The 57671-nt window shown below is 34.0% G+C and carries 57 protein-coding genes and 3 pseudogenes (2 of these 60 only partly in view); 22 read left to right on the top strand and 38 right to left on the bottom strand.

The window, feature by feature from the left end:
• From mrdA to CIGNP85_RS01730, 14 genes are all read right to left on the bottom strand, one after another.
• A protein-coding gene (gene mrdA, locus CIGNP85_RS01795) for a penicillin-binding protein 2 (RefSeq protein ID WP_086227843.1) crosses the window boundary here: on the bottom strand, window positions 1-1700 show its 5' portion. The gene continues 112 nt to the left of window position 1, outside the view; 1700 of the gene's 1812 nt are visible here — the first part of the coding sequence; its start codon is at window positions 1698-1700; its stop codon lies beyond the left edge, outside the window.
• Window positions 1697-2185 (bottom strand): hypothetical protein, encoded by a 489-nt coding sequence (locus CIGNP85_RS01790; RefSeq protein WP_236845538.1) that lies wholly within the window; start codon window positions 2183-2185, stop codon window positions 1697-1699. Before CIGNP85_RS01790 ends, mrdA begins: the two co-directional genes overlap by 4 nt.
• Window positions 2152-2610, bottom strand: coding sequence for an N-acetyltransferase (locus CIGNP85_RS01785; RefSeq protein WP_086286728.1), 459 nt, complete (start codon window positions 2608-2610; stop codon window positions 2152-2154). Before CIGNP85_RS01785 ends, CIGNP85_RS01790 begins: the two co-directional genes overlap by 34 nt.
• A complete protein-coding gene (gene yihA, locus CIGNP85_RS01780) occupies window positions 2607-3203 on the bottom strand; it encodes a ribosome biogenesis GTP-binding protein YihA/YsxC (protein ID WP_086252593.1) in 597 nt (198 codons plus the stop codon). The genes CIGNP85_RS01785 and yihA overlap by 4 nt, the downstream gene beginning before the upstream one ends.
• Window positions 3200-3673 (bottom strand): LptA/OstA family protein, encoded by a 474-nt coding sequence (locus CIGNP85_RS01775; protein ID WP_236844743.1) that lies wholly within the window; start codon window positions 3671-3673, stop codon window positions 3200-3202. Before CIGNP85_RS01775 ends, yihA begins: the two co-directional genes overlap by 4 nt.
• Window positions 3658-4185: a hypothetical protein gene (locus CIGNP85_RS01770; protein ID WP_141081037.1), complete on the bottom strand. Its 528-nt coding sequence runs from the start codon at window positions 4183-4185 to the stop codon at window positions 3658-3660. Before CIGNP85_RS01770 ends, CIGNP85_RS01775 begins: the two co-directional genes overlap by 16 nt.
• The gene (locus CIGNP85_RS01765; protein WP_086243823.1) at window positions 4164-4652 is read right to left on the bottom strand and encodes a KdsC family phosphatase; all 489 of its coding nucleotides are present in this window, start codon (window positions 4650-4652) and stop codon (window positions 4164-4166) included. The genes CIGNP85_RS01770 and CIGNP85_RS01765 overlap by 22 nt, the downstream gene beginning before the upstream one ends.
• On the bottom strand, window positions 4649-5221 hold the full coding sequence (gene hisB / locus CIGNP85_RS01760; RefSeq protein ID WP_086224186.1) for an imidazoleglycerol-phosphate dehydratase HisB: 573 nt from the start codon (window positions 5219-5221) through the stop codon (window positions 4649-4651). The genes CIGNP85_RS01765 and hisB overlap by 4 nt, the downstream gene beginning before the upstream one ends.
• Before the next feature lie 8 nt (window positions 5222-5229).
• Complete coding sequence (locus tag CIGNP85_RS01755) at window positions 5230-6057, bottom strand: septal ring lytic transglycosylase RlpA family protein (RefSeq protein WP_439097829.1); 828 nt, start codon at window positions 6055-6057, stop codon at window positions 5230-5232.
• Window positions 6041-7237: a lytic transglycosylase domain-containing protein gene (locus CIGNP85_RS01750; protein WP_086233330.1), complete on the bottom strand. Its 1197-nt coding sequence runs from the start codon at window positions 7235-7237 to the stop codon at window positions 6041-6043. Before CIGNP85_RS01750 ends, CIGNP85_RS01755 begins: the two co-directional genes overlap by 17 nt.
• An 8-nt stretch (window positions 7238-7245) precedes the next feature.
• Window positions 7246-8007 carry a TatD family hydrolase gene (locus tag CIGNP85_RS01745; protein WP_086226443.1) on the bottom strand — a complete coding sequence of 254 codons (762 nt, stop codon included), beginning with the start codon at window positions 8005-8007 and terminating at the stop codon, window positions 7246-7248.
• Entirely contained in the window at window positions 8004-9227 is a 1224-nt protein-coding gene (locus CIGNP85_RS01740) for a GGDEF domain-containing response regulator (protein ID WP_086286727.1), read from the bottom strand. The genes CIGNP85_RS01745 and CIGNP85_RS01740 overlap by 4 nt, the downstream gene beginning before the upstream one ends.
• Window positions 9228-9291: 64 nt before the next feature.
• Entirely contained in the window at window positions 9292-10812 is a 1521-nt protein-coding gene (locus tag CIGNP85_RS01735; RefSeq protein ID WP_086286726.1) for an AAA family ATPase, read from the bottom strand.
• Entirely contained in the window at window positions 10809-11666 is an 858-nt protein-coding gene (locus CIGNP85_RS01730; RefSeq protein ID WP_086286725.1) for an NAD(+) kinase, read from the bottom strand. The genes CIGNP85_RS01735 and CIGNP85_RS01730 overlap by 4 nt, the downstream gene beginning before the upstream one ends.
• A 392-nt stretch (window positions 11667-12058) precedes the next feature.
• Between CIGNP85_RS01730 and CIGNP85_RS08665 the strand changes: the two are divergent.
• The 3 genes and pseudogenes from CIGNP85_RS08665 to CIGNP85_RS01720 all read left to right on the top strand — a co-directional run.
• Window positions 12059-12169, top strand: a pseudogene (locus CIGNP85_RS08665) (hypothetical protein); the annotation flags it as partial.
• 330 nt (window positions 12170-12499) lie between these two features.
• Complete coding sequence (locus tag CIGNP85_RS01725) at window positions 12500-14881, top strand: hypothetical protein (protein WP_086286724.1); 2382 nt, start codon at window positions 12500-12502, stop codon at window positions 14879-14881.
• A gap of 11 nt (window positions 14882-14892) precedes the next feature.
• Window positions 14893-16584 carry a LeoA/HP0731 family dynamin-like GTPase gene (locus tag CIGNP85_RS01720; protein ID WP_086282526.1) on the top strand — a complete coding sequence of 564 codons (1692 nt, stop codon included), beginning with the start codon at window positions 14893-14895 and terminating at the stop codon, window positions 16582-16584.
• A gap of 93 nt (window positions 16585-16677) precedes the next feature.
• On the opposite strand, the gene CIGNP85_RS01715 is transcribed toward CIGNP85_RS01720, so the two are convergent.
• Window positions 16678-16941 carry a hypothetical protein gene (locus tag CIGNP85_RS01715; protein ID WP_086282527.1) on the bottom strand — a complete coding sequence of 88 codons (264 nt, stop codon included), beginning with the start codon at window positions 16939-16941 and terminating at the stop codon, window positions 16678-16680.
• Between the two features lie 159 nt (window positions 16942-17100).
• Between CIGNP85_RS01715 and aspS the strand changes: the two genes are divergently transcribed.
• From aspS to ybeY, 4 genes are all read left to right on the top strand, one after another.
• Window positions 17101-18897 (top strand): aspartate--tRNA ligase, encoded by a 1797-nt coding sequence (aspS, locus tag CIGNP85_RS01710; RefSeq protein WP_086286723.1) that lies wholly within the window; start codon window positions 17101-17103, stop codon window positions 18895-18897.
• Window positions 18897-19472, top strand: a complete 576-nt coding sequence (locus tag CIGNP85_RS01705) for an adenylate kinase (protein ID WP_086224167.1) — start codon at window positions 18897-18899, stop codon at window positions 19470-19472. Before aspS ends, CIGNP85_RS01705 begins: the two co-directional genes overlap by 1 nt.
• A gap of 3 nt (window positions 19473-19475) precedes the next feature.
• Window positions 19476-19994, top strand: coding sequence for an inorganic diphosphatase (ppa, locus tag CIGNP85_RS01700; RefSeq protein ID WP_086286722.1), 519 nt, complete (start codon window positions 19476-19478; stop codon window positions 19992-19994).
• Window positions 19995-20055: 61 nt separating this feature from the next.
• Complete coding sequence (ybeY, locus tag CIGNP85_RS01695; RefSeq protein WP_086224164.1) at window positions 20056-20463, top strand: rRNA maturation RNase YbeY; 408 nt, start codon at window positions 20056-20058, stop codon at window positions 20461-20463.
• Between the two features lie 22 nt (window positions 20464-20485).
• On the opposite strand, the gene CIGNP85_RS01690 is transcribed toward ybeY, so the two are convergent.
• A complete protein-coding gene (locus CIGNP85_RS01690) occupies window positions 20486-22567 on the bottom strand; it encodes a TonB-dependent receptor domain-containing protein (protein WP_086286721.1) in 2082 nt (693 codons plus the stop codon).
• Between the two features lie 259 nt (window positions 22568-22826).
• On the opposite strand from CIGNP85_RS01690, the pseudogene CIGNP85_RS01685 reads away from it, so the two are divergent.
• The 8 genes and pseudogenes from CIGNP85_RS01685 to CIGNP85_RS01650 form a co-directional block, all read left to right on the top strand.
• Window positions 22827-23540, top strand: a pseudogene (locus tag CIGNP85_RS01685) (fumarate reductase cytochrome b subunit); the annotation flags it as partial.
• A 21-nt stretch (window positions 23541-23561) separates the two neighbouring features.
• On the top strand, window positions 23562-25550 hold the full coding sequence (locus tag CIGNP85_RS01680) for a fumarate reductase flavoprotein subunit (RefSeq protein ID WP_086232438.1): 1989 nt from the start codon (window positions 23562-23564) through the stop codon (window positions 25548-25550).
• Complete coding sequence (locus CIGNP85_RS01675; RefSeq protein WP_086224159.1) at window positions 25543-26262, top strand: fumarate reductase iron-sulfur subunit; 720 nt, start codon at window positions 25543-25545, stop codon at window positions 26260-26262. The genes CIGNP85_RS01680 and CIGNP85_RS01675 overlap by 8 nt, the downstream gene beginning before the upstream one ends.
• A 317-nt stretch (window positions 26263-26579) precedes the next feature.
• Window positions 26580-27215, top strand: a complete 636-nt coding sequence (locus CIGNP85_RS01670; RefSeq protein WP_086232437.1) for a hypothetical protein — start codon at window positions 26580-26582, stop codon at window positions 27213-27215.
• A gap of 21 nt (window positions 27216-27236) precedes the next feature.
• On the top strand, window positions 27237-27743 hold the full coding sequence (locus CIGNP85_RS01665) for a hypothetical protein (protein WP_086286720.1): 507 nt from the start codon (window positions 27237-27239) through the stop codon (window positions 27741-27743).
• A gap of 12 nt (window positions 27744-27755) precedes the next feature.
• Window positions 27756-28103, top strand: a complete 348-nt coding sequence (locus tag CIGNP85_RS01660; protein ID WP_086226461.1) for an NINE protein — start codon at window positions 27756-27758, stop codon at window positions 28101-28103.
• 139 nt (window positions 28104-28242) lie between these two features.
• Window positions 28243-28593, top strand: a complete 351-nt coding sequence (locus CIGNP85_RS01655) for a hypothetical protein (RefSeq protein ID WP_086226462.1) — start codon at window positions 28243-28245, stop codon at window positions 28591-28593.
• Window positions 28594-29046: 453 nt separating this feature from the next.
• Complete coding sequence (locus CIGNP85_RS01650) at window positions 29047-29748, top strand: ion transporter (RefSeq protein ID WP_086286719.1); 702 nt, start codon at window positions 29047-29049, stop codon at window positions 29746-29748.
• A gap of 153 nt (window positions 29749-29901) precedes the next feature.
• Here the strand turns inward: CIGNP85_RS01650 and CIGNP85_RS01645 are convergent, their stop codons facing one another.
• The 9 genes from CIGNP85_RS01645 to ileS form a co-directional block, all read right to left on the bottom strand.
• Window positions 29902-30918 carry an oxidoreductase gene (locus CIGNP85_RS01645; protein WP_086286718.1) on the bottom strand — a complete coding sequence of 339 codons (1017 nt, stop codon included), beginning with the start codon at window positions 30916-30918 and terminating at the stop codon, window positions 29902-29904.
• The gene (locus CIGNP85_RS01640) at window positions 30918-31250 is read right to left on the bottom strand and encodes a hypothetical protein (RefSeq protein WP_086235783.1); all 333 of its coding nucleotides are present in this window, start codon (window positions 31248-31250) and stop codon (window positions 30918-30920) included. The genes CIGNP85_RS01645 and CIGNP85_RS01640 overlap by 1 nt, the downstream gene beginning before the upstream one ends.
• Complete coding sequence (gene murC, locus CIGNP85_RS01635) at window positions 31247-32545, bottom strand: UDP-N-acetylmuramate--L-alanine ligase (RefSeq protein ID WP_086286717.1); 1299 nt, start codon at window positions 32543-32545, stop codon at window positions 31247-31249. The genes CIGNP85_RS01640 and murC overlap by 4 nt, the downstream gene beginning before the upstream one ends.
• Entirely contained in the window at window positions 32542-33342 is an 801-nt protein-coding gene (locus CIGNP85_RS01630; protein WP_086286716.1) for a carbon-nitrogen hydrolase family protein, read from the bottom strand. Before CIGNP85_RS01630 ends, murC begins: the two co-directional genes overlap by 4 nt.
• Window positions 33335-33523 carry an exodeoxyribonuclease VII small subunit gene (gene xseB, locus CIGNP85_RS01625; protein ID WP_086224145.1) on the bottom strand — a complete coding sequence of 63 codons (189 nt, stop codon included), beginning with the start codon at window positions 33521-33523 and terminating at the stop codon, window positions 33335-33337. Before xseB ends, CIGNP85_RS01630 begins: the two co-directional genes overlap by 8 nt.
• Window positions 33516-34619, bottom strand: a complete 1104-nt coding sequence (metX, locus tag CIGNP85_RS01620; RefSeq protein WP_086232431.1) for a homoserine O-acetyltransferase MetX — start codon at window positions 34617-34619, stop codon at window positions 33516-33518. Before metX ends, xseB begins: the two co-directional genes overlap by 8 nt.
• Window positions 34619-36070 carry an IMP dehydrogenase gene (guaB, locus tag CIGNP85_RS01615; RefSeq protein WP_086245669.1) on the bottom strand — a complete coding sequence of 484 codons (1452 nt, stop codon included), beginning with the start codon at window positions 36068-36070 and terminating at the stop codon, window positions 34619-34621. Before guaB ends, metX begins: the two co-directional genes overlap by 1 nt.
• A gap of 1 nt (window position 36071) precedes the next feature.
• On the bottom strand, window positions 36072-37433 hold the full coding sequence (gene gatA, locus CIGNP85_RS01610) for an Asp-tRNA(Asn)/Glu-tRNA(Gln) amidotransferase subunit GatA (RefSeq protein WP_086286715.1): 1362 nt from the start codon (window positions 37431-37433) through the stop codon (window positions 36072-36074).
• Window positions 37434-37529: 96 nt separating this feature from the next.
• Window positions 37530-40283, bottom strand: a complete 2754-nt coding sequence (ileS, locus tag CIGNP85_RS01605; RefSeq protein ID WP_086286714.1) for an isoleucine--tRNA ligase — start codon at window positions 40281-40283, stop codon at window positions 37530-37532.
• A gap of 194 nt (window positions 40284-40477) precedes the next feature.
• Between ileS and rpsO the strand changes: the two genes are divergently transcribed.
• The 5 genes from rpsO (at window position 40478) to CIGNP85_RS01580 (ending at window position 44185) form a co-directional block, all read left to right on the top strand.
• On the top strand, window positions 40478-40750 hold the full coding sequence (gene rpsO / locus CIGNP85_RS01600) for a 30S ribosomal protein S15 (RefSeq protein WP_086224655.1): 273 nt from the start codon (window positions 40478-40480) through the stop codon (window positions 40748-40750).
• A 109-nt stretch (window positions 40751-40859) separates the two neighbouring features.
• Complete coding sequence (tatB, locus tag CIGNP85_RS01595; RefSeq protein WP_086226472.1) at window positions 40860-41408, top strand: Sec-independent protein translocase protein TatB; 549 nt, start codon at window positions 40860-40862, stop codon at window positions 41406-41408.
• Entirely contained in the window at window positions 41408-42154 is a 747-nt protein-coding gene (tatC, locus tag CIGNP85_RS01590) for a twin-arginine translocase subunit TatC (protein ID WP_086243038.1), read from the top strand. Before tatB ends, tatC begins: the two co-directional genes overlap by 1 nt.
• On the top strand, window positions 42126-43163 hold the full coding sequence (queA, locus tag CIGNP85_RS01585) for a tRNA preQ1(34) S-adenosylmethionine ribosyltransferase-isomerase QueA (RefSeq protein ID WP_439097963.1): 1038 nt from the start codon (window positions 42126-42128) through the stop codon (window positions 43161-43163). The genes tatC and queA overlap by 29 nt, the downstream gene beginning before the upstream one ends.
• Window positions 43163-44185: a hypothetical protein gene (locus tag CIGNP85_RS01580; RefSeq protein ID WP_086226474.1), complete on the top strand. Its 1023-nt coding sequence runs from the start codon at window positions 43163-43165 to the stop codon at window positions 44183-44185. The genes queA and CIGNP85_RS01580 overlap by 1 nt, the downstream gene beginning before the upstream one ends.
• On the opposite strand, the gene hypA is transcribed toward CIGNP85_RS01580, so the two are convergent.
• Genes hypA through CIGNP85_RS01550 form a run of 6 tightly spaced genes read right to left on the bottom strand, consistent with a single transcriptional unit; the run spans window position 44186 to window position 48658 of the window.
• A complete protein-coding gene (gene hypA / locus CIGNP85_RS01575) occupies window positions 44186-44527 on the bottom strand; it encodes a hydrogenase maturation nickel metallochaperone HypA (protein ID WP_086224132.1) in 342 nt (113 codons plus the stop codon).
• An 11-nt stretch (window positions 44528-44538) separates the two neighbouring features.
• The gene (gene hypE, locus CIGNP85_RS01570; protein ID WP_086286713.1) at window positions 44539-45522 is read right to left on the bottom strand and encodes a hydrogenase expression/formation protein HypE; all 984 of its coding nucleotides are present in this window, start codon (window positions 45520-45522) and stop codon (window positions 44539-44541) included.
• On the bottom strand, window positions 45523-46611 hold the full coding sequence (gene hypD / locus CIGNP85_RS01565; protein ID WP_086244750.1) for a hydrogenase formation protein HypD: 1089 nt from the start codon (window positions 46609-46611) through the stop codon (window positions 45523-45525).
• Window positions 46611-47366 carry an Eco47II family restriction endonuclease gene (locus tag CIGNP85_RS01560; RefSeq protein ID WP_086286712.1) on the bottom strand — a complete coding sequence of 252 codons (756 nt, stop codon included), beginning with the start codon at window positions 47364-47366 and terminating at the stop codon, window positions 46611-46613. The genes hypD and CIGNP85_RS01560 overlap by 1 nt, the downstream gene beginning before the upstream one ends.
• Window positions 47345-48373: a DNA cytosine methyltransferase gene (locus CIGNP85_RS01555; RefSeq protein ID WP_086286711.1), complete on the bottom strand. Its 1029-nt coding sequence runs from the start codon at window positions 48371-48373 to the stop codon at window positions 47345-47347. The genes CIGNP85_RS01560 and CIGNP85_RS01555 overlap by 22 nt, the downstream gene beginning before the upstream one ends.
• Before the next feature lie 6 nt (window positions 48374-48379).
• Window positions 48380-48658: a HypC/HybG/HupF family hydrogenase formation chaperone gene (locus tag CIGNP85_RS01550; protein ID WP_086241144.1), complete on the bottom strand. Its 279-nt coding sequence runs from the start codon at window positions 48656-48658 to the stop codon at window positions 48380-48382.
• Between the two features lie 223 nt (window positions 48659-48881).
• Between CIGNP85_RS01550 and CIGNP85_RS01545 the strand changes: the two genes are divergently transcribed.
• Together CIGNP85_RS01545 and CIGNP85_RS01540 are read left to right on the top strand one after the other, a co-directional pair.
• Window positions 48882-49961 (top strand): adenine-specific methyltransferase EcoRI family protein, encoded by a 1080-nt coding sequence (locus CIGNP85_RS01545; protein ID WP_086241143.1) that lies wholly within the window; start codon window positions 48882-48884, stop codon window positions 49959-49961.
• Entirely contained in the window at window positions 49951-51030 is a 1080-nt protein-coding gene (locus CIGNP85_RS01540; RefSeq protein WP_086286710.1) for an HNH endonuclease family protein, read from the top strand. The genes CIGNP85_RS01545 and CIGNP85_RS01540 overlap by 11 nt, the downstream gene beginning before the upstream one ends.
• A gap of 164 nt (window positions 51031-51194) precedes the next feature.
• Here CIGNP85_RS01540 and CIGNP85_RS01535 read toward each other — a convergent pair.
• From CIGNP85_RS01535 to CIGNP85_RS01505, 7 genes and pseudogenes are all read right to left on the bottom strand, one after another.
• Window positions 51195-51275 (bottom strand): annotated as a pseudogene (locus CIGNP85_RS01535) (HypC/HybG/HupF family hydrogenase formation chaperone); the annotation flags it as partial.
• Entirely contained in the window at window positions 51275-52030 is a 756-nt protein-coding gene (gene hypB, locus CIGNP85_RS01530; protein WP_086286709.1) for a hydrogenase nickel incorporation protein HypB, read from the bottom strand. The pseudogene CIGNP85_RS01535 and the gene hypB, both read right to left, overlap by 1 nt.
• Before the next feature lie 40 nt (window positions 52031-52070).
• Window positions 52071-54293, bottom strand: a complete 2223-nt coding sequence (gene hypF / locus CIGNP85_RS01525; RefSeq protein WP_086286708.1) for a carbamoyltransferase HypF — start codon at window positions 54291-54293, stop codon at window positions 52071-52073.
• Complete coding sequence (locus tag CIGNP85_RS01520) at window positions 54280-55719, bottom strand: hypothetical protein (RefSeq protein WP_086286707.1); 1440 nt, start codon at window positions 55717-55719, stop codon at window positions 54280-54282. Before CIGNP85_RS01520 ends, hypF begins: the two co-directional genes overlap by 14 nt.
• Window positions 55716-56255, bottom strand: coding sequence for a HyaD/HybD family hydrogenase maturation endopeptidase (locus tag CIGNP85_RS01515; RefSeq protein WP_086286706.1), 540 nt, complete (start codon window positions 56253-56255; stop codon window positions 55716-55718). Before CIGNP85_RS01515 ends, CIGNP85_RS01520 begins: the two co-directional genes overlap by 4 nt.
• The gene (gene cybH, locus CIGNP85_RS01510) at window positions 56256-56933 is read right to left on the bottom strand and encodes a Ni/Fe-hydrogenase, b-type cytochrome subunit (RefSeq protein ID WP_086286705.1); all 678 of its coding nucleotides are present in this window, start codon (window positions 56931-56933) and stop codon (window positions 56256-56258) included. It abuts the gene before it with no gap.
• 9 nt (window positions 56934-56942) lie between these two features.
• Window positions 56943-57671: the 3' portion of a nickel-dependent hydrogenase large subunit gene (locus tag CIGNP85_RS01505; protein WP_086286704.1), read on the bottom strand. The gene runs 993 nt beyond the window's last position; only the last 729 of its 1722 coding nucleotides appear in the window; its start codon lies off the right edge, out of view; its stop codon occupies window positions 56943-56945.

The following is a 57671-nucleotide window of genomic DNA, read 5'->3' as shown; positions in this document are numbered from 1 at the left end:
TGTTCTACTAATACAGTTACTATATATCTAGGATTCTCGTATGGAGCATATCCTGTCATCCATGCATGTGAGCGCTCATAATATTCCATATCAACCTCTTTTATGCGCACCTTATCTTCTTGACTAATTCCTACTACTTGAGCAGTACCTGATTTAGCCGCTATGGTAACCTTTGATGGGCTTAATACTCTAAATCCTGTACCGCCTGGAATATTAGCTACTGCATGCATTCCTTCTCTTATATATTTTAGAGCTGATTTTTCTTTTTGGCTTAAAATATCTCTAGCATGCCACTCTTGAGGCACTCCATTGATACTACCAATAAAATGCGGTGTAACATCATGCCCCATTGCAAAAATTGCCGTATCTCTAGCCACTTGCATAGGGGTTGCTAAGAAGCTACCCTGACCTATACTAGTATTAATAGTATCACCTTGATACCATGGCTGATTTAATCTCATCTTTTTCCACTGAGCATCTGGAACAATTCCTATATACTCATTTGGCAAATCAACTCCAGTTTTAACTCCAAAGCCATAGCGTCTAAGAACTGGCGCCATAATATCAATTCCTACATTATATGCTCCACGATAAAAATATGTATCACAGCTATCACGCAAAGCCTCTACTATAGTCATCATCTCAGAGCCATAATTTTTCCAATTTCTAAATTTTCTATCACCTAGCTCAAGATATGGATCACAAAGTATCCGTGATGTTGGCGCATATTTTCCACTCTCAAAAAATGCCATACCCATCGCCATCTTTACAACACTTCCAGGTGGATATAGTGCATTTATTAATTTATTAGTAAATGGATGATCTGGATTATTCATCATCTCATTCCAATCGCTTTGACTAATACCAGTTACAAATTGATTCAAATCATACTCTGGCAAGCTTGCTGCTGCTAAAATAGATCCATCAATTCCATCCATAACTACTACCGCACCAGCTGGACGATCAAAAGCTTGATATAAGTACTTTTGTAATTCCAAATCAATAGTTAAAGATATATCAGTGCTGCTTGGCTTAATATAACCAATCTCTTCTACAACCTTATTTAGTGCAGTAACCTTGGTAGTTCTTTGACCTTCTACTCCTTGTAAAATTTCATTATAATAGCGCTCAATTCCACTACGACCTGTATAGTTAGTCAGTTTTGAAAGCGGATTTGCCTCTATATCTTTTAAATTTGCCCTACCAACATATCCAATAACATGGCTAGCTAACTCACCTAATGGATAATGACGGATAGAAACTGGATTTACCGAGGTATTTTCACGCAAATTTAGCCTAGCAAAATGTGGTAAAACTCTATCATAATCTAAAAAATTTACAACATTTACAAAATCTTGTGAATAAGGAGAGTCGTTTTTGATATACTCTCTTTTTAGCTTTGTAGCATTTAAATCTGGAAACACTGAGATTATAAAGTTTATCTCATCATCTAATACTTTTAAATTTCGTCTTAAATGTGGCTTAATAGAGATCTCAAATCCTAATTTATTTACTGCTAAAGGCTGGCCATTTTTATCTAAAATTTGACCACGAACCGGAGCAATATCTTCAGTTTTTATTGCATTTTTTTCGGCAATCTGCTCATAATACTCATTTGATTTAATACTTAAATAATAGATACGAGTAAGCAAAATAATCCATACAAGAACGATAATTCCATATACAATAGTTAGCCTCATAGCACCCGCCCTCTAAATATTACAAGTGCTATTAGTGATTCTATCGCAGCATATAGCAAATACTCATAGCTTATCTCAAGGCGAGGCTGATTAAGTATATAAAGTGCAATATTACTCATAACCAAAGTAAGAATATAGCCTGAAAATACATATATAGTTATTAATAGCTTTCTCCATTTGATATTTGTCTTTAGCCAATCATCAAGAAGATAGTAAAATAACAACCATGCTAAAAGCACCGAGCAAAACTCAAATCCATTTAATTGTTCAGCAAAAAATAAAAAGGCTACAGTTAGATACCATCTTTTATCTTTTACCCCAAGCGTTCGCTCAATCTCATCACTAAGTATTATTAAATAAGCAAAAAATATCCCTATAAGAGATGGTAAAAATAGCGATGTTAAACTAAATATCTCATAGCCTATAACAGATATACAAAAAAGGCTAAATCTTAGAGATTGTGAATTAGTGCTATTTCGTTGCATACTGGAAAGTGTTTGCATTTTATGCAATCGGCCCAAATTTTTTGCGCTGGAAGCTTCTCTTTAGAAATTTCTTCAAACCCTAAGTTTTTAAAAAATTCACTTCTATAAGTAAGAGTAAAAACCTGCGTTATCTCAAGCTTTTTAGCCTCGTCCAAAAGGGCATTTACTAGTCCACTACCTACGCCTTTGCCTCTATAGACCCCATCAACTATCAAGCTTCTAACCTCAGCTAAATTTGCTGCGTGAATATGAAGAGCGCTATATCCAATGAGCCTATCATCATCAAAAGCCAATGTATATGAGCGAATATTAGTAGCTATCTCATCATCACTTCTAGGCAAAATCACCCCATTTTCAATCTCAGGGCGAACCAAAATCTGCATACTAGCTATATCTTTTAATCTTGCTTTTTTATACTCTATCATTTTACACCAAATACTGCATTATATATCGCTTTTGTCGCTTTATCTATACCGATTTTTTTACTACTTGAGACCAAAATCGCAGCTGGATCAATCTTTAAAATAGCTGACTTTTGACTCTGATTTAGTTTATCTGATTTTGTGTAAATATTTAATACATTCTGGTCAGGTCGAACAAATTCATTTAGATACAAACCAAGATTTTCATCTTTTTGCAGCCCAGCATGTCTAGAATCTATCAAATGGATAAAAGCCTTTATACTAATGCGTTCACGCAAATATTTATCTAGATTTTTTTGCCATGCATTATGCATACTTTTACTAACTTTAGCGTAACCAAACCCAGGTAAATCCACAAAAATCAATGGAACCTTATCCTCGCCATTATCGACTATAACCTCAAAATAGTTAATTAGCTGAGTTTTACCTGGTGTAGAGCTAGATTTAGCCAAGCCATGGTGATTAGTTAGTGCATTAATAATAGAGCTTTTACCAACATTACTACGCCCTAAAAACGCCACTTCGCTTATACCAAACTCAGGAGAATCATCAACTCCTTGAGCTGAGAGTAAAAACTTAGCACTTACGATTCTCATTTATCCTCTACCTGAAATATAAATTTAACTGGCTTTTTATCCTTGCTTTTGACACTATAAACACCTTTTAACTGATCTACTATAATTTCATCACCAAAAATTTTCTTATCGCTATCAACTTCATGCAAAAATGCACTACCTTTTAAGGTGTAAATTTGCCCTTTTGGCTCATAGGTTAGTAAATCGCCACTACCATTATACTTTTTACCATCTAGTAAGATACTAAATTTGGCATCACTTATTGCCTCATATTTTTGCGGTTTTCGATTTTTATCAAAGTAAATTTTAACACGATTTGCCGTTAATGTATCGCTTTTACCTTTTTTAATTAATACATTACCTACAAGTTCTCCAAGTCCTACTTTCTCATCAGCATAGAAGCTATCAGCACTTACTTCGACCTGATTTGCACTTACTACACCATAAAAGAATGCAACAACTATAAAAGATTTAACTATTTGTAAAACCAACCCTTAACTCCTTTTGCAACGATATGATTACTATCAAGTGCATATATCACGCTTTTTCCTACTATTTTATCACTATTTTGCAATAATTCAAATGGGACACTGCTTAATAATGTTTTCTCCATCATTAGATACTGAATTTCACTAGAGTTGTAGCGTAAATTGGTATCTAAATTTAGATATCTCACATCGCCAAAAAATGTTATATTATTATCTTTATAAATAGCCTCATTTGAGGTGATGTTGTGTCTATCTTTTTGGATAAAGGTAACATTTGGCTGAATAAATTCATTATAATCATCATAGGCTATAACACTTTTAGATGTAAATTTAGCATATGTATTTGTAGCATTTATCTCATAGCTTATCACTCCATCTGCTTGCATATTTGCTACCTTTATACTGTTACTTTGCAGACTAGTTTCATATGGGTTTTGTAGCATTAACGCCACTACGCTCATACTAAAAAGAGCCACAACAAAATAAAAAATTTTTATAGCCAACGCCCAATCCACTCATCACGTAAATTTTCTCTATCAATGATAATTTCTATCATCTCTCTAACTGCACCATGACCACCATTTTTACTTAATTTTATATCTGGAGTAAGCGCTTCAAAAGCATCATTTGGCGCAAAACTAATAGCTACATTTTTTAACAATTTCATATCATTTAAATCATCACCAATAGCAGCTGCATTTTCTAAGCTTAGTCCTTCTAATTCTAAAATCTCTTTAGCCTTAGCAAGTTTATCGCTTACACCTTGAAAACAATACTTAACCTCTAGCTCTTTAGCTCTATCAGCTACGATTTGAGAGCTTTTACCTGTAATTATGGCCGAAATTTTACCCATACGATTCCACTGTTGTATGGCAAATCCATCTTTTACATCAAATCTTTTAAATTCATCAGATAAATTAGTCTTATAAAGACCACCATCACTCATACATCCATCAACATCTAAAAATATTATCTCTATCATAATACGCCTTTGGTGCTTGGAATTCCTATCTTATCATTTTTAGCCACAGCCCTACGAAATGCCACAGCAAAAGCCTTAAATGTAGCTTCTGCTATATGGTGAGAGTTTGTGCCTCTTTGCTTGATTATGTGCAAGGTAATGCTTGAATTCATTGCAAGTGCTCTAAAAAACTCCTCTACAAGCTCACTATCAAAGTTCCCAATCTTTGGATTCATCTGCGATTCATAGACCAAAAAAGGTCTATTAGATAGATCCAAAGCACACTCCACAGCAGCCTCATCCATAACTACAACTGCATTGCCGTATCTCTCCACGCTACCAAGCGGATATAGAGCTTCCTTGATAGCTTGACCTAGTACGATACCGCAATCTTCTACGCTGTGGTGATCATCTATATGTAAATCTCCTTTGCAATAAAGCTTAATATCCATTAAAGAGTGTTTTGCAAATGCAGTTAACATATGATCAAAAAACCCAATACCAGTATCTATATCGCTATTACCGCTTCCATAAATTTCAAGCTCTAAACTAATATCAGTCTCTTTTGTTTTTCTTTGTTTTTTTATCATTATATTTCCTAATCTCTAGCTATAAACGCGCCTTTAAACTGACCACTAGATATGAAATCACGAGCTTCAGCTTCGCTTCTAAATCCTGTTAAAAATACCCTATAAATTGGCTCACCATTTAAACTATACTCACGAACTGTTGTTTTATAAATTCCGTTTGTATTATTATATTGAGTTTTATAGGTATTTGCTCCAGCAAGGCGTCTAAATGCGCCAATTTGCACCATAAAATTACCGCCTGTATATGTGTGGGTTTTAGCCGTTTTATTAGCCGGAGTCTCAACCTGTCCGTAAAATCCTATAACTTCAAGCTTTACTGGAACTGTTCCATCAGCAATCATAGCAATTTCTAAAGCTGCGGCTTTAGATAAATCAATAACCCTACCAGCTACAAATGGTCCTCTGTCATTTATTCTTACTGTGGTTGTTTTGCCATTTTTTAAACTTGTAACTTTAACCATTGTATTCATTGGCAAGGTTTTATGAGCTGCAGTTAGAGCATGCATATTATATGTTTCGCCATTGCTTGTTTTTTTGCCATGAAAATTTGGTCCATACCAGCTAGCAATACCTGTAGCTGTATCACCTACTTCTACTACTGTTGGGTAATATGTTTTACCATTTATTGTATATGGTCTCATTGTAGATTCTTGATTGCTAGCACCACCATTTTGTATAGTTTCAAAATCTGAACCTGAGTAGTTTGAACCATATCCTGAGCCTAAATAGCCACCTGAATACCCCGAACCTGAGTAGTGTGGAATACTCTTTGTAGAACATCCGCTAAATAATGCACCTGCTAGCACTATGACTGATAATTTAGTGAGGTATGACAAGATTTTCTCCTATTGCTAATTTCATATTTGTTTTGCTATTTGCCTTTATAATTTCATCTACTTCTACGCCAAATTTACGTGAAATCATTCCAAGTGTATCACCCTTTTTAACCTGATACTCATAGATTGTTTTAGCATTTGCTGGGACGGCAAGTTTATAGTTTGATTTTATCTTACTTATATTATTATACTCTTTAATATCGCTTGCTTTAATATTTAACTTTTTAGCAATAATTTCAAAAGTATCACCTTTTTTAGTATTATAAATTTTACTCTTTGACCCCTCTTTATAATTAGCGGCAAACTCCTCTTTTTTAATTGTTGGGATATAAATATAATAAGTCTCCCTATTTGGCGGAGTAAAGCTGTATCTTAAATGAGTATTATATTTGCTAAGATTTTCTAAACTAAATCCGATAGATACAGCCACATCTCTTAAGCTAGTTCCACCTGGAATTTCAACTCTTTTAATCCCTATATATGTAGCTGAATTTAGCATTGAACTATCTTTTGAGATTAGAAAATCACTATCATTTGCCACATATGCCATCATTATAATTTTACGTAGATAATCTCTGCTTTCTAACGAAAGGTACTTTTTCTTTGGGTTTAAAAGCACCATTATATCATCACTTCCAGCTAATTTTATAGCTTTGCTTAATTTTCCCTCTCCTGCATTGTAAGCTAAAATAGCTAGATACCACTTGCCAAACCTATCTTTTAATCTTTCTAAATAATCAATAGCGGCATGTGTAGCTTGCAATGGATCTCGTCTTTCATCTACATACTTATCAACTTCTAAATTATGCAGCTTTGCAGTACTAGGGATAAACTGCCAAATTCCAGCTGCTTTAGCTCCAGAGGTTGCTCTATTTGATAACTTAGATTCTACAATAGCTAAATATAATAAAAAATTTGGAGCATTTCGCTCTTTTAAGACATCTTTTATTATAGCAGCATGCTTATACTCTTTAGTTATTGTATTTATAAATTCTTTCTTTGTCATATCCATTCGAACATTTTTAAGTAGTAAAAAATGCTCATCGTTTATATATTTTGGGTCAATATCAAGCTCTTTTAATACCCTAATTTCTTTTTGAAAATTATCATCTGAAACCATAAACCCAAATGAGCAACTACAGCTTAAAAGTATAAATAAAACTATGGCAAATATTCTCATCTCTCTCCTTAAATTCCAAATAATCTATTTGCATTTTGCGTTGTAATACTCTCAACATCGCTCCTGCTAAGTCCTAAAATATCAGCCATTTTATCAGCTACATATGTCGTAAATGCTGGCTCATTTCTCTTACCCCTGTGAGGTTCAGGAGTAAGATATGGCGCATCAGTTTCAAGCACAAGTCTATCAAGCGGAATCTTAGGTAAAATTTCAACTAATTTTTTTCCATTTTTAAAAGTTAAAACGCCACCTATTCCATAATAAAATTTACTGCTTAATTCAAGCAAGATAGGACTAGCATTAAAACAATGCAAAACTCCGCCAACTAGCCTACTTTCGTACTCTTTTAAAATTTTTAGACTATCCTCGTTTGCATCTCTAATATGCACAATAAGCGGCAAACCAAGCTCCACGGCTAATTCAATTTGACTGATAAAAGCCTCTTTTTGTTTGGCTTTATAACTATCTATATCTGTTGCTGGTAGTCTAAAATAGTCTAGTCCACACTCGCCTATAGCTATACATTTTGACTCTTTAGCAAATTTACGCAAAATATCTATATCATACCCATCGATTTCATATGGATGCACTCCAGCAGCAAAGTATATATTTTCATTTGAATTTGCTATTTCTAACGCTTTTGGCAGATCATTTATATCTGCTCCTGGAATTATAATCTTTTGCACTCCGCTATCAAATGCACTTTTTATTACGCTACTAATATCATCAAATCTAGCATCATCTAGATGACAATGTGTATCTATAATCATAAAATTTCTACCCTATTTTTACCATTTAATTTTGCTTTTGTTAAAGCTTTATATCCTATATTTATTGCTTGATCAATTTTGAGCGAATTATCAAAAAGACAAACTCCTACTGAAATAGTTGGGCGAATAGCTGAGGCGACTACTAAATTTGCAACCTTTGATCTAATTTGCGCCATAATTCTTACACTTTCATCAAAGCTAACTTTATCTAAAATCACACCAAATTCACCACCGCTAAGGCGTGCTACAATCATTCCCTTTAGCTCATTTCTAAGCATAGATGCCACATGCGCTATAACTCTATCGCATAGATCAAAGCCAAATTTAGCATTTATATCTCTTAATCCATCAATATCAATAATTGCGATGCTAAATTCTACTTTTCGCTCTGCTAAATTTTTTACATAATTAAAAAAATAACGCCTATTAAATAACTTTGTTAATGGGTCATATTTTTTATATAGTTCGATATTAATCTCATCTTGCATAGCTTTTAGATTGCTATCTACTCTATATATAATCTCCTCTTTACTAAAAGGCACAGAGATAAAATCATTTGCACCATTTTTTAGAAATTTTGCCGCCACATCGTTATCGCTAGCTGCTACTACGATTAGGCCTAGATGATTTTTATTTTTATTTTGGCGAATTTGACGCATTAAATCAAATCCATTGATAACTGGCATATTATAGGCTGTTAAAATTAGTTTAATATCTGGATTATCCTCTAAATAATTTAACGCCTCCTCGCCATGTGCTGCAGTAAAAACTTTATAAAGTTGCGAATTTAAAATCTCTTTTAGCTGATTTCTCACGCTCATAGACGGCTCGACTATCATAACCTTATAGCTACGATTTCTACATAGTCTATTAATTGTTTCAAAGATATAATTAATCGCATCAAGATTATCTTTTACTACATAATCAACAATATTTTTTTGCATAAAGAGCTTTTTTAAATTCTCATCTACACTACCAGTTAAAATAATAGCTAAGATATTTTTAGATAGTACATAATCAACCACTTCACCATCTGGTGCATCAGGTAAATTAATATCAAGTAAAGCAATAAAAAAGTCATCATTTTCCTCAATAGCCTCAATCGCCTCTGCGTAACTATGTGTTACTACGATATCCATATCAACATGTGCGTTCATCTTTTTGGCTATTAGCTTAGCTAAAGCTTTATTATCCTCGACTATAAGGACTCTCTCACGCATGATAACCCCATCTTAATTTAATATTCAAAGCCTTGATTATACTCAAATTAGACTTTAACACTCATTAAAGCAATAACTTCTTAGCAAATTCAGTCGCCTCTTGCGTTATACTTTCACCACTTATCATACGCGATAACTCCATTACTCTTTCATCCATATTTAACTCTTTTGCAGTAGAGCCTTTTATATCTTTTTGTACTAAAAAGTGATGATGGGCTTTTGAGCTAAGTTGAGGCTGATGTGAAATAGCAAAAATTTGATATAAGCTTGATAGTTCTATCAATACATTTGCTATACTCATAGCCTCTTTGCCACTTAGATTAGCGTCTATTTCATCAAGGATTAACACTCCACCACCAAGACCGCTAATCTTAGCTTCACTAGCAATAAAAGCTAATCTTAAACGATTTATCTCTCCACTACTTAGAGTTTTTAAATTTGAACTATTTAAATTTATATCTACTAAATCAGCACCATTTATATCTAAATTTTTACTATTTAAATCCATATCAATCTTATTCATATATAGATCTTTTAAATAGCTATTTATCATAGTTTCTAACTCTTTTATAGCTTTAAAACGCTCTTTTGTTATAGCTTCTGAAGAGCTTTTAAGCTCATTTGATAATTTTGTAAATTTAGATACTAAATCAGATTTTTGAAACTCTATATTTTCATAATGGGCTAATTCACTCTTTCTTTTTTTTAATATCTCTAGACACTCTTCTATACTTCCATATCGTTTTATTAGAGCATTTAGACTCTCTATGCGATCTAAAATCTCCTCAATGTCCAATCCTTCAAACTCATCAAAATCCACGCTACTTCTAGCTATTTTAAGCTCATTTAAAGCATCACTAAAAAATCCACTATCAATCTCGCTAATATGCAAAGCATCCATTACTGCCTTCTCATAGGCAAATATCGCTTCAGCTTTATTCCAAGCCTCTTCTATTTTATCTTTTTTACTAAGGCGTTTTTTAATAGCATTAAGCTCTTCGAATTCTCCTACCTTAGGAGAAACTTGCTCGATCTTTTCTATCTCAAATTTGGCAAAATCTCTAAGCTCATCGATCTTTTTTTCCTCTTCATTTATCTTATCTAGATCTTTTTTAACGCTCAAAAATTCACTAAATTTCTCTTTAAATTTGATTAAATTCTGATTATGATTTTTAGATTTTTTACTAGCTAAAATATCCAAAAGCCCAAGCAATCTACTATTTTCAAACTCTGTAATATCTCTAGCGCTTAGATATTTTAAATGGCGACTAGCAACTAAATTTAAATTTTTTTTCGATATTGATTGATTATTTATAAAGTATCTTGTACTCTTATCTTTTAAGAGTTTAAAGCAGTTTATGCTCTCTTCTTCAATCCCAAACTCATCTAATCCTAACTTACACTCTACATCAGCTTCAATTAGTCTAGCATCACTATCTTTGTAGCCAAAAACGCTTAATATCGCCCCCATCAAAACGCTCTTTCCAGCACCACTCACACCAGTAAATACACTAAGCCCAGAGCCAAATTTAAGCTCTAATTCATTAAAACTTAAATAATCTTTAAGATAAATTCTCTCTATCACTGCTGACCCCATCTTAATTTCTCTTTTAATACACCAAAATAGTCCCGCCCCTTTTGTCTTAGCAAATTCACTCTAATATCACTCACGCCGATATCCACACTATCAAATTCAATCAAATCAAATCTATCTTGCCCATCTATTAGCACCACCACATCATCATTACTTCTAAATTCCAGCCTAAACTCCCTAGGCAAGACAAGCGGCCTTTGAGTAAGGCTATGAGAGCATATCGGCGTAACGCTATAAGCATCACACAAAGGATGGATAATAGGCCCTCCAGCGCTCATATTATACGCAGTTGAACCCATCGCAGAGCTAATTATCACCCCATCACCAAAATATGAATTAAAATGCTTTGAGTTTAAAAACGCATCAATATGCGATGTAGTATCTATTTTTTTACGCATTAAAACTATATCATTAAAGGCTAATTTTGTAGTTATTTTGCCATTTTTATTGAAATTTGCCCTAAGCATATATGGGCGTTCAATATCATAAATTCCAGCCAAAAATTGATCTAAAAATCCACCAAATCCATCCAAGGTAGAATCAGTCAAAAATCCCAAATGCCCAGTATGAACCCCATATATATAAGCCTCGCTTTGCGCTGCTCTCCTGCAAGTAGCTATGAAATTACCATCGCCACCAAGCGAGACTATAACCTTTGCTCTTTTGATTAACTCACTAAATTCATAACCTTCTAATGATATACTTTGAGCCACATGAGACTCAAATATCACATCAATTGAGCGACTTTTTATAATCTTTATAATCTTTAATAACGCATCTTTTTGCTCTATTGGATCTCTAGTTGTAATTGCTATAGTATTTAAATTTTTATGAATTTTAGACATAACTCTCCCCTAAAAGCCAAATTCTACACAAAAAAATATAATATAAAGTATCTCAAAATATAAATTATATCTACTTATCAAAGCGAGTACTTGTTAGTTTTAGAGTTGGGTTTTCTTACATTACTCCACTTTAAAGCTTGCTAGACTACAAAGTATCAGCTTTAACTCATTATAGAGAAAAACACAACAAACAAATCAAAAAGTAAAAATAAACTTACAACATTAAAACAGCATTAAAACTTTTAGGTATATTTCGAGCATATATTAAGCAAATTTAAAGGCATAAAAAGAGATAATTTTCTTTATTTTAATAAATACTTAGTGCAACTATCTAAATTAAGGTTTTATTATGCTATCAGATAACTTATCTAGATTCTTTTTTGAGAGATATGAACTTACAAATTCACAAAAATGATATCCAACAAAAGGTCTTTAAACTTCTTAAAATAGATGAAAACGAACAAAGAGAGAAATTTGGATTTTTACTTGATGCGCTGATATTTTAAAAAAGGAGAAAAAATGGGTTTCGTTTCGCATCCTTAAAAATACAAATGCCTAAAATGTGGCAGGACAAAAATACAGCTAGCGGGCTGCTCTGCCTTGCTTCGCAGCTGCCCAAAGTGCGGCTCAGTAATGGTGCCAGTCAAAATGAGCTGGATAGATAAGGTGCTAAGATTTTAGAATTCCCTAGTGAATTCTAGAGAATTCTAGAATTTGTTACCTTAAAATAAAAGTTAACTTAAATTTTACATTTAGTTAAAAAAATTATTGACTTTTATGGGGGGGGGGTAGAATATGGCGTTTTTTAAAAAATATCTAAAAAGGAACAAAATATGGCAAACATTGACATAAAAGATATCTATGATTACTTAGAAAACAAAGTAAGCGAAGTTCAAGAAAAACTAAAAATACACGATAAAAATGAAGATGATGGAGAGAGACTGGCAAAAGAAGCTGCCTACGAGAGTGTTTCAGATTGTAAGGAAATACTAGATAAGAATATTAAAGAATACAAGGAAAATCAAGAGTTAGATACATATACAATAGCTTTTTATGGAGAGACAAATGCTGGAAAATCTACTCTAATTGAGTCATTGCGCTTGCTTTTAAAGGAAAAAACAAAAGTAGAAGCTACCGAAAAGTTTAATTCAAAAGTGGGTGAAATCATCAAGGCAAAAGATGCATTGAGTGCTTTAGAAGAGAAGGTTAAAAATGAACTAGAAAAAGAATATGCTGATATCTTATCGTTAAAAAATAAGTTTAGCGCTGAACTTGAAAGCAGAAAAAACGATTTTTCGGCACTTTTGCAAAGGTATACTGAAAATTTAAGACAAGAAGAGCAAAAAATCAACCATTTTGTTGGCGAGCTTTATGCCGAATTAAGCTTAAATGATGATTTGAGCCAAAAAAATATAAAAGACAAAATAGAAATTCTGCAAATTAGAGAAAAAACTCGTAAAGTATCTTTTTTTCAAAAAATAAAGTTTTTTTTCTTTGATGATGATATTCGAAAAAAGATGAAGGTTATAAATGATCTTTATTCAAAATTTATACTACTTCAAAATGAGCAGGAAAAAACAGTGGATAAAGAGAATAAAAAAAATACAGAATTAGAATCGATGCATAAAAATACCATAAATGAAAAAGAAAATAGCCTAGCTAATATAAAGCAAGAGAGGGAAAAAGTAATCTTTGATGAAAAAAGAAAGCTTGATGATTATCAAAGAGATTTGGCTAAGTATGAAGATGGAGCTATTATAGGAAATGGAAAATCCGATTTTACTATTTCGAATTCTGAATATAGATTTTCTTTAAATAATCAAGATTTTAAAATAATAGATATGCCTGGTATAGAAGGTGATGAAAAAATAGTTATAAGTGAGATAGAAAAAGCTGTCAAACAAGCACATTGTGTATTTTTTGTAACAAGCGAACCAAAACCTCCACAAAAAGGAGAAAATGGCAAAAAAGGAACAATAGAAAAGATTAAAGAGCATTTAAGCGCACAAAGTGAGGTATATACAATCTATAATAAGCGCATCACAAGTCCTAGACCTCTAAACCATGATATAATCAGTGAAGATATTGTAAAAAGTTTAAAAGTGCTAGATCAAAAAATGAGTGAAATATTAGGCAAGCATTATGCACACACAAAAATTCTTAGTGCTAGAATAGCATTTTTATCACTTGCTAGCTCTATAGCACCTGGTTCGAGTTTAGAGGTTGAACAAGCAAAATTTTTAGCTCAATATAGTAAAGATGAGCTGTTGGAAAAATCCTTGATAACACAATTTAGTAATTTTCTCTCAAATGAGCTTGTTGCAAATACAAAAGAAAAAATCAGACAATCAAATATCAGTAAGGCAAAAAGTGTTCTGCTTCAGTTTATCCAAAATATCAAAGATATTATAAAAAGCTATGAGCCACTTTGTGCTGATATAAAATCGAGCTACGAGGATGGCAAATTTGCTTTAGAAAATACACTAAGAGGGACAAAAAACGAAATAGAGTCTTGTGCTGATGCGTGTGTTATGAGATTTGAAGAAGAAAGCGGTGAAAAAATATATAATATAATAGATACAAATATCAGTGATGATGACTTTAAGTATGAGCTTAAAATAGCCATAGAAGACCAAATGGATAAATTAAAAAGTGAGCTAGATGATAAGTTAAAACTTTGTTTTGATAGTTTTAATAAAAAACTAACTAGTGACATAGAAGGGTTTAAGCGCAAGATTTCTATAAATATAAAAGATTTTAAAGATAATGTAAAATTAAACTCTGATATAGACCTATCAATAAATATTGATAATGGAATTGATAAAATAGGTCTTGCTAGTTCGTTGATTGGTGCTGGTGCGCTAGCTTGGGTGGCTGGTTCTTTGGCTACTGGAGGGGCACTAGCTGTTGCTACCCTTGTTATCGGTGTTGTTACTGTTGTTATTAGTTTTGTTAAAAGTATTCAAAAATTTCTTAGTGATAGCTATAAAATGAGAGAGCAAAAAAAAGCAGCAGATGAAAATATTAGGAAACAAGCTAGACAAATTAAAGGAGCTTTAAACAGTGAGTTTGAAAAAATATTTGAGAAAATGGAGGAGCAAATAGATATAATCACAAATGAGTTTTACCAAAAATATGAAAGCATAAATCAGATGATAAAACACTTTAATAACACGCAAAAAGAACTAGAAAATATTTCAAAAAACTTTAAATAAAAGGAGAAGTAATGAACACTACTTTAAATGAGTTCAAAAATAAAAAAGAACAAGCTAGCAAAATTTTAAATGATTTAGCAGTTTTTTTGGCACGAGGTGAAGAACAAGGCATCTCAATAGATGAATCTTTAAAAAAGAAAATCGCTGATGCTACTTCAAATATAGAAAATCAAAAATTAAAAGTAGCCTTGATCGGCGGATTTAGTGAGGGTAAAACTTCTATAGCAGCAGCTTGGCTAGAAAAAATAAAAGATGATATGAAAATAAGTCACGAAGAATCATCTGATGCTGTTGCCATATATCACTTAGATGATATTGATCTTGTAGATACTCCAGGACTTTTTGGTTTTAAAGAAAAAAATATCAGTAATGGCGATATTGAAGCATATAAAAATATTACAAAAAAATATGTAAGCGAGGCGGACCTAGTTTTATATGTTATGAACTCAATAAATCCGATAAAAGAAAGTCACAAAGATGATTTAGAGTGGTTGTTTAAGACTTTAAATCTACTTCCTAGAACGATATTTATTCTAAGCAAGTTTGACGAAGTGGCTGATATGGAATCGGATGAGGAATACGAAAAACATTTTGAAATAAAGAAAAATAATGTTCTTCTTAGACTAAAGGAACTCTTAAATCTTAGTGATGATGAACTTTATAGAATTAGTATAGTAGCAGTTAGTGCAAATCCTGATGATGAAGGGATAGAGTATTGGCTAAAAAATCCTGATGAGTTTAAAAAACTATCTCATATACAAACCCTACAAGAAAGCACAGCTAAGAAAATAAAAGAAAGCGGTGGAGTTGAAAATATAGCAAACGAAACTAAAAAAAGCATAATAAAAGATGTGTTAAACAAGCAACTGCCAGTAGCAAAACAAGCAAATGAAAAAATCAGTAAAGAAATAATCAAACTAACTGATAGCAGCAATATGCTTCAAAAGCAAATGGATAGACTAAGACCTGAAATTAGTGATGCTAGAGTGCATTTAAGAGAGTTTATAAATACTTATTTCAAGGGACTTTTACGAAAATTAAAAGATACTGGGCTTGAGACTATAAGTGATTTTGTTGTATTTGAAATCGGTGATAAGGGAATAAATATAGATACCACTATCCAAAATGCCTTTGACAAAAGAGTTATGGCTGTGAGTACCAGCCTTAGAAAACTACAGACCGATTTAGATTTTGAGATGAATAGTTTTGCCAAAATGGCTATAACTTATGGACAGCAAGGCATCAAGTGGCTAACAAGCTCAAATATAATAAATGCCACAAATATCAAAGCCACAAGAGATGTTATACGATCTGGTGCAAAAATGATAGGAGTAGATGTAGGGCTTAAGTTTAAACCGTGGGGAGCTGTAAATCTTGCAAAAGGATTAAATGCTGGTTTAGCAGCGTTAGGGCTTGCTTTTGAATTATGGGATTCATATCAAAAAGCACAAAAAGAGCAGGAATTTCAAAAAGCAAAAGCAGATATGGAAGAAAAACTAAATAACCAGCAAAGAGAGATCATGGATTCTTTAAATGATGAGGGTGTATTTATAGAAAAATACTTTCCTCAGTACCTAGAACTACAAAAATCTATAAAAATGATAGAAAATACAAAAAGGGAGTTTGAAGCTAGAAAAATTGAATTTGAAAAGTGGGTTCAAGAAGGCGAGATAATAGACGCCGAATTTGAAGAAATAAACTAAGCATTTTACTCTTTTAAATTCTAGAATTCCTATCTTTGCGACATTATCTGTTGCATAGCTTTATTATAATTCTGCCAAAAATGAGCAAAGATATTAGCTATTTTTGGCGGGATTTTGAATACTTGCTAGACTTTGGGTTTTGTTTGGCTTTTTTGATGCGCTCGGAGTTGCTAGTTTTGCTCTTTTGATTAACTCACTAAATTCATACCCTTCTAATGATATACTTTGAGCCACATGAGACTCAAATATCACATCAATTGAGCGACTTTTTATAATCTTTAATAACGCATCTTTTTGCTCGATTGGATCTCTAGTTGTAATTGCTATAGTATTTAAATTTTTATGAATTTTAGACATAACTCTCCCTTAAAAGCCAAATTCTACACAAAAAAATATAATATAAAGTATAATAATAAAATGAAATTTAACTTTACCCGCTCACTAGTCAAAATTTCTAATAAAAGTTTTATAAAATTTAATGTATAATGGCGACTTTTTACAAACGAAAGGATTAATATGCGGAGTCATTACTGCACCGACTTAGACGCACAAGATATCGGTAAAAGCGTCAGTCTATGTGGTTGGGCAAATTCATACCGAGACCACGGCGGCGTTATATTTATAGATCTTCGTGATAGAAGTGGAATTATCCAGCTTGTATGCGATCCAGCAGACAGCAAATCAGCACACGAAATAGCATCAAAAGTTAGAGATGAATATGTCCTAAGAGCCAAAGGAAAGATAAGAGCTAGGGGTGAGGGACTAGTAAATCCAAAGCTAAAAACCGGCGAAATTGAAGTCGTAATAGATGAGCTAATCATTGAAAATGAGAGCGCTCCACTACCTTTTGTAATCGGCGATAATAGCGTTGGTGAAGATATTAGGCTTAAATATCGATTTTTGGATTTAAGAAATGAAGATAGCCTAAGCAAATTTCAACTTCGCTCAAAAGCTAGCATAGCGTGTAGAAATGCCCTTGATAGATTAGGATTTTTAGAGGTTGAAACCCCTATGCTAACTCGTGCTACACCTGAGGGCGCAAGGGATTATCTAGTGCCTAGCCGTGTTCATCCTGGCGAATTCTACGCCCTACCACAAAGCCCACAGCTCTTTAAACAGCTATTAATGTGTGCTGGATTTGATAAGTATTTTCAAATCGCAAGGTGCTTTAGAGATGAAGATTTAAGAGCTGATCGCCAACCTGAATTTACTCAAATTGATGTTGAAATGAGCTTTTGCGATCAAGAAGATGTGATAAAAGTCGGCGAAGAGGTGCTAAAAGATATATTTGCAGCTTGTGGGCATAATATCCAAATTCCATTTAAAAGAATGAGTTATAAAGATGCTATGGAGTTTTATGGTAGTGATAAGCCAGATCTTAGATTTGACCTAGCTATGGTCGATGTAATCGATATCTTCGCTAAATCAAATAATCAAATTTTTAGCACTCCAGCACAAGATCCAAAGAAAAATAGAGCCAAAGCTATAAAAGTCCCAAATGGAGATAATATATTTAGCAAACGCCAAATGCAAAGATTTGAAGAATTTGTCCGTAAATTTGGCGCTAAAGGCTTAGCATTTATCCAAATAAAAGATCCAAAAGATACAGCCGGACAAGATAACTGCGTAAATTTTGATGGACTTAGCCTAAAAGGGCCACTAGTTAGATTTTTTAATCCAAGCGATCTAAAAGAGCTAGTTTCTAGAATAGATCTTAAAATCGGTGATGTCGTATTTTTCGGTATTGGAGAGAAAAAAACTGTGCTTGATTATATGGGTCGATTTAGAATTTTTTTAGCTAATGAGCTTGGTATAATAGATCAAAAATCATTAGAATTTTTATGGGTTGTAGATTTCCCTATGTTTGAGCAAAATGATGATGGTAGCTACTCAGCGATGCACCATCCATTCACAATGCCTAATAACCCAGATGAGCCAAATTTAGAAGATATCACGAGCATAGCTTATGATGTTGTCTTAAATGGTGTTGAGCTTGGCGGTGGAAGCATTAGAATTCACAAAAATGATATTCAACAAAAGGTCTTTAAACTTCTTAAAATAGATGAAAACGAACAAAGAGAGAAATTTGGATTTTTACTTGATGCGCTTAGTTTTGGTGCGCCTCCGCATGGTGGATTTGCTATAGGCTTAGATAGACTTATTATGCTAGTTACAAACTCATCAAGCATAAGAGATGTTATAGCATTCCCTAAAACTCAAAAAGCCTCATGTCTAATGACTCAAGCCCCAAGTGGCGTAGATGCTCATCAGTTAAGAGATTTAGGATTAAGATTAAGAGAAAAGGAAAAATAATGAAAAAGCTATTTTTAATAATAGGCGCCCCAGGCAGCGGAAAGACTACAGACGCTAGTATAATAGCTAAAAACGACTCTAAATTTAGCCACTACTCAACAGGCGATCTATTAAGAGCTGAAGTCGCTAGTGGTAGCGATCTTGGTCGCTTGATAGATAGCTTCATCTCTAAAGGCAATCTAGTCCCACTAGATGTAGTTGTAAATACCATAGTTAGCGCTATTAAATCTAGCCCTACAGAGTATATTTTAATAGATGGCTATCCACGAAGTGTAGAGCAAATGTTAGAGCTTGATAAGGTCTTATCAAATACAAATGATGTTAAACTAAGTGGCGTTATAGAAGTAGATGTAAGCGAACAGGTCGCAAGAGAGAGAGTCTTAGGCAGAGCTAGAGGCGCTGATGATAATGATGAAGTCTTTAATAACAGAATGAAAGTCTATCTAGCCCCACTTAAAGAGATTAGAGATTTTTATAGTAGCAAATCCCTACTTCGCAATATCAATGGCGAACGCACCATCGAAGAGATTGTTAGCGATATGGCAAATTTATTAAACACTATGATAAAGGAGTAAATTATGGATATAAGTAAAATCAAAGCTGGCAATAATCCAGATAAACTAAACGCAGTAATCGAGATCCCATACGGATCAAATATCAAATACGAAATAGACAAAGATAGCGGTGCTGTCGTAGTAGATCGCGTGCTATACTCAGCTATGTTTTATCCAGCTAATTATGGATTTATCCCATCAACTCTAGCTGATGATGGCGATCCAGCTGATGTTTTAGTCTTAAACGAATACCCACTTCAAGCCGGTAGCGTGATACCTTGTCGCTTAATAGGCGTTTTGGTAATGGAAGATGAGAGCGGCATGGATGAAAAGCTCTTAGCAGTCCCAGTAACCAAAATCGACCCTAGATATGATGGTATCAAAAGCATAGATGACCTACCAAAAGCCGCACTTGATAAGATCAAAAATTTCTTTGAAACATATAAAATGCTTGAACCAAACAAATGGGTAAAAGTCAAAGGTTTCGAAGATGCTAAAAAAGCTCAAGATATCTTAGACAAAGCTATCAAAGCTTACAAATAACCTTAATGTGGCAAAATCTTGCCACATTAATTAAATTTAAATTATCAACTAAAGGATTAAAATGATAATCTGCGAAGAGTCCTATCCAGAGATTTTAGATATTATCGTCTCCAAGCTCACAACTGCTGATATAGAGCTTTTATTAGTTGATAGCGATGCTATGCATCAAATAAATTTAAAAGAGCGCAAAATAGATAAAACAACAGATGTTTTAAGCTTTCCGCTCCACTATGTCCCGCACTTTCCAATTGGCTCAATAGTTATAAATACAGACCTAGCAATGACTAAAGCCAATGAACTAGGACACACAATAGATGAAGAGATAGCTCTACTTTTTACTCATGGATTACTTCATATTCTTGGATATGACCATGAAAACGATGATGGACAGATGAGAAGAAAAGAAATTGAAATCTTAAATGAGCTAAATTTACCAGATAGCCTAATAGTAAGAACATTAGATGAGTAGTAGGGACTAGCCCTACTATCTTTTAGAATCTACCATTTAGTGATAGATAGTATCTTCTACCTTCATCTACTCTATCATATGTATTTACATATGCATCTTTACCTTTGTTTTTATAAGTTTCAAATCCATCTGTAAAATCTTTATCAAATAGATTATATACTCCAGCATTTAGGCTCCAATTTTTATTTATCTCATATGAAGCACCTAAAGAGGCTAAAAATACATTTTGATAATACTCTCTATTTATATTATCATTCCCCATATATCTATCTATCTGCCACTCACCTTTTATCCATGGAGTGATTTTTTTAGTTATAGAGTAGTTAGCTTTAGCTACTATATTATGCTTTAAGCTTCCCTCTTCTGGTTTGCCTATGCTATCTTTAGTAGCACTATCTTTAATCTCAGTATCTAGATATGTATAGGATAAATTTAAATTCATATCACTAATAGGTCTAAGTCCGGCGCTAACTTCTACACCCATATACTGCACTTCACCATGATTTATAGCTTGAGAGCATGAGCTACCTCCAGTAGCACTTGCGTTACAATTTCCTATATGAGGTATAGCTTCGCCTTGATTGTATGATGTGCTTGAAATTTTATCTTTAAAATCAGTGATAAATCCAGTTACAGCCATATCAAATATATCATCACTATAGCCCATACCTAGCTCATAGTTTATCGATGTCTCCTCTTTTAGATCTGGATTACCGTATGTTGGGGTTTTGCCTTGACCGCTATAGTTATACTCTCCAGCTATTAGCTTATTTGCTGTAGGAGCTTTAAAGCCTGTTGATACACCACCTTTAAATGTGAAGTTATCATTTAGATTATAGACTAGATACACTCTTGGAGAGATATTATTACCAAATGTCTCATGGTAGTTATATCTAGCACCTAGTGTTAATCTTAAATTTTCTAATATCGAATACTCATCTTCAGCAAATGCCGCTATAGCATACTGGCTAAATCTGCTTGGACTAGCTATCTTATCTTGCATTTTTTCTAGTTTATACTCAGCCCCAACGCTTAATATATTACTTTGACCAATTGGAATCACAGCCTTAGTATCAGCTATATAATCTTGAGCTAAGATATCTCTATTTTGTCCTTTATATGGATTTTGTGCTACAACTAATCTACTATCATTAGTTACGCGGTTATACTGAATACCTGAATTTATAGTAAATCCATCATACACACCCTCATGCGTTAGATAGGTTACTAACTTTTCTACATCCATAGTTGGTTCATAGCCGCCTTTTGCTCCTACTGTACCAAGCTGCCCCTCTCTATTATCATAGTGATTTCTAGCATAATCTATATCAAATGTAAATGTATTTGCATCATCATGCATATAGTTTAATCTTGTGCCTATATTATAGTTATTAGCCTTTGTTGGGCTTTCACCTTGACTTCTATCTAATTCTTTACCATGTTCATTTCTATATATTACATTTGATTGCTCTCTATAGCTTTGTGCATATCTAAATGTAGCGCCTAGTTTATTCTCTATTAATGGACCATCAGCATAGATATTAAATCCATATAAATTTCCCCACTGATTATCCTCATTTATTAAGGTATTTAATCCAAATGAAGCACTCCACTCATCGCTAACCTTTTTAGTGATGATATTTACCACGCCACCTAATGCCTCTGAGCCATATAGGGTACTCATAGGACCTTTTATAACCTCTATTCTTTCAATACTAGAAAGTGGCGGCAAAAATGCGTTCATCACCTCACCAAATCCATTTGGTCCTATATCTCCACTAATACCTTGACGTCTTCCATCGACTAAGATTAGTACATATCCATTACCTAAACCGCGTATAGATATATTATTCGCACCAGTTTTGCCAGGTGCTGATATATCAACTCCTGGTATATCAGATATAGCCTCAGCTACATCTCTATATGGCTTTCTTTCTAAATCCTTTTTGGTAATGACATTCATTGTTGCTGGAGCTTCTTTAATCTCTTGAGAGAATCCCGAAGCCGTAACAACCACCTCATCTAATGCATATTTATCGCTGGCTAGAGCGCAATTTGATATATATGCGATTGCAGCTACAGAAAGTAAATATTTTTTATTCATAAATTCACCTTTAAAAAATTAATAGTGAAATTATATGATAATAATTATTAAAATAGATTTAAAAGCAAGCCAAATTTAACTAAATTTAAATATCAAATAAATCAAAATATTATCTAAGTTATTATTTAAAATTCGATTCAAAAGCCTAAAAATAGATACTTTTGATTATAATTTAATAGATGAATTTAATAATATATCAAGTTTAGCTAATGTATAATTACAAATTATCCGTCTAAATTTCAAATTATAAGGGGAGCTTATGAGTAAGCAAATCGAAGGGTTTCTTGGTATAAGCGAGGATCGCAAGAAGAGTAGAATTCCTGCAAAACTCGATCTTATTCAAAGTGGAACTGGGCTATTCCTAGGACTATTTATGTGGGCACATATGCTGTTTGTATCTACCATACTATTTGGTGAAGATGTTTATAACCAAGTTGTGCATATTTTAGAGCTTAGATTTATGTATGATAGCCCAAATATGAGCTATGTTACTAGCTTTTTGGCAGCCTGTGTGCTTGTAATCTTTTTTGTCCATGCTGCGCTTGGTATGAGAAAAATGCCTATCAATTTTAGACAATGGCAAATTTATCGTGCTCACGCAACTCGTATGAAACACGAAGATACAACACTTTGGTGGATTCAGGCTTGTACTGGGTTTATTATGTTTTTCCTTGGGTCAGCGCACCTAATCATCATCATCACAAATTCAGATCAAATCGCCCTACTAGCTGATGGCACACTTGGATCAGCTGAGCGTGTTTATAGCCATTTTATGTGGTTATTTTATCTAGTATTGCTTTTTGCTGTTGAACTTCACGGAAGTATAGGTCTATACAGACTATGCGTGAAATGGGGATGGTTTGAGGGCAAAGATGCCAAAGCAACTCGTAAAAATCTAAAAAAAGCTAAATGGATTTTAAGCGTATTCTTTATAGCTCTTGGACTATTAAGCCTTGGGGCATTTCTTAAAATCGCTATGAACTAGGAGTATAGTATGAATGTAAAATATTATGATGCATTAGTAATCGGCGGTGGTCTAGCTGGTTTAAGAGCTGCTGTAGCCGCTGCTGATAAGGGTCTTAGCACCGTAGTTTTAAGCCTATGTCCTGTCAAAAGAAGCCACTCTGCTGCCGCTCAAGGCGGTATGCAAGCAAGCCTTGGTAACTCAAAAATGAGTGAAGGCGATAATGAAGATGTGCATTTTGCCGATACTGTCAAAGGTAGCGACTGGGGATGCGATCAAGAAGTTGCTAGAATGTTTGTCCAAACCGCACCTAAAGCGATCCGTGAGCTTGCTAGTTGGGGCGTGCCTTGGACTAGAATCACAAAAGGCAAAAGAAGCGCTATCATAAACGCACAAAAAACTACAATTGATGAAAAAGAGAGCGTACATGGTTTAATCCATAGCCGTGACTTTGGCGGTACAAAAAAATGGAGAACTTGCTTTACTGCTGATGCTACTGGCCATACAATGCTATTTGGCGTGGCAAATGAAGCTTTAAAACGCAATGTAGAAATTCATGACCGCAAAGAAGCTATAGCTCTAATCCATGAAAATAACCGCTGTTATGGTGCGATTGTTAGGGATTTAGTAACTGGCGAGATCACAGCTTATGTAGCCAAAGGCACCCTAATCGCAACTGGTGGTTATGGTAGAATTTACAAACACACTACAAACGCTGTTATTTGCGAAGGCACAGGCGCTGCTATCGCTCTTGAGACTGGTATTGCTAGACTTGGCAATATGGAAGCCGTCCAATTCCACCCAACTCCAATTGTTCCAAGCGGTATATTACTAACTGAAGGCTGCCGTGGTGATGGTGGGATATTAAGAGATGTTGATGGATACCGCTTTATGCCTGATTATGAACCAGAGAAAAAAGAGCTAGCTAGCCGTGATGTTGTTAGTCGCCGTATAATGGAACATATTAGAAATGGTAAAGGGGTTAAAAGCCCTTATGGCGAGCATGTCTGGCTAGATATTAGCATTCTTGGTAGAGAGCATATAGAGAAAAACTTGCGTGATGTCCAAGAAATTTGCCAAATTTTCAATGGTATAGATCCAGCTGATGAAGGTCCAAAAGGTTGGGCACCTATTCTACCAATGCAACACTACTCAATGGGCGGAATTCGTGTCAAACCAACTGGTGAGAGCCAAACCTTAAAAGGGCTATTTAGTTGCGGTGAAGCTGCTTGTTGGGATATGCATGGATTTAACCGCCTTGGTGGAAATAGCGTTGCTGAAACTGTAGTAAGTGGTATGATTATCGGGGATTATTTCGCTGAGTATTGTGATAAAAATGAAGTAGATATCCAAACCAAAACAATAGAGAGCTTTATCAATAAAAGCAAAGAATATCTAAATGAACTCATCAATAAAGATGGCAAATACAATGTATTTGAAATCAAAAATAAGATGAAAGATATAATGTGGGAACATGTGGCTATCTTTAGAACTGGCGATGGTCTAGCCAAAGCTGTAAAAGAGCTAGAAGAGCTATACAAAGAGAGCACAAATGTAAAATTAGAAAATAAAGAGCTATATGGTAATCCTGAGCTTGAAGAGGCTTATCGTGTGCCTAAAATGCTTAAACTAGCTCTATGTGTGGCTTATGGCGCACTTCAAAGAACTGAAAGTCGTGGCGCACACTATAGAGAGGACTATCCAAAAAGAGATGACGCTAACTGGTGTAAGAGAACTTTGGCATACTGGAAAGAAGGCGATACGCTCCCAACACTAGAATACGAAGAGCTAGATATTATGAAAATGGAGATGCCGCCAGCATTCCGTGGATATGGCGCTAAAGGCAATATCATAGAAAATCCACTATCAGCTAAACGCCAAGCCGAAGTTGATGAGATCCGCTCTAAAATGGAAGCTGAAGGCAAAAATAGACATGAAATTCAAGATGCTTTAATGCACTATGAACTTCAACCAAAATACAAAGCATTAAACGAAAGAGCAGGTATAGGCTATGAGTAGAAAAATAAAAATTAGAGCATTTAAATACAATCCTCAAAGTAAAGTTAGCAAACCGCACTTTGCTGAGTATGAACTAGAAGAAACCGATGGTATGACACTTTTCATCGCATTAAATCAAATTCGTGAAAAATTTGATCCGGGTCTTAGCTTTGACTTTGTCTGTCGTGCTGGGATCTGTGGAAGCTGTGGTATGGTCGTAAATGGTCGCCCGCAACTAGCTTGTAGAACTCTTACAAAAGATTATCCAAGTGGCGTTATCGAGCTTATGCCACTACCTGCATTTAAACTACTTAAAGACTTAAGCGTTGATACAGGTAACTGGATGAATAATATGAGTAAAAGAGTTGAGAGTTGGATACACTCAAATCACACTACTGATATTAGCAAAATGGAAGAAAAAGTCGATCCAGACGCAGCTCAAGAGACCTTTGAGCTTGATCGTTGTATCGAGTGCGGTATCTGTGTAGCAAGTTGTGGAACGGCTCTTATGAGACCTGACTTTATCGGTGCTGTGGGGCTTAACCGTGTGGCTAGATTTAAAGTTGATCCACTAGACAATAGAAGCGATGAAGATTTCTATGAGCTTGTAGGCGATGATAATGGCGTCTTTGGTTGTATGAGCTTGCTTGGTTGTGAAGACAACTGCCCTAAACACTTGCCACTTCAAAGCAAAATCGCCTATATGCGCCGCAAACTAGCTACTGTAAAATAAACAAATTTAGCTTTCGCCCACTTTTGATAGCGTGGCTTTAAAATCCCAAATTTATTAGAATTTGGGATTTTTATTATTTTTATTCTCCATTTTTTATTCTTTGTTTTTTATTTTTATTCTTTTATTCATCAGCAAAATTCCAATTTCATCTACCTTTATAAAATCAAATTTTAATAGCTTTATAATTTTAAAAATATATTATTTTAGTTTAATACTATTTAAATTTTTATTTAATTATTATCCAAATTTAAGTTAATATTAATTAGGGGGGGGGTATAATTGAGCTTTAATTTTATTTTTCTTAAAAAGGATATAAAATGAAATTTAAAAATAATCACGCAGATAAGTTTTTAGATGAGCTGTGGAAAAAGATAGAACAAGGGCTTTTAAATGCTCAAAAAAGTGATATTTGCGAGTTTTTATTGTATCTTTTAAACAAACACGCTGTGGTGCTAGAAAAGAATGATTTTTTACACGAATATAGCCCAAATGAGTTAGCTAGAATTCTAGTTTCTACACCTTCAAAAATCAAAACTATACAAAATAATATTGCTTTTAAATTTATGGATAATGATGAATATAAAGATATTTTTAAAGATTTGATTAAAAAGCTTGGAGATAAAAAAATAGAAATATTTGAAAGCGAAAATAAAGGCAAAATATGTTTTAGTTTAGAGAGTAGAGAACAAAAAAGCATACTTGATGAAAAACTAAAAAAGCTTGGTGGCGCTAAATATGATTTTTCTTTTAATAGCGAACTTGTAAGCATTGATAAGGGCAAGTTTTTAGAGCTTTTAGAAAAAGAAGTTGGCAGTGAAAATATAATAAAAATTGTAAAAAATATATCAAAAAAAGATATAAGCATTGAAAAAGCAAAAGAGTGGATTCAAACTGCTTGTACTTTAAAAGATTTTGTATCTATGATTAGTGAATTAAAACCATTTTTTAGTTAAATTCAAAAATAAGGAGAAAAAATGACAGAACAAACAAAGGCAGTGTTTGAAAATCCACAACTTCTAAGAGAAAAACTCTTAGCTTACTTACAAACACCAGAAAAAGTAGAGATTTACGCTCAAGCAGCAGAAAAGTTTTTTAACACTGGTGGCAGAATCTCACTTAAATTTACGCCTACTTGGTCTTGGTGGGGATTTATTGGCACTATTTGGTTTTTGTTTTATAGAAAACTAAATATGCATGGTTTAGGCTTTTTTGTAGCTTTGGTACTTACAAGCTTTGTGCCACTTTTACCTGCTATTGTAACGATTGCTATACCTATTGCTGGCAAATATTTTGTAATCAAGCGTTTTGAACAAGCATTAGATATGAATAATGATATGATCTTCGTACAAATGTCTGGCGTAGCAAAATGGGCTATATATGTAGCTATTGCTCTCTCGGTAATTGGCGTGATAGTCTCTATCGCTATGTTTTCATTTTTTGGTGCTCTTATGAGCGATTTAAATAGCGTAGATGCATATTAAGAAAGGATAAAAATGACACCTACAGCACAAAATTTTTTAATGTCTTTACAAGGTAAAATTGGAGCAAATGAGCTAATAGCCACACAAGGCAGGCTAGAAAAAATCCCAGATGATAAAATCACAAGCCTAGCATTAGTTGAACTAAAAAGCCCAGTAATTGGGCTTATTTTAGGCTTACTTTTTGGTGGTTTTGGCGTAGATAGATTTTACAAAGGTGATATAGGGCTTGGAATTATAAAATTTCTTTCTATGTTTATTTTAATAGGCTTTATTTGGGTGATTGTAGATTTATTTTTAGTTTATAAAGGAATTCAAAAAGATAACTTTATGAAACTAAATATGGTACTCTCAGGGTATTAGAAGCTAAAATGGATATAAATATTTTTTTGATGACACATATGTCGTATTTTCCAAACAGAATCGATCTTATGAATAATATTAAAGAAAAAGCTAGCTCGCTAAGCGAAGATAAAAAACAAAAGTAACACAAGCACTGGCAATGTATAAGTTTTACAATCCTACTTTAATGACATTTTTAGCTATTCCTTTAATCATAATAGAATGTGTTATTTTTTTAGTAATTCTAGGTTTTGTGGATGATTTTATTATTCGCAATATTTTTGGCTCTAAAATTATTGAAGGTGGTGTTGGGCTTTTTATAGCTCTTGGAGCATTTATTTATGAGTTTTGGAATACTTATAAAAATAAAAAAACTTATAATTACGAGACCTTAATTGCTATCTTAAATGGTGAAGAGGTAAAAAATTCATTTATAAGATCGTATTTTAATATACCTTGCTATAAATTTATTAAAACAGATGCCTACAAACTAGAAGAAAAACAAGCTTAACAAAATGAGAAACAATGAAAAAATCTTAATTCTAGCTAGTATTTTTCTAGTAAGTAGCGTATTTGCTAAAAATGCACCAGTAAAAATATAAACACAAACAAATAGACTTACACAGGTATTTTTGGTTTTCAAAATATCACATAACAGCATTAGATGATATTGCCATAAATAGCATTACTCTAAATCGTAGCAATTGCAAAGTGGCTTACCCCAATTTTAGCTACAAATTTCCACAAAAAGCTAAATATTTAACCACGGCATTTTATGACAAACTGCAGTAATATTTTAGAAATAACAACTGATGTTGATGGACTAGAGTGGACTTCTTCGCAAAACTAGCTCAAAAAACAGCAAACCCTCTAGTGAATTCTATAAGAAATTCTAAAATTCCCCAAATTTTTCACAATTTTCGGCTATAATTCTGCTAAAATATCATAAAACAAAAGGTAAAAAATGTCATCAATCATAACCCTACGCTCAAGACTTCAAAGTATAATCGAGAACAAGGCGTGGAATTACGCCATAATTGCGGTGATTTTATTTAACTCGCTTTTGCTAGGACTAAACACCAGCACTGAGATAAAAGCTAGTTTTGGCGGGCTTTTAAACGCCCTTGATATGCTCTGCCTTGTGATTTTTACCATAGAGCTTGCCCTGCGTCTATTTTGCTACCGCCTAACATTTTTTACAAATAAAGAAAAATGGTGGAATATCTTTGATTTTTTAATAGTCACACTTAGCTTTGTAGCTATTGAGTATTCAGTACTTCGCACACTTAGAACACTTAGGATTTTGCGACTCATCTCATCAGTACCAGCTATGCGCGTGGTGGTCGATGCAGTGCTAAAAACAATCCCAGCAATGCTTAGTATTTCAGCCTTGCTTAGCATTTTTTACTATGTTTATGGCGTGCTTTGCGTGGAGTTGTTTGGAGAGAAATTCCCTGAGTGGTTTGGCACATTGCCAAGGGCGTTATATACGCTATTTCAGATAATGACGCTTGAGAGCTGGAGTATGGGCATCGTGCGGCCTGTGATGGAGGTCTATCCATATGCGTGGATAGTTTTTGTAAGCTATATCGTCATTGTGGGCATGATAGCGCTAAATCTCATCGTAGGCGTCATCGTAAATAGCCTAAATGAGCTTAATAAATAGCGTATTTAGCTGAATTTAAAGATAAAAATTAAATTTAGATATTTTGTAATATTCCAAAATTATAAAATTTAAAATTATCAAATTCCTAAATTCTCAAATCTCAAAATATTACAAATCTATCTCAATACAAATAGTTGCTTACCAACAAAGCAACTAAAATGCCCTTTGGTATGAGAAGTCTATAAGCTCATTTTTACCCTCGCTAGCAGCTGCGTATAGAGCGAAATTTGGATTGCGTAAAAGCTCCCTACCATAGGCTACTATATCGCAGTATCCGCCCTCTATCATCTGCTCGCCCTGCTCTTTAGTAGTGATTAATCCTACTCCAATAACTGGTATATTTACCACCTCTTTAATAGCTTTTGCATAACCTGCTTGATACATAGGCTTAAGTTCTGGAACTAGGCTTGGCTTAGTTACCACGCCACCGGCCGATACACTGATATAGCAAGCACCTAGCTCGGCACATTTTTTGGCTATGATTTTGCTATCTTCTATGGTATTTCCGCCCACCTCCCAATCATCAGCGCTAATGCGAACACCAAATGGGATAATAGGTGAAATCTCTTGAGCAATCAAGCTTAGAAGTCGCATTCTATTATCTATACTTCCGCCAAATTCATCATCTCGTTTATTGGTTAATGGGCTTAAAAACTCGCTAATCAAATACCCATGCGCTGCGTGTATCTCTACGATATCGTAATTAGCGGCCTTGGCTCTTATAGCGGCATCTTTAAATTTAGTTACAATCTCATAAATTTCTTGAGTGTTTAGCGCCTTTGGATGCTGGTATTCAGGGCTAAAGCATATTCCACTAGGACTTAATATATTATCACAAGTCCCCTTGGCTCCGGCGTGTCCTAGCTGCACGGCTGTAGTTTTGCAAGTATATTTTTTAATCTCATAATTTAGCTTAGCGTGTGCTTCTATTTGATTATCACTCCATAAGCCTAAATCATTTTTAGATATACAACCCTCTGGTGATACCGCTGTGGCTTCAACGATGATAAATCCAACTCCACCAAGCGATCTAGCCGGATAGTGTAATCTATGAAAACATCGTGGCAATCCGCTATAATCCCTAGCCTTATAAACACACATTGGTGGCATAGCTATGCGGTTTGGAAGTGTGAAATTACCAACTTTAATAGATTCAAATAATATAGACATTAGTTCTCCTTTAAACATTTTTCTATCGGTATTATTATGCCGTTTTGGTCTTTAGAGACAAAGCTACTGGTGCCAAATTCATAATTAAATTTCGCACTCGTAACATTATAATCTCCGCATTTTATAATCTCTTTTGAGTTAAATTTATACAAAAGCTCATTTATATCAATGCTTCTTTGATTATCCATCTCATTATATAAAAACCCAATAAAAAATATAGCACTACAAAGCGCTAAAATAGATATCTTGGATTTTAAATTTAATTTATCGTTAAACACAGCAAGAAAGATCAAAATAGCAAGGATAAAAACTAAAAAAAGCAAAATTCTCATCTCTCGCCTCTTAGCTGATAGCTGATATCTCCGGCACCAAAGCCGATCACAAGGCCACTAGCTAAGCTATGTTTAACGCCAAAATTATCAAAAAATTCAATACTATTGCCGTTGCGTTTAATGCTATCAGCAAATAAAGCACCCTTAAACTCGCTCTTTAAATCTATATTATTTGGCTCTTCACCAGCGGCATAAACAGGCAATACCACAAGCTCATCAACATCGCTAAAACACGCTTTAAATCCATCTAAATTTGCCATTAATCTTGAGTATCTATGTGGTTGGAATATCGCTGTAATGCTCTCAAGTCCAAGCAACCTTGCATACTCTTTAGCACTTTTTAGAGTCGCTTTAATCTCTGTAGGATGATGACCATAATCATCGATTAAAGCGAATTTCTCATTAGCTACTAATATATCAAATCGCTTTTTTATCCCTTTAAATTTCTTAAGATTTTCCCTAACTTCTTCAAGTCCCATCATAGAATTAGCCGCCAAAATAGCAAGACTCGCATCCACAGCGATATGCTCTCCCATGCCCCAAGCCTCGAATTTACCAAGTCCTTTGAGATGAAAACTTGTATATGGCTCATAATTTCTAAGCACCATTTGAAGATTGGTTATATCGCCTTTTTCTAATCTAATAGCGTCCATTTTAATAGTGCTTAAAAACTCATCTTCAGCATTAATAATACGAATCTTAGCTCTTTCTAAAAAGCCCTTATAAGCAGCATGAAATTTCTCAATATCATTATCATAATGCTCCATATGTTCAGGTTCAGCATTTGTTACAATAGCTAAAAATGGATTGGAATTTAAAAAGCTACTATCACTCTCATCAGCTTCAAATATCAAATTATCACTAGCTTCATACTTCATATTTGAGCCAAATTCTTTACTTATAGCACCAATTATAGCGCTACCTTCCATAAGGGCTGCAAGCATAGCTGAAGTGGTGCTTTTGCCGTGTGCTCCAGCTACAGCAAATACTCTTTTACCCTCTAAAATAAACGGCAAAGCCTCCTTCCTTGATAGGCACTCAATGCCACGCTTTCTAGCCTCTAAAAGTTCTACATTATCACCTTTAATTGCAGCACTATATACTACAAAATCAGGATCTTCTATAGCACTTTTACAATGTGGAACGGTGATTTTCATACCGCTAGCTCTAAGCTCTTTAGTAATAGCACTATCAGCAATATCAGAGCCACTGATTATAAAATCACGCTCTTTTAAAAACCTAGCAATCGCTGAAATTCCAATCCCGCCAATACCGATGAAATGAACTTTTTTCATATATTTAATCCTAATAACGCTTCAGCTTTTTGACGGAATTTCCATATTGAGCGAGCTTGTGTAATTAGCTTTTTATCTATATCACACATTAGCATTCCTTCATTTGCATCTAGACTACTCTCGATCTCCCCATGTGGATTTATAAGCATAGTTTGCCCATAAAACTCACTCTCAACCTCGCCAAATTTAGTTTTGCCAAGACGATTTACACGAACGATATATATATTATTTGTAAGCGCTCTCATCTTTAAAAGTTCATTCCATCGCTCATTAGAATTTAGCGTACAAGCGCTTGGCAATAGCACGCAATCGACCTTTTTAGCTACAATCTCAGCCCAAATTCGATCAAAATGCGCCTCAAAGCCAAAAACAACCCCAAATTTAATCCTATCAACACTAAAACTCATTATCCCAAAGCTATCTTTTTTAGAGTAGAATTTCGCCTCATTCCAGTGAGGATAGTCTATTAAAATATTTTGCTCTTCATATTTTGTGCTTTGTGGGCTAAATTTAGCTACGACCTTTTTACACTCTTTGCCTTTGATTTGTAAAAGTGGCGCGATAATTGTTAGATTGTATTTACTTGCCATCATTGATAAACTAGTTCTTTTGTGTTCGCTCTGCTCTTTTATCATAGATTTTGGCATCTTTATAATCTCATTAAAAAACGAATTTATCACATACTCGCCAAGCACTACTACGCTAGCGCCACCTTTAGCTGCTAAATTTAAATAATGATCGATTCTTGAATCGCTCATAGCCAAAGTATACAACTGTAAAGCTGCTACCTTACTCACTCTCTTCTCCTATTTGAGTAATCTCTAGCTTAGCATTTTCTAGCATATCTCTAGCTTCATTTACTAGCTTTAATCCATCTTTATATAGTTTTATACTATCACTAAGCGCTAAATTCTCATTATTTAAACTCTCTAAAAGCTTCTCAATTTTATCTATTTTATTTTCAAAACTCTCACTCATCTAATGCCTTTTTAATATGTTTTTCTATCTTATCTATCTCGACTAAAAATGCGTCATGTCCATAATCACTATCAACGCATATATATCTTCCTCTATGCCCTTGACCTATCTTAACTAGCGCTTCATACATCTCAAGCATCAAATTTGGCGGAAACAAAATATCACCACTAAATGAGATAAATGTTAGCCTAGCACGAGTAAGCATCAAAGCTTCATTAAGTGAGCCGTAGTGCCTAGTACAATCGAAGTTATTCATCATCTTAACAACATATAGATATGATAATGGATCAAATCTTTTAGGGAAGTTATTGCCATTATACTCCATATACCTATCTACTTCAAATCTACCTAAAAGCTCGTATAAACCATCAGTTTCTACATATTTTCTACCAAATTTTTTATCCATTGTAGCAGGACTTAAAAAGCTAATATGCCCAGCCATTCTACCAAGTGCCATACCTGCTAGGCCATTTGCTGTTATATCATCTTTATCATAGTAGCCGCCTTTAAAATTTGGGTCTTTTACTATGCCTTCAATAGCGATTTTATTAAATGCAATAGCCCAAGCTTTAGTAGCATATGTAGTAGCTAACATTATCACTCTTTTGGCGAAATTTGGAAACTCTATAGCAAAGCACAAAGCTTGCATTCCCCCAAGGCTACCACCTACTACTGCATATGCTTCTTTAATTCCGAGCCTATCAAATAGTCTCATTTGCGCCCTAACAACATCGCTAATTACAAGAACAGGGAATCGAAGTCTATACTCTTTTTTAGTGCTTGGCTCTATACTCAAAGGATTTGTAGAGCCAAATGAACTTCCTAAAATATTTACACAGATAACAAAATATTTAGTAGTATCAATAATCTTTCCATCACCTATTACACCATCCCACCAGCCAGCTTTTCTATCGCCTTCATAAATTCCAGCGGCATGAGCTGAACCAGTGAGTGCATGGCATACGACTATAGCATTGCTTTTATTCTCATTTAGTTTGCCATAGCACTCATAAGCTAAATCAAATTCGCTTAAAATTCGCCCGCTCTCTAAATGCAACGGCTCATCAAAATGCTCTACAGCTCTATATATTTCCACTAATTTACTCTATAATTTGGTGCTTCTTGAGTTATGATAACATCGTGAGCATGACTCTCTTTTAATCCTGCACTTGTGATCTCTACAAACTCGGCTTTATCTTGGAAAGTTTTAATATCGTTGCTACCGCAATACCCCATTGAGCTTCTTAATCCCCCAATTAATTGATGAATCACATCACGAATTGTACCAGCATATGGCACACGACCTTCGATCCCTTCGGGAACTAGCTTATCTTGAGCGGTGCCTTCTTGAAAATATCTATCACTGCTACCCCTTGTCATAGCACCTATACTTCCCATACCTCTATAACTTTTATATTGACGGCCTTGGAAGGTTACTAACTCACCTGGACTCTCATCACACCCAGCAAGTAAGCTACCTACCATAATGCAGCTAGCGCCGGCCGCTAAAGCCTTAGCAAAATCGCCACTATATTTAATACCGCCATCAGCTATAATAGGCACATTAAATTCCTTAGCCGCCTCAGCACAATCGCTAATAGCTGTAATTTGTGGCACTCCAACTCCTGCTACAATTCTAGTAGTACAAATCGAGCCTGGCCCAATACCTACTTTCACTCCATCAGCTCCGGCTTTGATTAGATCTATTACAGCTTTAGGATTTGCTACATTACCTACTATGATATCTACTCCAGTTATTTGAGATTTAATCTCTTTTAAGGTATCTATAATCCCTTTGCTATGGCCATGAGCAGAATCCATCACCAAAGCATCAACCCCAGCTTCGGCTAAAGCTTTGGCTCTATCTATTTGACCAACGCCAATTGCTGCAGCCACTCTAAGGCGACCAAATTTATCTTTATTAGCGTTTGGATACTCTTTGCGTTTTTTAAGATCTTTAATGGTTATTAAACCTTCTAATTTACCATTATTATCTACTATAGGTAGCTTTTCAACTTTATTTGTAGAAAATATCTTTTGCGCATCATCCAAAGTACATCCCGATGGAGCGGTAATGAGTGGGGTTTTTGTCATCACTTCGCCTACTTTTTTACTATAATTATGCTCAAATCTCAAATCACGATTTGTTAAAATCCCTATTAATACACTATTTTCATCAATTACTGGCACACCTGAAATTCTATAATCACTCATTAACTCCAAAGCATCTTTGATACTAGCATCAGCGGTGATTGATATAGGATCCATTATTACACCACTTTCACTTTTTTTAACCTTTTTTACCTCTTTTACTTGCGATTCTAAATCCATATTTTTATGGATAACCCCAATTCCACCAAGCCTAGCCATCATAATAGCAGTTCTATGCTCTGTAACTGTATCCATTGCTGCTGATACTATAGGTATATTTAACTCAATATTTTTACTAAATTTAGATCTAATATCAACTTGTTTTGGTAAGATATCAGAGTATTGTGGGACTAATAAAACATCTTCAAATGTTAAGGCTCGTTTTATGATTTTCATACTATTTTCCTTTTATTATATTCTCTAAGCTTAAAGCTGCGTCTAAAACTGTCTGTTCTTGCCACGCTCCACCAATTAATTGAGCTGAGATATTTAGTCCATTCTCATCATTTGCTACTGGCACAGTGATAGCTGGCAAACCTGCTAAATTCACCCCAATAGTATAAATATCGCTCAAATACGCACTCAAAGGATCTTTTAGTTCACCAAATTTATATGCCACAGATGGCGCAACTGGCATTAAAATTATATCTACTTCATTTAAAATCTCATCATATTCACGCTTGATAAATGCTCTTGCCTTTTGTGCTTTTATATAGTAAGCATCATAGTAGCCGCTACTTAAAACAAATGTCCCAAGAAGCATTCTACGCTGAACTTCAGCTCCAAAGCCCTCACCCCTAGTATTCGCATACATCTGCCCTAAGCTATCAGCCTTGGCTCTATTGCCATATCTTACACCATCATAGCGACTCAAATTTGCACTAGCCTCAGCTGTAGCAATGATATAATATGCGGCAATATCATATTTAGAATTAGCTAACTCTTTATAGCAAATTTCATGACCGGCATTTTTTAACTTATCTATGGTTGAATTTAATGCATCTTTAACTGGAGCGCTTGCTTCATCAACATAGTTTTTAATTACAGCTATTTTTAATTTTCTATTTGGATTTAAATTTGGAGCCACTGGAGTAAAATCTACATTTGCACTAGTGCTATCTAGTTTATCATGTCCAGCAATAACATCATATAATATTGCAGCATCTTCTACATTTTGCGTAATTGGCCCAATCTGATCTAAGCTACTAGAATAGGCACTAAGTCCATATCGACTGACCCTACCATATGTAGGTTTAAAGCCCACACAACCGCAAAACGCCGCTGGTTGGCGTATGCTACCACCCGTATCACTACCAAGAGCCGCTATAGCTATACCGGCTGCTACGGCCGCTGCGCTTCCGCCACTACTTCCGCCTGGAACTCTAGAGTGATCAAGCGGATTTAGCGTTCTACCATAATATGAACTCTCAGTAGTGCTTCCCATAGCAAACTCATCCATATTTGTTCTACCAAATGGAGCTAAACCAGCTAAGATTAGCTTCTCAATTACAGTTGCGTTATATGGTGCTTTGTAGCCTTGTAAAATTTTTGAACAGCTTGTAATTGCCCAATTTTTTACTTGAATATTATCTTTTATAGCAATTGGCACACCAGCAAAACTCTCATCAATTGGACTATTTGTCAATTGCTCAACATATGCACCTATCTCTTTAGTTTTTTCTATTTTATTAATCAGCTCTTTACGAAGTAGCTCTAGATCGCTAGAGCTTAACTTCATAGCCTCTTTTAGACTTATCACTCTTTCTCCTTATATATATTAACCAAAATTATTCCTACAGCAGTAACGGCTAGTAAAACTGCAATTGTAACAACTATAGTTATAACCCCAACTGGTTCAGTTAGCACTCATCACCTCAGCACATCTAGGACATAGACACTCATCACTTTGAGCGCTAAATTTCCAGCATCTTGGGCATTTAAATTTAGCCGAACGAGCAACAACGAATCTATGATCATCTACTACAAACTCTGCTAAAATATCACTATCAACTCTAAATACTCCAAAATTACTTACCATATACCAATCAGCTACTTCATCTTTATCAAGAGCCAATATAGAATCACTGCTAGTTTGAATTTCTAATTCTAAAGTAGCTTTAATTAGCTTATCTTTTTTTAGATTGTCAATAATTTCATTAAATTTCTCTTTACTCTCTCTAAGCAATGTATCATCGATTGCACTATCAAATTTAATTGGTTCATAAACTAGATCAAAAACATCGCTTTTACCATCTTTGATTATACTAGGTGCATACTCCATAACCTCATCTACTGTATATGTAAGAGTTGGAGCAATAAGCGGTAAAAGCGCCTTAGTTATTAAAGCCATAGCAGTTTGCGAACTTGCTCTTTTAGTGCTATTTGCAGCATCGCAGTATAATCTATCCTTGCATATATCTAGATAAATACCACTTAAATCGCCGCTTAAAAAATTTAATAAAATATTAAATCCTTTTGAATACTCATAATTTTTAAAACAGCTACTAACTTCATTAAAGCACGCACTTGCCTTGCCTAAAATCCATCTATCTAGCAAACCAAATTCATAATTAAATTCTTTTAAATCGCTAATATTGGCTAGTAAAAATCTTATAGTATTTCTAATCTTTCTATACTGTTCGGCTACTTGTTTTAAGATATCATTGCCTATTTTTAAATCACTTGAATAATCACTTAAACTAACCCATAGACGCAAGATCTCAACACCAAATTCCTTAGCAACTGCATCTGGAGCTATTACATTGCCTTTGGATTTACTCATCTTTTCGCCATTTTTATCTACGGTAAATCCATGAGTTAATACGCTTTTATATGGTGCTTTTTCATTTACAGCACAGCTTAATAGTAGAGAACTTTGGAACCACCCACGATGCTGGTCGCTTCCTTCAAGATACATACTAGCACTATATTCACCAGCGTCATAATCACTGCTATTTAACACAGCATTCCAAGTTGAGCCACTATCAAACCAGACATCTAAAATATCGCTAATTTTTTCTAATTCATCAGCTTTAAATTTAGATCCATTAGGTAATAGCTCTTCAATACTCATACTCCACCAAGCATCAGCACCTTTTTCATCAAAAATCTTAGCTATATGATCTAAAATTTCACTATCAAAAATAACCTCTTTAGTAGATTTAATCCTAAAAAATGCAATTGGCACACCCCAATCACGCTGACGACTAATACACCAATCTGGACGATTTTCTATCATTGATGATATTCTTTTAATCCCAGCTTCTGGATAAAATTTCACACTATTTAACGCCTCAAGAGCGGTCTGACGCAGAGTTTTACCACTTAATTTTGGCTCATCCATAGCAATAAACCACTGCTTTGTTGCTCTATAAATTACAGGTTTATGCGTTCTCCAGCAAAATGGATAACTGTGAGTAAATTTACTTACTTTAACTACTGCATCACCTAAAAGCTCTATAATTTTCTCATTAGCTTTAAATATATGCATACCTATAAACTCATCTACAACATCTGCTGGCAATAAACCATTATGTTTTAGCGTCTCATCATATAGCCCAGCCTCATCAACTGGCATTATAACCTCTATGCCATATCTAAGACTAGCAAAATAATCATCTTCTCCATGACCAGGTGCAGTATGGACTAATCCTGTACCGCCATCCATTAAGACATGCTCGCCAAGAATAAATTTAGACTCTCTGCCATTAAGTGGATTTATAGCGTGTAAATTTTCTAATTTTTGCGAATTAAACTCACTAATAATCTCTCCACTTGTAATGCCTTGAGCTACTAAAACCTCAAGTAAAGGCTTAGCAAAAATTAATTTCTCTTTTGTAATACAGTAAATTTCATTTGGATTTAAACTAATTGCTTGATTAGCTACTAATGTCCATGGAGTAGTAGTCCATATTACTGCTTTAGCATCTTCAACTCCTATTGCTTTAGATGCTGATTTTGATAATTCAAAAGCTACATATAGACTATAATCTTCTTTATCAGCATACTCTACTTCAGCCTCAGCAAGCGCGCTTTTAGCAGCCCAGCTCCAAAATACAGGCTTACTTCTTTCTATTAAAAGACCTTTTTTAGCCACTTCGCATAGAGTTCTATATATATTTGCTTCAAATTTAAATTTCATCGTCATATATGGATCTTCCCAATCCCCTATGACGCCAAGAGATTTAAACTCAGCTTTTTGAATCTCTATAAATTCACTAGCCCAGTCTCTACACTCACTTCTAATAGCTACGGTACTCATACTCTTTTTTTTATCACCAAGTTTCATCTCTACTTGTTGTTCAATTGGTAATCCATGACAATCCCATCCTGGAGTAAATCTAACACTCTCTCCAAAAAAGTAGTGAGTTTTAACTATTATATCTTTTAAAATTTTATTTAATGCGTGACCTATGTGAAGGTGACCATTTGCATATGGTGGGCCATCATGAATATTAAAACTCGCAGATGCATTTTGACGAGCTTTTTTCATCTTATCATAGACTCTATTTTTATCCCATTTTGCGTATCTTGCTGGTTCATTTTGTGGCAAATTGCCTCTCATTGCAAAATCAGTAACCGGCAACAAAAGAGTATCTTTATAATCCATATAACACCTTTAATAGTAAAAAATTTTTTGATTTTAGCAAAAAGTATATAAAACTTAAGTAAAAATTGCCAAATTTAATCTATATAAATTTTTATAATTCAAATTTAACCTATCAAATGCTATTTTTAAGCAAACTTTTTGATTATTATGATATAATCACCGCTCAATTTTATATACCGCTCAGGAGGTCAAATATGGCTTTAGATACGGCTAAAAAAGCTCAAATAGTTGCAAAATTTGCTAGAAAAAGTGGAGACACAGGCTCTTCAGAAGTTCAAATTGCACTGCTAAGCACAAGAATAGCAGAACTAACAGAACACCTAAAAGTAAATAAAAAAGACTTTAGCTCAAGATTAGGTCTATTAAAACTAGTTGGTCGTCGCAAAAGACTATTAAAATACCTAAAAGCTACTAAATATGAAACTTATACTAAATTAATAGCTGAACTAGGTCTAAGAGATAAATAATTCATAAGCCCTTTTTAGGGCTTTTTTACTTCTATACACTATAAAAATCAATATCTATTAAGCAAAAAAATTGTAGAATACTAGCTTAAATTTAAATTTAGGAATTTTTATGCTAGGAATGGGAATCGGTGAAATATTAATAGTCGCCATTATTGCTGTAATAGTCTTAGGTCCTGATAAACTACCAAGTGCTATGGTTAATATAGCAAAGTTTTTTAAGATATTTAAACAAACTATAAATGGAGCTAAAAGCACATTTGAACAAGAAATAAAAATAGCTGAATTAAAAGAGGATGCTAAAAAGTATAAAGATAGCTTAACTAGCGGCATAGATGGAGTAAGAAAAAAGCTAACATTTGAAGAGCTTGATGAGTTAAAAAGCAATGTAACTAATATAGCAGGTTCAACACAAAAATCACTAGCTGATATACAAAATGAGATATCAAATTTAAATCCTATAAATAAATTAAATGCTGGTTTTGACTTTAATGATGAAGAAGATCAATCACAACAACCCAAAAATACAATAACTGATAATCCAGCAAATATAAGCAATCCTCCAAAACCAAATTTAAGCTCATTAAATAGCATAAATAGCAACCTAAATTCTAACCAAAAAGAGCTAAAAAATGAAATTCAAAACACAAAAGAGGCATAATGTTTGAAGATTTAAGACCGCATTTAATCGAGCTTAGAAAGCGTTTGTTAATTAGTGCATTATCAGTTATAGTATGTTTTATTATATGTTTTAATTTTTGGGCGCCTTTGCTTGATTTTATGACTGCGCCACTTAAGGCTGTATTGCCAGATAATAGCAACATCATATTTACTCAAGTAGCTGAACCATTTTTTACAGCGATGAAAGTAGCATTTTTTGCTGGACTTTTGCTTGCATTGCCTATAATCTTTTGGCAATTTTGGCTTTTTGTCGCTCCAGGACTATATGAAAATGAGAAAAAATATGTGATTCCATTTGTGCTAAGCGCTACAATTATGTTTATTGTAGGGGCTGCGTTTTGTTACTATTTTGTAGTGCCTGTTGGCTTTGCTTTTCTTATAAATTTTGGTGGGACACTATTTCAAGCGCTCCCTAGCATTGGTGATTATGTAGGGTTTTTTACTAAGATTGTAGTGGCTTTTGGGATTAGCTTTGAGCTACCAGTTGTTACATTTTTTTTAGCTAAGATTGGTATGATTACTGATGAGAGTTTAAAGGGATTTTTTAGATATGCGATTGTTGGGATATTTATTTTTGCAGCGATTATGACTCCACCAGATGTGCTTAGTCAATTTATGCTAGCTATTCCATTAATTGGACTATATTCTTTATCAATTTTAATAGCTAAAATGGTAAATCCAGCACCAAAAGATATAGATGAAGAAGAAATTGATGATGAAAAATAATATATTTGATCTAGATAGTTATGATTATGAGCTTCCCTCTAGCTTAATTGCATCATCTCCAGCTAATCCAAAAGAGAGTGCTAATCTATTAGTGTATCAACGCTCTAACAATAAAATAACGCATACAAAATTTGGTAATTTGATGGAATTTTTACCAGATTGTGATATTATTTTTAATGATACTAAAGTTATCAAAGCTAGAATCTATGGCAAAAAATCAAGTGGCGGAGCTGTAGAATTATTATTAAATCAACCTTTAGGCCAAGGTAAATTTAGCACTTTAATTAAAGGTCGAGTAAAAGCTGGGACAATTTTAGAATTTGATAATGGGCTAAGTTGTGAAGTTATAGAGCTTTTAGATGAGTATCGAATTGTTAAATTTAATCAAAATGGTAATGAAATTAAAACAGAAAATTTATACCAAATTCTAAATCAAATAGGACATATCCCACTCCCTCCATATATCAAAAGATCTGATCAAAAAAGCGATGAGATATGGTATCAAAGTATATTTGCTAAAAATGATGGAGCAGTAGCTGCGCCAACTGCTAGTTTGCATTTTAGCCAACAAATGATACAAGATATAAAAAACAAACACAACATCTCATATATTACTCTACACGTAGGAGCTGGAACATTTAAAGGTGTTGAAGTTAGCGATATTAGAGAGCATAAAATGCATAGCGAGATCTATACTATAAGCGATGAGACAATAAATACTATAAATAGCAATAAGCCTATTCTTGGCGTAGGAACGACAGTTACAAGATGTATTGAATACTTTTATAGAACTGGAGTAAAAGATGGACTATGTGATCTATTTTTACATCCAGCTAATCCACCACAAAGACAAAACTATCTATTAACTAATTTCCACTTACCAAAATCTACATTAATTATGTTAGTAGCAAGCTTTGTGGGCTTAGAAAATGTCAAACAAATTTACAAACAAGCTATAGAAAAAGAGTATAAATTTTACTCCTATGGTGATGCGATGTTGGTGATATGATGAGAATTTTATTTTTACTTTTAATGGCTGAATTTGCAATGGCAAATAGTGTAGATATTAAGGAATATGTCGCTTTTAGCGTACTATTTTTCTTTGTAATGCTACTAATCGTAATTAGCAGGAAACCAGTACAAAATAGAAATCAAAAACTAATCCGTACATCAGATAAAAGATTAGCTAAACTAAATTTAAGATTTTTCCATAATAGGCTTGAAAATGGTGATATTATCGAGCGCTTGGGGTTATTTTTTAGAGTACTTCATGATAAAGCTGCGCAAAACCAAAATATCATAATCTTTAACTACCCTCCAAGACAAGCTAGGTATTTTAGTGCAAATTTTAAAGCTATCACAAATGCAACTCATAATATTCTTTGTTTTGTAAATAAAAGCATAAAAAATAGCTCAATTTTATTTACTATCAAACCAACCAAAAATCCAGATGAATATCAAATTTCAATTAAAACTTCAGCTCAAATGAATACTAGTGAGATTATAAGCGCATTAGAATATAAAAATAGAAATATAAATTATAAATTTCTCTCTATCGCTTCAAGCTATGCTGAACAAATCGGTTCAAAGATTGAATTTAGCGTAAAATCCAATAGCTCAATCTTTTCATTTAACGCTACAATGCATCAGCTAAAAGAGCCGCAAATCAGCGAACCAAATGAGCAAAAGAGTGCCTTAGTAGCCTATGAGAGTCAGACTGGATTTTTTGCTCTTGTGGCTGGACTTAGTATTTTTGGGATATATATCCAACCAGAATCAAGCTGGGAGAGTGTTAAAAACCATATAACAGATATGCTATATAAACCTGATTTTTTATTTATTCAAGCAAAAATTGTTAAAAAACTTCCATATAATGAGTTGAATTTAATCAAAGAGTGGCAAAAGATTAAGGGCTTTAAGATTATTATAATAAGTGATAATTCTCATTTTGATGATGTCGCAAGTAGCTTTGGCGATACAAAACTATACCAACCATATACTATAGATGAGTTAGCTAGCGTAATTTGCTAGCTATTCCATCTCTAGACGCATTAGATACATATCTTCACCGCTAATAACATCTAGCGAATTTGAACCACATTTTGGACAAAGAAACTCATTTTCTAAAAGCACACTTTGAGCACCGCACTCGTTGCATTTAATCGTAATATCTTTTGGATGAATTATAAGCTTAGCGTCTGAACAGATTGTATCTGCTTTAAAAGCATCAAAAGCACTTTGTAAATAGTGTGCTTCTACTCCGCTTAATCTTCCTATCTCAATCTCTACTTTATTTATCTTTGTAGCATTATGCTTCATAGCATTTGTCTCGCACAATTTAAATAGATCTTGGACTATAGCTAGTTCATGCATTGACTCTCCTTTTAGCAAATTCTAGGTAGTAACTCACCCTTTGGTGGCTCCATAAATCTAGATGCTCCATAGCTATTTTGTATAATTACATCACCTTTATTACTATCTAAAATCTCGCCAATAGTATTTGCATTTGAGTCAAATTCTCTTAAAATCTCAAGCGCTTTAATCTCATCTTTAGGATCAATAGCTAAAACAAAGGTTCCCTCATTAGCAAGCTCATATGGCTCAAACCCAAGCATCTCGCAAATTCCTATAACCTCATCACTTACAGCGATATTTTCCTCATTGATTTTAATATCATATCCGCAAGCCTTCGCCCACTCATTTAAGACTGCTGAGAGTCCGCCACGAGTAGCATCTCTCATAGCAAGAGGAGCGATATTAGCATTTAAAAGCGCTTCAACTACATTATTTAAAGGCTTACAATCGCTTCGCAAATCCAAATTTAGCTCATTTCTATTTGCTAAAATCACAGCACCATGCCTACCTACATCGCCGCTTAAAAGGATTTTCGCACCACTTTTTAAATTCCCCACTCTAGACTCTTTGATAATCTCTCCAATACCTGAAGTATTGATAAAAATCTTATCACAACTCCCCTTGCTAACCACCTTAGTATCACCGCAAACTATGCTAACTCCAGCCTCATCAGCCGTGCTTTTCATACTATTTAAGATCTCTTTAAGCTCATCAATACCAAGCCCCTCTTCTATAATCAAAGCGCAACTAATATACCTAGGCTTTGTCCCTACCATTGCTAGGTCATTTATCGTCCCACAAACTGCGATTTTACCGATATCGCCACCTGGAAATTTAATAGGGCTTACTACGAAGCTATCGGTGCTAAAGGCTATTTTACCACTTAAATTTAAAATCGCACTATCATTGCTTTGGGCTAAAATTTCATTATCAAAAATCCTAAAAATCAACCCATTTATGAGTTCATTCATCTCTTGCCCACCACCACCATGAGCTAATAATATCTTTTTCATCTATCCTCTTTTGCTATATTTATAATACGCCGCACAAGCACCCTCGCCACTTACCATACAGCTACCAATAGGATTTTGTGGATTACACACCTTGCCAAAAACCTTACAATCATACGGCTTAGCCTTACCACGCAAAATCTCACCGCAGATACAGGCCTTAGACTCCTTAGATTCGCCTACTTCTACATTAAAATATTTTTTAGCATCCAAGTAGCTAAACTCATCTCTTAGTCTTAATCCGCTATCTTTGATAACGCCTAGCCCTCTCCACTCAAAATCACACGGCTGGAAATATCTATCTATTAGCTCTTTGGCCTTTGAATTACCATCTTTGCTAACCACTCTAGCATACTCATTATAGACCTTATGGGTGCCGTTTTCATGCTGATTGACTAAATTTAATATACTATCCATAAGATCCAAAGGCTCAAATCCGCTCACCGCAATTGGCGTTTTAAACTCATTTGCTAGCTCTTCATAAATTTTACTACCAGTAATCACGCTCACATGCGATGGGCCCAAAAACGCATCGATTTTCACATCTTTATCACTCATTATAGCCCTTACTGGTGCTGGGACTGTGACATGATTTATATGTATAAATAGATTTTGTAAATTCAACTCAACAGCTTGTTTTACCACCACTGCACTCATAGGCGTGGTGGTCTCAAATCCAATAGCAAAAAATACAACCTTTTTATCTGGATTTTCTTTGGCTATTGTGACTGTATCAAGTGGCGAGTATAAAGCCCTAATATCAGCCCCATCAGCCCTAAGCTCGGATAGAGAGCCTTTACTCCCTGGCACCCTTAGCATATCAGCTAAGGTACAAAATATCACCCCATCTATACTAGCAATCGCTATAGCCTCATCAATGCGACTTCTAGGCATTATACACACAGGACAGCCTGGGCCGTGGATAAAATTGATATTCTCTCCTACTAATTGTGGTAAGCCAAATTTCATTATACTATGAGTATGACCGCCGCAAATCTCCATGATATTTAATGGCTTTTTGCTTCTTTGCTTGATTATCTGGCTTAAGGCTAAAATCTTATCTTTATCTCTAAAACTATTTATCAAATCCATTAAAATCCTTCGTATGTTTGAAATGCTAACTTATAAAGAGCTGTTAAAATATCTTTATCAATCTTTTTAAGTTCATTATAAACACTATCTTTTTGTAGTTGCAAATGTAGGTTTTGCTTTAGTAGTTTTTCTATAGTTTTTGGTAATTGTTCGCAAATTTTTTTGAAAGCCAATTTATCACCTGTTATAATTTCGTAAAATTTATCAATAGAAATTCTGCGTAATCTTTCATTGCTAGTTTGCCTTTGTCCATCAAGACTTATTATCCAAGGCTCATTTGCTGATTTTTTAGCTATTACTTCTACAAGAGCGCAAATATCTTTGGAATTTTTAGAATTTAAAAGATGATTTTGCATTTTCATAAATGTCTTTTGACTTGATGAGCTATTCATGGTATTGTGTTTATTTTTCAGCTCGACAAAATATGAGTTTTTTTCGCCTTTAAAGACTATATCCCAGCCACTTTTTGGAACTTCGCAACCTTTAATATACTGAAAAATATTTTGATGAAAATATCTAATAGAGTTATTATTTGATTTATCTCTTTGTCTTTGTAGCTCCAAGGCTATAATCTCTTCATAACTTTTAACATAAATATGTTTATCAAAAAGCAATTTTATAGGGTCGATTATATTTGAATTAAATTTTTTCAAATCAATACTTTTTAACACTTCTTGATACTCGTTTAAAGTCTGCAAAACATGTTTTTCAAAATCACTTTGCGATATAAAGTCTAAAATAAACTCTCGCCCCACTTCGTTTCTCCATTTAATGATTTAATTATCTCTTTACCAGTTTCATAAGCCAAATTCACAGGCACAGCATTGCCTATTTGCTTGTATTGTTCTGCCATAGAGCCACAAAACTGCCATTCATCTGGAAAGGATTGAATTCTAGCATTTTCTCTTACACTAAATGGCCTAATCTCACTTGGGTGGCACCTGTCAGTTTGCTTCATTTGCGGTGTTGTAAGTACAGTTAGGCTTGGCTCATCAAAGCTTAACCGTCTCAAAATACCAGTTCTACCACCAGCCATATCCCAGCAAGTTTTCATATACTCTTTTGCTATACTTGGATCTATATCACGCCAATACCCACCAGCAGGCACAAGGGCAAAAACAGCCGCTTTTTGCTCTGAGTATTTAGCACACTGACTTTTTGGGACATTTTGTAAAATATCTCTCAAAACCAGCTTTTTATCGTGCTTTTTAGGAAAAGTAAAAAATACCTTATCTTGCAAATCTTTTCTAATTCCAACTACAATCAATCGCTCTCTTTTTTGCGCCACACCATAATCAAGCGCATTTAGCACTTTATATTCTATATTATAGCCTTGTTCGCAAAAAATATCACAAATTATTTTAAAAGTATTGCCTTTATCATGCGTTAAAAGTCCCTTGACATTTTCAAATAAAAACATCTTAGGTTGTAATTTTTTTAAAAACAGAGCATAATGATAAAATAGAGTTCCTCTAGTATCTTCAAGCCCAAGTCTCTTGCCTGCGTAACTAAAGCTCTGACAAGGCGATCCACCAGATAATAGATCCAACTCTTTGATTTTTATATTAAATTTGCTCTCTAAATCACAAGATGAAATTTCAGCAATATCATCACAAATAACATTCCAATTGGGTCTATTTGCCAATAAAGTTTCAACAGATGATTTATCTATTTCTATCAAACCTATATGGGCAAAACCGGCTCTTTCTAATCCAAGAGCCATACCACCGCCACCAGCAAATAACTCAATACTTTTAAACATCAATCTCTACTTCAACGCTGCTAAGCCCATATCGCCTTCATCAGATGGTATTTTGCCGTTATTCATATCATCTGCTATTTGCTTATAAATCTCTAAGCTCTCTAAAGCGTATTTGGTATCTATCTTCTCCATCGCAAAGCCTACATGTATCAGCACATAATCCCCCACCGATACAGGCTCAGCTATCAAGTCCAAACTCACCCCACGCTTAACGCCGAGAGTTTCAACAATGGCAAAATTATTCTCATCTATTGATATTACTTTTGAAGGTATTGAAAGACACATCTTTATCCTTATTTTCAAGCATTAAAAGCACTAATTCTAGCAAATATTTTTTTAATTTTCAATACGCTTTATTTACCAAAAAGGCTAGTTTTTAGCAAAACTACGCAAAAATCGTAAATTTGGAATTCTAAATTCTAGAATTCCAAAATAAACAAAAACTTCTATAATATTTTTAAAATTATGCTAAAATTAATCTCCCAAAACTTCATAACAAAGGCAAAAAATGGCTGGTGGTGATAATTTAAGAAATGCCAAAAAGGCTAAAAATGATGAGTTTTATACTCAGCTTAGCGATATAGAAAACGAGCTTAAACACTACAAAGAACATTTTAAAGATAAAGTAGTTTTTTGTAACTGTGACGACCCTTATGAGAGCAATTTTTTTCAATATTTCGTGCTAAATTTTAACCATTTAGAGCTTAAAAAGCTAATTACTACGAGTTATTCAGACTCAGCCATTGCTAATAAAGAATTTTTGATTAGTCCGGAGAAAAGCTATAAAGTCACAATAAGCTATCTTGAAGATATGAAAGACAAATCTAGCCTTAGCAAAGAAGAGCTAAAAGCCATTATAAAGCCAAGAGCTAGATTATTGCGTGGGGGGGGGGCGACACGCCAAACGAGAGACAAAACTTACTATTTAGCTGGTGATTTTCGCTCTGCTGAATGCGTGGAGCTACTAAAACAAGCCGATATCGTAGTAACAAATCCGCCTTTTTCACTATTTAGAGAGTATGTAGCTCAGCTTATAGAGTATGATAAAAAATTTCTAATTATCGGTAGTTTAAATGCTATTTCTTACAAAGAAATTTTTCCACTTATAAAAGATAACAAATTGTGGTTAGGTCACGGATTTAAAGGTGGCAATGCTTATTTTAAAAGTGTTAATTTAAGAGAATTTGCTAGTGGTGTATATGATGAAAATACTGGCTTAGTAAAATTTAGAAATTGCGCTTGGTTTACAAACCTTGATATTAAAAAACGCCACGAAGAGTTAGATTTATACAAAAAATACAATCCGCAAGAATATCCAAAATACGATAATTACGATGCTATAGATATTAGTTACATCACTGATATTCCATGCGATTATTATGGTGTTATGGGTGTGCCTATCACTTTTTTGGATAAATATAACCCAGAGCAATTTGAGCTTATTGGTCTTGGGACTGGCAATCTAGCAAAAGAAATTGGCATTACAAAAAACTATCGTGGCAGAACAGATTTAGCAATTACAAAAAATGGTAAATCAAATTGCCCTTACAATAGAATTCTAATAAAAAGGATAAAAAATGAAAATTGAGTTAAAAGAATTTACAATTAAAGATATAGTAAATGGCTATGAAAATAGTGATGAAGAAGGCGTGGTAGCCTTTGGTGGCAGACTAGATATCCGCCCAAAGTATCAAAGGGAGTTTGTCTATAAAGAAGCTCAAAGAAACGCAGTAATTGATACTATACGCAAGGGCTTTCCACTAAATGTAATGTACTGGGTAAAAAACGGTGATAACTATGAAGTGCTAGATGGTCAGCAAAGGACTATTAGCTTTTGTGAATATGTGGTGGGGAATTTCAGCGTAGATGAAATATATTTTCACAATCTTACAAAAGATAAACAAGAACAAATTTTAGATTATAAATTATTTATTTATATTTGCGATGGGACAGATAGCGAGAAATTAGAGTGGTTTAAAACCATAAATATAGCTGGTGAAAAGCTAAGCAATCAAGAGCTAAGAAATGCTGTTTATACTGGACCTTGGCTAAGCTCGGCAAAGCAAAAATTTAGCAAAACTGGCTGCGTGGCGTATAAAATAGGCGAAAAATATATGAGTGGCTCGCCTATAAGACAAGAATACCTAGAAACTGCTATAAGCTGGATAAATAATGGCAAAATAGAAGAATATATGAGCATACATCAGCAAGATGATAATGCCGATGAGCTGTGGCAGTATTTTAGAGCTGTGATAGAGTGGGTGGAGCTGAAATTTCCAAAATACCGCAAAGAGATGAAAGGTATAGCGTGGGGCGAACTATATAATAAATATAAAGACAAAAGCCTTGATGCTAAAAAGCTAGAAGCTGAGCTAGAAAAACTAATGATGGATGATGAAGTAACAAATAAAAAAGGCGTTTATCCTTATGTTTTAAGCCATGATGAAAGGCATTTAAATTTAAGAGCTTTTAGCAATAGTCAAAAACGCAAAACCTATGAAAAACAAAAAGGAATTTGCCCTATATGTAAAGAACAGTTTGAAATAGAACAAATGGAGGCTGACCATATAACGCCGTGGAGCCAAGGCGGTAAAACAAATGATGAAAACTGCCAAATGCTGTGTAAAGAGTGTAATAGGCGTAAAAGTGATAAATAAAAGATTTTTGGAATTCCAAACTAGAATTCCTTAAATTCTAGAATTCCTAGAAAATATAAAAAAGAAAACCCCCGCACCCCCAAGAAAAAAATACTAAGAATTCTAGAATTCCCTAGAAATTTACTTTTTTAGCAAGGCTTTTTGCTCAGTGATAAACTCTATCCACGCTTAACGCCGAGAGTTTCAACAACGGCAAAGTTATTCTCATCTATTGATATTACTTTTGATGGTATGCTAAGGCACATTATTTTAATTCCTTTTTCATTTTTAGATAATTTATCCACTTATCTATGCCAAGGCCTGTTTTGCTATCGACTTCTATTATATCAACTTTTGGATTTAGTTTTTTGGCCTCTTTTTTTACCTCATTGATATCAAAATCAAAATGCTCTAATAGCGAAGTTTTCGTTATCACCACTATATCAGCCGCCCTAAACATAACAGGATATTTAGCCACCTTATCGCTCCCTTCTGGCACACTGATTAATACAGCATTAAGGTGAGCACCCACATCATAACTAGCTGGGCAAACTAAATTTCCAACATTTTCTATAAATACCAAATCAAGCTCTTTAAGCGGTAAGTGGTGTAAGCCATTATGTACCATAAAAGCATCTAAATGACAAGTTTGGCCGGTGCTAATCTGATGAGCCTTGCCGCCTGCGTTTATAATGCGATTAGCATCCATATTGGTCTCTAAATCCCCCTCAACTACCCCAACTCTTAGGCCACTTGATTTTATAGTAGCTTCTAAAAGCGTGGTTTTCCCAGCCCCCGGGCTACTCATCAAATTCACACACAATAGCCCACATTCGTCTAAATGCGCTCTATTGTGAGCAGCTTCGTGATCATTATCTTTTAATATTTTTTCTACTACTTCAATAGTCTTTTTTTCATTTAACACCGGATGGTCATGATGACCGTGATGGTGATGATTATGATGATCATCGTGACTATGATGATGCGATCCACCCATACTGCAACCACAATCTTTACACATAATATCTCCTTAATTTTAAAACAATTAATAATCTTATATATTAAATCTTAGTATTATATCTAAGCAGATTTAAGCCAAAGTAAATCTGCCCCATAGCAATGCCAGAATCATTCATAGGCTCATTCATTGGCAAATAATATTTAATATCATGGCGTCTAAACTCAGATATAGTTCTTTTTAACAAAGCTCTATTTTGCCATACTCCACCGCATAAAACAACTGGAAGGCTATGCATTTTAGCAATCTTTAGAGCTAAATTTGAAATTCCATTTATAAAAGCAGTAGCTGCTACTTTCATAGGATCATTTAAAGCGCCTATAAATGCATTTTTATAATTAATTACATCTTTATCTATTTCAAATTCATAGGCCGCATTTATATTTTCATCATATAAAGCCTCAAGCATCATAGGGGCTTGCGCATCATAGGTAATAACTGGCAAAGTTAGCACAATTGCAGCAAATGCATCAAAAATTCTACCAAGCGAACTAGTATCTACTATATTTAATCTATTTTTTAAGATTTTATCTAGATTAGATTTTTGAATTTGAGGCACTATGGCATCTATTTTTGGTGAGTTTAGATTGTATTTTTTTGCTATTGCGTAAGCTAGATAGTAGATATTTTTTATCCCTTTATCTGCTCCAATAAGCTCAAAATTATCAAAATGCATAACTCTTTTAAACTCATTATCTTTACATCTTAGCACTTCGCCACCCCATATAGTAGCGTCCTGGCCATATCCAGTTCCATCAAAGCTAAGAGCTAAAACTTCACAATCTAAGCCGTTTTCTAACATTACACTAAGAGCATGAGCATGGTGATGATAAACCTTATAAATCTCTTTATCTTTAAAATTATTTACAAATCCAAAATGCGGATGAGCATCACCAATGATAAAATCAAACTCAAACCCATAAATACTCTTAAAACTCTCTAGCAGCTCATCAAATCTTTTAATCACTGCTAAAGAGCCCATATCGCCAATATATGGAGAGCTAAAGATAAGGCCATCTTTATAGATAGCAAATTGATTTTTCATCAAACTCCCAAGCGCTAAAAAGCACCCTTTTGGCACATCTTTTAATCCTAAATTTAAAGGTATAATATTAGGCTTTAACCCACGAGAAGTTCGAAGATAAATTGGCTTTGACAATAGCTCAAAACAGATGCTATCATCGCTTGGATTTACAATATCTCTATCATTATCAAGAGCATAATCACACACACTACCAAGTCTGCTAGCAAGCTCATCAAAGTTTGTTAAAATAGGCTCTTTGCTTGGGTTTGCGCTAGTGGCTATAATTGGAGAATTTAATCTATCTAATAGCATTATATGTAGTGGAGTTGGCGGTAAAAATATACCAACACTTCCTACGCTACTAGATATTGACTTAGGTAGATTATTTTTGGATTTTAATAAAACAATAGGTTTTAAATTCGAGTTTAAAATATTAGCTTCACTCTCATTAATATAAGCATAATCACAAGCCATATCAAGATCTTTACACATTATGGCTAAAGGTTTATGCGGACGCCTTTTACGCTCTTTTAGAGATGATACAGCCTTGCTATTTAGAGCATCGCAAACAAGATGAAATCCACCAACTCCTTTAATAGCTATGATTTTGCCATCTTTTAAATCATCTATACATCTTTTAAGAGCCTCTTGATCATTTGCAAGAATTTTGCCATCTAAACTCTTATAGCTTAACTTTGGACCGCAGTTTTTACATGCTACTGGTTGAGCATGATAACGGCGATTGGCTGGGTCTTTATACTCATCTTGGCACTGTTCGCACATATTAAATTTGCCCATTGTAGTATTTATTCTATCATATGGCAAGCTTTTAATTAAAGAAAATCTAGGGCCGCAGTTTGTGCAGTTAATAAATGGATGATTATATCGTCTATTTGTAGGATCTTTTAATTCGGATTTACACTCATCACATATAGCAAAATCAGGTAAAATAGGTGCAAATTTATAACTTTCTTGCGAGCTAATTATATTAAAATCATCATATTTTTTATCGCTATTGCTAATAATAATATTATCTATTCTAGCTAGTGGAGGCAAATTTATTTTAAGCTTAGATATAAACTCATCAATATTTTTCTCATCGCCACAAAGCTCAATTTTCACACAGCTAGAATCATTTAATACAGTTCCATTTAGCTCAAGATTTTTAGCTAATGAATAGACAAAAGGGCGAAATCCAACACCTTGAACCAGCCCAAAAACTTCAATCTTAATTGATCTCAAGTGGATAGTGTCCGCTAAATTTACTTTTATAATTTGAATTACAAAACTTTAAAGCCAAATTTGCAATTACAGGATTAGCAAAGAGATTTCCGCTAAATATCATACCTTCGCACTCTAGTTCATCTTTTAAAATATCACCAAAATCACTTAAAAAAAATGCCAAACTCTCCAAACAGCCAAAGCTAATATTCTTCGCATCTGCGCCAGCTAGCCTAAAACTCATCGTGCTTCTAATAGCTCTTACCCAATCAAATTCGCTCTTGCTACTCATCTTATAATCAATTCTTACCCCTTTTAAACCGCTATAATCCCTAGCGTAGTTTAAAATTTGGCCATTGTATCCTAGAATTTGATCAATTATCATAAATAGCGAATAAAAATTATTAGGTAAATCTATAGTACCATTTGGTAGCTTGTACTCTTTTTGATAGTTTGCAAGTAACCTATCGCCACCATCGAATTCGGAAATTTTTTGCCAAATTTCTTCAAAGCTCTTTGGTAAATTAATTCTAAGCATATCAAATACATCTTCACCCTTATAAACTTTGATAAAATCGCTATATTTTTGACTTAAAAATACTCTAGCGATTGTAGAATTTGCTACACCTAACTCACTTACACAAAGACCAAAAAGAGCATAATTTTTATCATCAAATGAGTTTATAAACTCCATCTCTTTAGTTTTTATAAACTCTCCAGATCTAATAATTAAAATTCTCTCGTCTAAGATTGATACTTTCATATCATTTTTTAAACTTTTAATAGATAAAAAATTTATCCCATTTTCACTTAGGGCTTGAGTGATCTTATAAACATTGATATCCCAAGCGCTTCTAACATCAAAATATAGTGGTGCATCTTTATGATTACTGCGATATATCGCATTAGTACGCAAATTTATAACCGGCTTTTCAAAACTAGCAAGAGCGATTAGAGATTTTTCATCGCATACAAAAATTTTAGCTGCATTTTTAAGATTTGTTGGTAGTATATAATCACAATCAAAACTACTAAATTTAGATATCTCATAACCATCATAATTTACAGTTTTACCAGCCATTATATCTTTTATAGCATTAGCTATAAATATATTATCACTTTTAAAGCCAAATTCATTTTCATCTGATTTTAAAGCATTTGGAGTAATATTTTTAAAACTAAAATCAAACTCGAATTCGCTATTTTTTGGTAATTCATCAGCTAAACTAACCTTGGACTCTTCAATAAAAACTGAGTGCGGAACTAAATTTATATACTCATCGCTAAATTTAGCTAGCTCGTTTTCATTGCCTTCTACATATAATTTTATAGATCTATTTTGAGCTGTAATGGAGTATTTTAAAGCACTTTTTTTAGCCCAAAAATCTAAAAAAAACGCTAAAACCGAACCATCATTTGCACAACTAAATTCAAAGCAAAGTATCAAAATTGCTCCTTTTTCCACTCATCAGCCATATCTTGCACACCTTTATCATCTATCCTTTCATAGCTAAAACCTAAATTTGAAAGCTCTTTTAAGATTATTTTTTCCATTAAATTCGTAGATTTTTTAATCTCATCGCTAAGCTCAAAACTCATTGGAACAATTCTTCTAGGTATTACACCTATTATTTTAGTTTGCGGTCTATCGCCTACTAAATCCATCATTTCAATAGTTTGAAGCATCTCTACTTCGTGTGCTGAACCAGACCAATTAATGCTCTTTGGCATATCATCAAAATCAAAGAAATATACATCTCCTATCTGCCCACCATCAGCATCGATACAATCAACGACTATTAAATAATCGCTATCAGCCATTATCGGAGTTAAATGATTTGCTAAAGTACCGCCATCTACAAATTTTAAATTATGTTCTTTGGAGTTAAATTTAAAGTTATTCTCAATCATCTTAACAAAATGTACGCCGACTCCTTCATCGGCGAACATTACATTTCCTATACCTAGGATTAAGACACGCATCTACTTCTCTTTTGGGAATTTGTAGCCGCTGATTATCGCATCCATAGCACCATCTTTGCCTTTTATAGCGTTAAATACAGCCATATAGATATGAACTACCACAAAAATAAAGATAATCCACATAGCAATATGATGAATTTGACGCACATTAGCAAGGCCACCCATCCAAGCCTCAATAACTTTCATAGGCGTATAAAGCAACCCTCCAAGTCCTTCATGATATACATTAACATATAAAATCAAGCCAGTCAAGCAGATCACAAAAAGCACAATATAAAAGAGTATATAAGAGGCAAATTGTAGTGGATTATAGGTTCCTTGAATATGCGGGTGTTTGCCTAAAAATAGATAGTATTTGATCTGCTCTATCCAAATTTTTGGGCTTAGAAAATTCCTTACACTCACTCTTTCTATATGGCTTTGCTTATCAAAGAAAAATAGATATGTCTTAAAGATAAAACAACCTATTAGTATAAATCCAGCTATTTGATGAACAGCACGCCATTTAGCATTCATAAAATTTATAGGCTCACCTGTTATAGCAGGACTAACAAATACATAAGCTAGGTAAAATCCGCTCACACTCAAAACCACAATAGATATAGCTCTAATCCAGTGCGTAAGGCGTAATCCTATGCTAAATTCATACTCAGCGATATGTTTTTTACTATTTTTCATATCTGCTCCTTAGATTAAATTCGGATTAACTTTATAGCTACTTAACTCATTGCCTTTTGTATCCATCACATGGACAGCACACGCTATACAAGGATCATAAGAGTGAATTTTGCGTATTATCTCTAAAGGCTGTTTTAAATCAGCGATTTTGAGTCCAATCAAACAAGCCTCATAGCTACCCATTTGACCTTTAGCATCTTTTGGGCTAGCATTCCAAGTAGATGGAACGACAGCTTGCCAATTCTCAATCACTCCATTTTTAATCCTACACCAGTGGCTTAGCATACCACGAGGCACATTACCAATAAATCTACCTTTATACTCTTTTTTGCTATCTATTTGATATTTAGCGCAAGTGCTATCATCGATTTTTAAATTCTCAATTAGATTATTAAAAGCCCTTAAAGTATTATCAGCGATAATTTTTGCTTCAATCATCCTACAAGCAGTTCTACCCAAAGTTGATAGCACAGCACTCACAGGAAGCCCTGTTTCAGCTAGGAATTTATCCACCACTGGCACTACATTTTTATTGCCTTTTACATAATTTATAACTATATTTGCTAGTGGGCCAACTTGCATAGGCAAGCTATCATATCTTGGGGCTTTAATCCAGCTATATTTACCATCTAAATCAAAGACTTTAGAATCTTCCATTTCGCCCTTAGCATTTAGAGTTTTAGCATCTTTAAATCCTGTGTAATTTGGCGTAGTATCACCATCATAAGGGTGAAGTGG

Origin of the sequence: Campylobacter sp. P0085 (assembly GCF_002139495.1) — a bacterium.
Classification (GTDB): Bacteria; Campylobacterota; Campylobacteria; order Campylobacterales; family Campylobacteraceae; genus Campylobacter; species Campylobacter devanensis.
The sequence above is the reverse complement of the archived record's forward strand: the minus strand, read 5'-3'. Positions and strand labels throughout refer to the sequence as shown.

What these genes read in the sequence shown, in the direction of transcription:
- CIGNP85_RS01790 (WP_236845538.1), bottom strand. Translation starts at nt 2,185, where the DNA reads ATGCAACGAAATAGCACTAATTCACAATCTCTAAGATTTAGCCTTTTT.
- CIGNP85_RS01785 (WP_086286728.1), bottom strand. Translation starts at nt 2,610, where the DNA reads ATGATAGAGTATAAAAAAGCAAGATTAAAAGATATAGCTAGTATGCAG.
- yihA (WP_086252593.1), bottom strand. Translation starts at nt 3,203, where the DNA reads ATGAGAATCGTAAGTGCTAAGTTTTTACTCTCAGCTCAAGGAGTTGAT.
- CIGNP85_RS01765 (WP_086243823.1), bottom strand. Translation starts at nt 4,652, where the DNA reads ATGATAGAGATAATATTTTTAGATGTTGATGGATGTATGAGTGATGGT.
- hisB (WP_086224186.1), bottom strand. Translation starts at nt 5,221, where the DNA reads ATGATAAAAAAACAAAGAAAAACAAAAGAGACTGATATTAGTTTAGAG.
- CIGNP85_RS01750 (WP_086233330.1), bottom strand. Translation starts at nt 7,237, where the DNA reads ATGAGAATATTTGCCATAGTTTTATTTATACTTTTAAGCTGTAGTTGC.
- CIGNP85_RS01745 (WP_086226443.1), bottom strand. Translation starts at nt 8,007, where the DNA reads ATGATTATAGATACACATTGTCATCTAGATGATGCTAGATTTGATGAT.
- CIGNP85_RS01740 (WP_086286727.1), bottom strand. Translation starts at nt 9,227, where the DNA reads ATGCGTGAGAGAGTCCTTATAGTCGAGGATAATAAAGCTTTAGCTAAG.
- CIGNP85_RS01730 (WP_086286725.1), bottom strand. Translation starts at nt 11,666, where the DNA reads ATGTCTAAAATTCATAAAAATTTAAATACTATAGCAATTACAACTAGA.
- CIGNP85_RS01725 (WP_086286724.1), top strand. Translation starts at nt 12,500, where the DNA reads ATGGCAAACATTGACATAAAAGATATCTATGATTACTTAGAAAACAAA.
- CIGNP85_RS01720 (WP_086282526.1), top strand. Translation starts at nt 14,893, where the DNA reads ATGAACACTACTTTAAATGAGTTCAAAAATAAAAAAGAACAAGCTAGC.
- CIGNP85_RS01715 (WP_086282527.1), bottom strand. Translation starts at nt 16,941, where the DNA reads ATGTCTAAAATTCATAAAAATTTAAATACTATAGCAATTACAACTAGA.
- aspS (WP_086286723.1), top strand. Translation starts at nt 17,101, where the DNA reads ATGCGGAGTCATTACTGCACCGACTTAGACGCACAAGATATCGGTAAA.
- CIGNP85_RS01705 (WP_086224167.1), top strand. Translation starts at nt 18,897, where the DNA reads ATGAAAAAGCTATTTTTAATAATAGGCGCCCCAGGCAGCGGAAAGACT.
- ppa (WP_086286722.1), top strand. Translation starts at nt 19,476, where the DNA reads ATGGATATAAGTAAAATCAAAGCTGGCAATAATCCAGATAAACTAAAC.
- ybeY (WP_086224164.1), top strand. Translation starts at nt 20,056, where the DNA reads ATGATAATCTGCGAAGAGTCCTATCCAGAGATTTTAGATATTATCGTC.
- CIGNP85_RS01690 (WP_086286721.1), bottom strand. Translation starts at nt 22,567, where the DNA reads ATGAATAAAAAATATTTACTTTCTGTAGCTGCAATCGCATATATATCA.
- CIGNP85_RS01680 (WP_086232438.1), top strand. Translation starts at nt 23,562, where the DNA reads ATGAATGTAAAATATTATGATGCATTAGTAATCGGCGGTGGTCTAGCT.
- CIGNP85_RS01675 (WP_086224159.1), top strand. Translation starts at nt 25,543, where the DNA reads ATGAGTAGAAAAATAAAAATTAGAGCATTTAAATACAATCCTCAAAGT.
- CIGNP85_RS01670 (WP_086232437.1), top strand. Translation starts at nt 26,580, where the DNA reads ATGAAATTTAAAAATAATCACGCAGATAAGTTTTTAGATGAGCTGTGG.
- CIGNP85_RS01665 (WP_086286720.1), top strand. Translation starts at nt 27,237, where the DNA reads ATGACAGAACAAACAAAGGCAGTGTTTGAAAATCCACAACTTCTAAGA.
- CIGNP85_RS01660 (WP_086226461.1), top strand. Translation starts at nt 27,756, where the DNA reads ATGACACCTACAGCACAAAATTTTTTAATGTCTTTACAAGGTAAAATT.
- CIGNP85_RS01655 (WP_086226462.1), top strand. Translation starts at nt 28,243, where the DNA reads ATGTATAAGTTTTACAATCCTACTTTAATGACATTTTTAGCTATTCCT.
- CIGNP85_RS01650 (WP_086286719.1), top strand. Translation starts at nt 29,047, where the DNA reads ATGTCATCAATCATAACCCTACGCTCAAGACTTCAAAGTATAATCGAG.
- CIGNP85_RS01645 (WP_086286718.1), bottom strand. Translation starts at nt 30,918, where the DNA reads ATGTCTATATTATTTGAATCTATTAAAGTTGGTAATTTCACACTTCCA.
- CIGNP85_RS01640 (WP_086235783.1), bottom strand. Translation starts at nt 31,250, where the DNA reads ATGAGAATTTTGCTTTTTTTAGTTTTTATCCTTGCTATTTTGATCTTT.
- murC (WP_086286717.1), bottom strand. Translation starts at nt 32,545, where the DNA reads ATGAAAAAAGTTCATTTCATCGGTATTGGCGGGATTGGAATTTCAGCG.
- xseB (WP_086224145.1), bottom strand. Translation starts at nt 33,523, where the DNA reads ATGAGTGAGAGTTTTGAAAATAAAATAGATAAAATTGAGAAGCTTTTA.
- guaB (WP_086245669.1), bottom strand. Translation starts at nt 36,070, where the DNA reads ATGAAAATCATAAAACGAGCCTTAACATTTGAAGATGTTTTATTAGTC.
- ileS (WP_086286714.1), bottom strand. Translation starts at nt 40,283, where the DNA reads ATGGATTATAAAGATACTCTTTTGTTGCCGGTTACTGATTTTGCAATG.
- rpsO (WP_086224655.1), top strand. Translation starts at nt 40,478, where the DNA reads ATGGCTTTAGATACGGCTAAAAAAGCTCAAATAGTTGCAAAATTTGCT.
- tatB (WP_086226472.1), top strand. Translation starts at nt 40,860, where the DNA reads ATGCTAGGAATGGGAATCGGTGAAATATTAATAGTCGCCATTATTGCT.
- tatC (WP_086243038.1), top strand. Translation starts at nt 41,408, where the DNA reads ATGTTTGAAGATTTAAGACCGCATTTAATCGAGCTTAGAAAGCGTTTG.
- queA (WP_439097963.1), top strand. Translation starts at nt 42,126, where the DNA reads ATGAAGAAGAAATTGATGATGAAAAATAATATATTTGATCTAGATAGT.
- CIGNP85_RS01580 (WP_086226474.1), top strand. Translation starts at nt 43,163, where the DNA reads ATGAGAATTTTATTTTTACTTTTAATGGCTGAATTTGCAATGGCAAAT.
- hypA (WP_086224132.1), bottom strand. Translation starts at nt 44,527, where the DNA reads ATGCATGAACTAGCTATAGTCCAAGATCTATTTAAATTGTGCGAGACA.
- hypE (WP_086286713.1), bottom strand. Translation starts at nt 45,522, where the DNA reads ATGAAAAAGATATTATTAGCTCATGGTGGTGGTGGGCAAGAGATGAAT.
- hypD (WP_086244750.1), bottom strand. Translation starts at nt 46,611, where the DNA reads ATGGATTTGATAAATAGTTTTAGAGATAAAGATAAGATTTTAGCCTTA.
- CIGNP85_RS01555 (WP_086286711.1), bottom strand. Translation starts at nt 48,373, where the DNA reads ATGTTTAAAAGTATTGAGTTATTTGCTGGTGGCGGTGGTATGGCTCTT.
- CIGNP85_RS01550 (WP_086241144.1), bottom strand. Translation starts at nt 48,658, where the DNA reads ATGTGTCTTTCAATACCTTCAAAAGTAATATCAATAGATGAGAATAAT.
- CIGNP85_RS01545 (WP_086241143.1), top strand. Translation starts at nt 48,882, where the DNA reads ATGGCTGGTGGTGATAATTTAAGAAATGCCAAAAAGGCTAAAAATGAT.
- CIGNP85_RS01540 (WP_086286710.1), top strand. Translation starts at nt 49,951, where the DNA reads ATGAAAATTGAGTTAAAAGAATTTACAATTAAAGATATAGTAAATGGC.
- hypB (WP_086286709.1), bottom strand. Translation starts at nt 52,030, where the DNA reads ATGTGTAAAGATTGTGGTTGCAGTATGGGTGGATCGCATCATCATAGT.
- CIGNP85_RS01515 (WP_086286706.1), bottom strand. Translation starts at nt 56,255, where the DNA reads ATGCGTGTCTTAATCCTAGGTATAGGAAATGTAATGTTCGCCGATGAA.
- cybH (WP_086286705.1), bottom strand. Translation starts at nt 56,933, where the DNA reads ATGAAAAATAGTAAAAAACATATCGCTGAGTATGAATTTAGCATAGGA.